This window comes from Paenibacillus polysaccharolyticus (genome assembly GCF_900102085.1).
In the GTDB taxonomy this organism is placed as follows: Bacteria; Bacillota; Bacilli; order Paenibacillales; family Paenibacillaceae; genus Paenibacillus; species Paenibacillus polysaccharolyticus.
The window spans coordinates 115343-173013 of record NZ_FMVM01000002.1; the positions used below are offsets into that span (position 1 = coordinate 115343).

The 57671-nt window shown below is 45.2% G+C and carries 44 protein-coding genes and 1 pseudogene (2 of these 45 running past the window's edge); 37 read left to right on the forward strand and 8 right to left on the reverse strand.

Features of this window, described 5'->3' with window-relative positions; translation table 11 throughout:
- The 6 genes from BLQ13_RS03085 to BLQ13_RS03110 all read left to right on the forward strand — a co-directional run.
- Positions 1–584 carry the 3' portion of an ABC transporter permease subunit gene (locus BLQ13_RS03085; RefSeq protein ID WP_090915883.1) on the forward strand. 388 nt of this gene lie to the left of the window's left edge, so 584 of the gene's 972 nt are visible here — the last part of the coding sequence; the start codon falls outside the window, past its left edge; the stop codon is at positions 582–584.
- Positions 585–599: 15 nt separating this feature from the next.
- On the forward strand, positions 600–1532 hold the full coding sequence (gene rbsB / locus BLQ13_RS03090) for a ribose ABC transporter substrate-binding protein RbsB (RefSeq protein ID WP_090915885.1): 933 nt from the start codon (positions 600–602) through the stop codon (positions 1530–1532).
- A gap of 176 nt (positions 1533–1708) precedes the next feature.
- A complete protein-coding gene (locus tag BLQ13_RS03095; RefSeq protein ID WP_090915887.1) occupies positions 1709–1960 on the forward strand; it encodes a hypothetical protein in 252 nt (83 codons plus the stop codon).
- A gap of 440 nt (positions 1961–2400) precedes the next feature.
- Positions 2401–3144: a YggS family pyridoxal phosphate-dependent enzyme gene (locus BLQ13_RS03100; protein WP_090915889.1), complete on the forward strand. Its 744-nt coding sequence runs from the start codon at positions 2401–2403 to the stop codon at positions 3142–3144.
- Between the two features lie 20 nt (positions 3145–3164).
- Positions 3165–4370 (forward strand): benzoate/H(+) symporter BenE family transporter, encoded by a 1206-nt coding sequence (locus BLQ13_RS03105; protein WP_090915891.1) that lies wholly within the window; start codon positions 3165–3167, stop codon positions 4368–4370.
- 26 nt (positions 4371–4396) lie between these two features.
- On the forward strand, positions 4397–5656 hold the full coding sequence (locus BLQ13_RS03110; protein ID WP_090915892.1) for a serine hydroxymethyltransferase: 1260 nt from the start codon (positions 4397–4399) through the stop codon (positions 5654–5656).
- 71 nt (positions 5657–5727) lie between these two features.
- On the opposite strand, the gene pdxR is transcribed toward BLQ13_RS03110, so the two are convergent.
- Positions 5728–7155 carry a MocR-like pyridoxine biosynthesis transcription factor PdxR gene (gene pdxR, locus BLQ13_RS03115; RefSeq protein ID WP_090915894.1) on the reverse strand — a complete coding sequence of 476 codons (1428 nt, stop codon included), beginning with the start codon at positions 7153–7155 and terminating at the stop codon, positions 5728–5730.
- Between the two features lie 246 nt (positions 7156–7401).
- Between pdxR and BLQ13_RS03120 the strand changes: the two genes are divergently transcribed.
- From BLQ13_RS03120 to BLQ13_RS03145, 6 genes are all read left to right on the forward strand, one after another.
- Positions 7402–9483 carry a serine hydrolase domain-containing protein gene (locus tag BLQ13_RS03120; RefSeq protein ID WP_090915895.1) on the forward strand — a complete coding sequence of 694 codons (2082 nt, stop codon included), beginning with the start codon at positions 7402–7404 and terminating at the stop codon, positions 9481–9483.
- A gap of 303 nt (positions 9484–9786) precedes the next feature.
- Positions 9787–11235: an amino acid ABC transporter substrate-binding protein/permease gene (locus BLQ13_RS03125; protein WP_090915897.1), complete on the forward strand. Its 1449-nt coding sequence runs from the start codon at positions 9787–9789 to the stop codon at positions 11233–11235.
- Positions 11228–11956 (forward strand): amino acid ABC transporter ATP-binding protein, encoded by a 729-nt coding sequence (locus BLQ13_RS03130; RefSeq protein WP_090915899.1) that lies wholly within the window; start codon positions 11228–11230, stop codon positions 11954–11956. The genes BLQ13_RS03125 and BLQ13_RS03130 overlap by 8 nt, the downstream gene beginning before the upstream one ends.
- Before the next feature lie 173 nt (positions 11957–12129).
- The gene (locus BLQ13_RS03135; protein WP_244159202.1) at positions 12130–12492 is read left to right on the forward strand and encodes a hypothetical protein; all 363 of its coding nucleotides are present in this window, start codon (positions 12130–12132) and stop codon (positions 12490–12492) included.
- An 85-nt stretch (positions 12493–12577) separates the two neighbouring features.
- Positions 12578–13168, forward strand: a complete 591-nt coding sequence (locus BLQ13_RS03140; protein ID WP_090915901.1) for a TetR/AcrR family transcriptional regulator — start codon at positions 12578–12580, stop codon at positions 13166–13168.
- Positions 13169–13250: 82 nt separating this feature from the next.
- Complete coding sequence (locus BLQ13_RS03145; RefSeq protein ID WP_090915903.1) at positions 13251–14663, forward strand: MFS transporter; 1413 nt, start codon at positions 13251–13253, stop codon at positions 14661–14663.
- A 124-nt stretch (positions 14664–14787) separates the two neighbouring features.
- Here the strand turns inward: BLQ13_RS03145 and BLQ13_RS03150 are convergent, their stop codons facing one another.
- The 3 genes from BLQ13_RS03150 to BLQ13_RS03160 all read right to left on the reverse strand — a co-directional run bounded on the left by BLQ13_RS03150 (position 14788) and on the right by BLQ13_RS03160 (position 17984).
- Positions 14788–16077 (reverse strand): glycoside hydrolase family 27 protein, encoded by a 1290-nt coding sequence (locus BLQ13_RS03150; protein ID WP_090915905.1) that lies wholly within the window; start codon positions 16075–16077, stop codon positions 14788–14790.
- Positions 16078–16193: 116 nt separating this feature from the next.
- On the reverse strand, positions 16194–17075 hold the full coding sequence (locus BLQ13_RS03155; protein WP_090915907.1) for a helix-turn-helix domain-containing protein: 882 nt from the start codon (positions 17073–17075) through the stop codon (positions 16194–16196).
- Positions 17076–17126: 51 nt separating this feature from the next.
- The gene (locus BLQ13_RS03160; RefSeq protein ID WP_090915909.1) at positions 17127–17984 is read right to left on the reverse strand and encodes an AraC family transcriptional regulator; all 858 of its coding nucleotides are present in this window, start codon (positions 17982–17984) and stop codon (positions 17127–17129) included.
- Positions 17985–18141: 157 nt separating this feature from the next.
- On the opposite strand from BLQ13_RS03160, the gene BLQ13_RS03165 reads away from it, so the two are divergent.
- The 9 genes and pseudogenes from BLQ13_RS03165 (at position 18142) to BLQ13_RS28750 (ending at position 31809) form a co-directional block, all read left to right on the forward strand.
- Positions 18142–20130 (forward strand): hypothetical protein, encoded by a 1989-nt coding sequence (locus tag BLQ13_RS03165; RefSeq protein ID WP_090915911.1) that lies wholly within the window; start codon positions 18142–18144, stop codon positions 20128–20130.
- A 186-nt stretch (positions 20131–20316) separates the two neighbouring features.
- Positions 20317–22638: a glycoside hydrolase family 95 protein gene (locus tag BLQ13_RS03170; protein ID WP_090915913.1), complete on the forward strand. Its 2322-nt coding sequence runs from the start codon at positions 20317–20319 to the stop codon at positions 22636–22638.
- Positions 22639–22927: 289 nt separating this feature from the next.
- On the forward strand, positions 22928–24496 hold the full coding sequence (locus tag BLQ13_RS03175) for a response regulator (RefSeq protein WP_090915919.1): 1569 nt from the start codon (positions 22928–22930) through the stop codon (positions 24494–24496).
- Positions 24493–26232, forward strand: coding sequence for a sensor histidine kinase (locus BLQ13_RS03180; protein WP_090915921.1), 1740 nt, complete (start codon positions 24493–24495; stop codon positions 26230–26232). Before BLQ13_RS03175 ends, BLQ13_RS03180 begins: the two co-directional genes overlap by 4 nt.
- A gap of 119 nt (positions 26233–26351) precedes the next feature.
- Entirely contained in the window at positions 26352–28031 is a 1680-nt protein-coding gene (locus BLQ13_RS03185; protein WP_090915923.1) for an ABC transporter substrate-binding protein, read from the forward strand.
- A 130-nt stretch (positions 28032–28161) separates the two neighbouring features.
- Positions 28162–29133, forward strand: a complete 972-nt coding sequence (locus BLQ13_RS03190; RefSeq protein ID WP_090915925.1) for an ABC transporter permease — start codon at positions 28162–28164, stop codon at positions 29131–29133.
- A gap of 15 nt (positions 29134–29148) precedes the next feature.
- Positions 29149–30069 carry a carbohydrate ABC transporter permease gene (locus BLQ13_RS03195; protein ID WP_090915927.1) on the forward strand — a complete coding sequence of 307 codons (921 nt, stop codon included), beginning with the start codon at positions 29149–29151 and terminating at the stop codon, positions 30067–30069.
- A 99-nt stretch (positions 30070–30168) separates the two neighbouring features.
- Positions 30169–30507, forward strand: a pseudogene (locus BLQ13_RS29140) (hypothetical protein); the annotation flags it as partial.
- Positions 30499–31809 (forward strand): carbohydrate-binding protein, encoded by a 1311-nt coding sequence (locus tag BLQ13_RS28750; RefSeq protein ID WP_420848899.1) that lies wholly within the window; start codon positions 30499–30501, stop codon positions 31807–31809. The pseudogene BLQ13_RS29140 and the gene BLQ13_RS28750, both read left to right, overlap by 9 nt.
- Positions 31810–31943: 134 nt before the next feature.
- On the opposite strand, the gene BLQ13_RS03205 is transcribed toward BLQ13_RS28750, so the two are convergent.
- Genes BLQ13_RS03205 through BLQ13_RS03215 form a run of 3 tightly spaced genes read right to left on the reverse strand, consistent with a single transcriptional unit; the run spans position 31944 to position 33585 of the window.
- Complete coding sequence (locus BLQ13_RS03205) at positions 31944–32219, reverse strand: barstar family protein (protein WP_090915931.1); 276 nt, start codon at positions 32217–32219, stop codon at positions 31944–31946.
- 11 nt (positions 32220–32230) lie between these two features.
- Positions 32231–32671 (reverse strand): ribonuclease domain-containing protein, encoded by a 441-nt coding sequence (locus BLQ13_RS03210; protein WP_090915933.1) that lies wholly within the window; start codon positions 32669–32671, stop codon positions 32231–32233.
- 53 nt (positions 32672–32724) lie between these two features.
- Entirely contained in the window at positions 32725–33585 is an 861-nt protein-coding gene (locus BLQ13_RS03215; protein WP_090915935.1) for an AraC family transcriptional regulator, read from the reverse strand.
- Between the two features lie 206 nt (positions 33586–33791).
- Here BLQ13_RS03215 and BLQ13_RS03220 point away from each other — a divergent pair, with 206 nt between their 5' ends.
- The 5 genes from BLQ13_RS03220 to BLQ13_RS03240 all read left to right on the forward strand — a co-directional run bounded on the left by BLQ13_RS03220 (position 33792) and on the right by BLQ13_RS03240 (position 42201).
- On the forward strand, positions 33792–35321 hold the full coding sequence (locus tag BLQ13_RS03220; RefSeq protein ID WP_090915937.1) for a glycoside hydrolase family 43 protein: 1530 nt from the start codon (positions 33792–33794) through the stop codon (positions 35319–35321).
- A 90-nt stretch (positions 35322–35411) separates the two neighbouring features.
- Positions 35412–36947: a glycoside hydrolase family 43 protein gene (locus BLQ13_RS03225; protein ID WP_090916492.1), complete on the forward strand. Its 1536-nt coding sequence runs from the start codon at positions 35412–35414 to the stop codon at positions 36945–36947.
- 144 nt (positions 36948–37091) lie between these two features.
- Positions 37092–38783 (forward strand): extracellular solute-binding protein, encoded by a 1692-nt coding sequence (locus BLQ13_RS03230; protein ID WP_090915939.1) that lies wholly within the window; start codon positions 37092–37094, stop codon positions 38781–38783.
- 38 nt (positions 38784–38821) lie between these two features.
- The gene (locus BLQ13_RS03235) at positions 38822–40579 is read left to right on the forward strand and encodes a sensor histidine kinase (protein ID WP_208606743.1); all 1758 of its coding nucleotides are present in this window, start codon (positions 38822–38824) and stop codon (positions 40577–40579) included.
- On the forward strand, positions 40564–42201 hold the full coding sequence (locus tag BLQ13_RS03240; RefSeq protein WP_090915941.1) for a response regulator: 1638 nt from the start codon (positions 40564–40566) through the stop codon (positions 42199–42201). The genes BLQ13_RS03235 and BLQ13_RS03240 overlap by 16 nt, the downstream gene beginning before the upstream one ends.
- A gap of 128 nt (positions 42202–42329) precedes the next feature.
- On the opposite strand, the gene BLQ13_RS03245 is transcribed toward BLQ13_RS03240, so the two are convergent.
- Positions 42330–43094 carry a helix-turn-helix transcriptional regulator gene (locus BLQ13_RS03245; protein WP_090915943.1) on the reverse strand — a complete coding sequence of 255 codons (765 nt, stop codon included), beginning with the start codon at positions 43092–43094 and terminating at the stop codon, positions 42330–42332.
- Positions 43095–43368: 274 nt separating this feature from the next.
- On the opposite strand from BLQ13_RS03245, the gene BLQ13_RS03250 reads away from it, so the two are divergent.
- The 11 genes from BLQ13_RS03250 to BLQ13_RS03295 all read left to right on the forward strand — a co-directional run.
- Entirely contained in the window at positions 43369–44724 is a 1356-nt protein-coding gene (locus BLQ13_RS03250; RefSeq protein ID WP_090915946.1) for an extracellular solute-binding protein, read from the forward strand.
- A 106-nt stretch (positions 44725–44830) separates the two neighbouring features.
- The gene (locus BLQ13_RS03255) at positions 44831–47728 is read left to right on the forward strand and encodes an extracellular solute-binding protein (RefSeq protein ID WP_090915948.1); all 2898 of its coding nucleotides are present in this window, start codon (positions 44831–44833) and stop codon (positions 47726–47728) included.
- Positions 47729–47786: 58 nt separating this feature from the next.
- Complete coding sequence (locus BLQ13_RS03260) at positions 47787–48704, forward strand: carbohydrate ABC transporter permease (protein WP_373323182.1); 918 nt, start codon at positions 47787–47789, stop codon at positions 48702–48704.
- Positions 48705–48706: 2 nt separating this feature from the next.
- Positions 48707–49582: a carbohydrate ABC transporter permease gene (locus BLQ13_RS03265; RefSeq protein ID WP_090915952.1), complete on the forward strand. Its 876-nt coding sequence runs from the start codon at positions 48707–48709 to the stop codon at positions 49580–49582.
- Positions 49583–49648: 66 nt separating this feature from the next.
- A complete protein-coding gene (locus BLQ13_RS03270; protein WP_090916496.1) occupies positions 49649–51073 on the forward strand; it encodes an NHL repeat-containing protein in 1425 nt (474 codons plus the stop codon).
- Positions 51057–51692, forward strand: coding sequence for a YIP1 family protein (locus tag BLQ13_RS03275; RefSeq protein ID WP_090915954.1), 636 nt, complete (start codon positions 51057–51059; stop codon positions 51690–51692). Before BLQ13_RS03270 ends, BLQ13_RS03275 begins: the two co-directional genes overlap by 17 nt.
- A 16-nt stretch (positions 51693–51708) precedes the next feature.
- Entirely contained in the window at positions 51709–54279 is a 2571-nt protein-coding gene (locus tag BLQ13_RS03280) for a DUF5696 domain-containing protein (RefSeq protein ID WP_090915956.1), read from the forward strand.
- 53 nt (positions 54280–54332) lie between these two features.
- Positions 54333–55178, forward strand: coding sequence for a carbohydrate ABC transporter permease (locus BLQ13_RS03285; protein ID WP_090915959.1), 846 nt, complete (start codon positions 54333–54335; stop codon positions 55176–55178).
- A 17-nt stretch (positions 55179–55195) separates the two neighbouring features.
- Positions 55196–56143 carry a carbohydrate ABC transporter permease gene (locus BLQ13_RS03290; RefSeq protein ID WP_090915961.1) on the forward strand — a complete coding sequence of 316 codons (948 nt, stop codon included), beginning with the start codon at positions 55196–55198 and terminating at the stop codon, positions 56141–56143.
- Between the two features lie 69 nt (positions 56144–56212).
- Positions 56213–56374, forward strand: a complete 162-nt coding sequence (locus BLQ13_RS28410) for a hypothetical protein (RefSeq protein WP_167375627.1) — start codon at positions 56213–56215, stop codon at positions 56372–56374.
- A 91-nt stretch (positions 56375–56465) separates the two neighbouring features.
- Positions 56466–57671 carry the 5' portion of an RICIN domain-containing protein gene (locus tag BLQ13_RS03295; protein ID WP_090915963.1) on the forward strand. The gene runs 507 nt beyond the window's last position, so 1206 of the gene's 1713 nt are visible here — the first part of the coding sequence; its start codon is at positions 56466–56468; its stop codon lies off the right edge, out of view.

Sequence of the window (57671 nt, forward strand, 5' to 3'; positions counted from 1 at the left end):
TTATCGCAACCCTTGCAACGATGACCATTTTTAGAGGTCTGACACTGGTATATACCAATGGTAATCCGATTACAGGTCTGGGCGATAGCCTGCTGTTCCAATTGTTTGGACGCGGATACTTGCTCGGTATTCCAGTACCAGCAATTACGATGCTGATTACGTTTGTAATTCTGTGGACTATTTTGCATAAAACGGCCTTCGGCCGCAAAACGTACGCCATCGGCGGTAATGAAAAAGCTTCCATCATCTCGGGTATCAAAGTATCCCGCGTCAAAATTATGATCTACTCCCTTGCAGGTATGCTTGCTGCGCTGGCCGGCGCGATTCTGACATCGCGTCTGAACTCCGCTCAACCTACGGCAGGTACATCCTATGAGCTGGATGCCATCGCAGCGGTTGTGCTGGGCGGAACAAGCCTTTCCGGCGGCCGCGGACGCATTGTAGGTACATTGATTGGTGTGCTGATCATTGGTGTGCTGAATAACGGTCTGAACCTGCTCGGTGTGAACTCCTTCTACCAAATGGTTGTGAAGGGTGTCGTTATTGCTATCGCAGTCCTGCTGGACCGCAAGAAAACCGCTTAAGGGAGAGAAAACAACATGAAAAAATGGACACTAACGCTTGTTAGCATGATACTGATCGTTGTTCTAGCCGGATGTTCGCTGGAGCCACCAGGCTGGGCGAAACCAAAGTCAGCCGGAGGTAAGGAACAGAAGAAAATCGGTTTGTCGATCTCGACACTGAACAACCCGTTCTTCGTTTCACTGAAAGATGGTGTCGTAGCCGAAGCACAGAAACAAGGTATTCAGGTTGTTGTCGTAGATGCACAGAACGATTCTGCGAAGCAAACGAATGATGTGGACGATTTGATTCAGCAAGGCGTTGATGCTTTGCTGATTAACCCGGCAGATTCCGCTGCAATCTCTACAGCGGTTCAATCCGCTAATAGTGTGGGCATTCCAGTAATTACGCTTGACCGCTCTGCGGATAAAGGTGAAGTTGCAGCACTTGTTGCTTCCGATAATGCAAAGGGTGGACGCATGGCTGCTGAATATATCGTGAAACAGCTTGGTGAAGGTGCTAAAGTGATTGAACTTGAAGGTGTACCGGGTGCATCAGCTACCCGTGAGCGTGGCAAAGGTTTCCACGAGATTGCAGACCAAAAGCTGGACGTGGTTGCGAAACAATCCGCTGACTTTGACCGCTCCAAAGGGTTGAATGTCATGGAGAACTTATTGCAAGGTAACCCAGGAGTGCAAGCCGTGTTTGCCCATAATGACGAAATGGCTCTTGGTGCCATTGAAGCAATCCAAAGTTCGGGGAAAGATATCCCGGTGATCGGATTTGATGGTAATGATGATGCCATTAAATCGATTCAGGATGGTAAACTAACAGCAACTGTAGCTCAACAACCTGAGTTGATCGGACAGCTCGCATTGCAAGCCGCACTCGATGTGCTGAGCGGTAAACAAGTGGAGAAATCCATCCCGGCTGAGTTGAAGCTGGTAACCAAGGAAAACGTGAATCAATAAAATTAGTGAGTAAGAGAATCCCGTTCTGGACAAAAAAGCCGGAATGGGATTTTTTATAACAATGAGAAGAAAATCACTTTGAAAACTTATACGTTGTTTTATTTTGTAATTATATTTGTAGGTCCACGAACAGTGGTCATTTTCGATTGATATCTTAGGCCTTGGGGTGATAAAAATTGAACATCGTTGAACTAGCAATTGTATTAAGTGACGATCCACGAGCCGAACATGCTGATTTGGTAGCCTTACCTTTTGTTCCAAGAAAAGATGAGTTAATTCTCTGGAATAACAAGCTCTATATTGTAACCAATGTATTGTATGCTTTTGATACTGATCCAGCCAACTACAATAATGACGCTCATCCAGAAAAACAAAGTTTAGTCGCTCTTGATATTTGTTATAAAGTTTTATTAAAGCCTGCAAGATAATGCAGTTCTTTAGGAACTCACCTTGTTTCTATAACTGGAAAAGCGGAGCTGAAAGCTTTCTGAAAGAAAGCTACATCGGAAGCATAGGCTTCGCCTTTATCACCGGATTTTCCCCTTTGGAAAAGGGAATCCAAAAAATCTGGGGATAACCGCTACTCTCCAGGTTATTCTGTCATTGGAGTGGCCAGTGTAAAATCTTTAGTTCAACTTATATAGTTGGTGATTAAAATCAACCCTTTATACACTGGGTTGAACAATCGTTTTTAATACCATGAGTCGCCACTGTGCGGCTCTTTTTTATTGGGAATATAAAATACTCAAAGCAAAGATTGTTGTATTTGGATTTTGGATTGCTCAAAAATCATATCTTTGGATATACGTATTCAATCCATAGATTGTTATACTGTCATTTAAATGGTGAGTAGAAAGGGGCATCTGGCTTGGATTATCCGGTTGAAGAAAATTTAAAAATGGTTAGAAAACAAATGGCACTGGCTTGCAAGGCTTCTGGACGAAATGTTAACGATGTGCAGCTGCTTTTAGCCACGAAAACGGTACCGCTGGAGAAGTTACAGATTGCCGTGCAGGCAGGTGAACATCTGTTTGGAGAAAACAAGGTGCAGGAACTGCGAGATAAATATCCTCTTATGGAGCAGTCCAAAGCGTTGGAATGGCATTTTATCGGCCATCTGCAGACGAATAAAGTTAAGGAGGTAGTTAAGTATGTGACAATGATCCATTCGGTGGATCGTCTGAAGCTCGGGCAGGTCTTGCATGACCAGCTTGTCAAAGAACAGCGGACAATGGACATTCTTGTACAAATTAATACGTCCTATGAAGAAAGTAAATTCGGTGCTTCTCCAGAGGATGCAGTGGAACTCGTTGAACAATTGTCTCAATTTGAAACGCTTCATGTAAAAGGATTAATGACGATAGGGAAGCTGCATGCATCAGCTGATGAGACACGCCAATGTTTTCGCTTGTTGAAACAGCTCAGCATGCAGATCAGAGAGAGAAACATCCCACGCGTCGAGATGGAAATGTTATCGATGGGCATGTCCGGTGATTTCAGTATGGCGATTGAAGAGGGAGCGACCATCGTTCGAGTGGGAACCAATGTGTTTGGCCCACGTTATCTGCCCGATGAATATTACTGGAACGAACATAAAAAGATAGAAGATTAGTTGAGGGGCAGGGGTTTACATTGAAAACAGCATCTAATAAGATTCGCGGGCGCGATCTAATATCACCAGTGACCGCTGCATTAATTTCTGTAATTGTTAATTACGGAGGGACGTTCATTCTTGTGTTTCAAGCGGCCAAAGCAGCTGGATTGAGCCCGGAAATGACCGCATCCTGGATATGGTCCATTTCGATTGGCGTCGGGATCACGGGGATATGGCTTAGTTACCGCTACAAAGAACCTATCATTACTGCGTGGTCTACACCGGCTGCAGCCTTCCTTGTCTCCATGCTGGCTGTAACTCCTTATTCAGAAGCCGTAGGTGCTTATATGATATCAGCCGTTGGTTTTATCATTTTGGGCATGTCGGGTTTGTTCGAACGGTTCGTGCGATTGATCCCGCCAGGGATCGCTTCGGGTTTACTTGCAGGCATTTTACTCCAGTTTGGTATCTCCGCGTTTGAAGGGGCTAAGGTCGAACCTGTACTGGTTATTCTGTTGTTCACCGCCTATATCGTATTAAAACGGTTTACATCTCGCTATGCCATCGTTGGTATATTGGTTCTCGGTCTGATCTACCTGATGATTATGGGAAAAACGGATTTCAGTTCCATTCAGCTCGCAGTCGCTTTACCTGTATTCACTGCGCCTGAATTCTCAATTCAAGCGTTGCTCGGTGTGGCCCTGCCGTTATTTATTATTACACTGACGGGGCAGTACATGCCAGGTATGCTGGTTCTCCGCAATGACGGTTTTCGAACGAGTGCTAACCCTATATTAACGGTAACCGGACTGGGTTCACTAATCGCTGCACCATTCGGCTCACATGCATTTAACGTGGCAGCCATTACCGCAGCCATATGCACAGGGAAAGATGCGCATGAAGATAAGTCCAAGCGTTATATTGCGGGCATTGCCTGCGGAGTCTTCTACATAACTGTCGGAATTTTTGGCGTAACCTTAGCCGCATTATTTTTAATTCTTCCCGCAGCTTTTATCGCCACATTAGCAGGGCTAGCTTTACTTGGAACGATCGGCGGCAGCCTGGCTAACGCTCTGGCGGACCCGAACGGACGGGAGACGGCATTAATTACATTTTTAGCGACAGCGGCTAATGTAACTTTGTTTGGCATCGGCGGTGCATTTTGGGGACTTGTGGCTGGAGTCATGGCGCATCTACTAATCCATTATAAATTTGCCAAAAAACCACTTGGAACAAATGGTTAAGAAACCTGGAAGGGATGATGATCAGAATGTTAAAACATATAGAGAGCCAAGATGAAATTTTGGCAGCAGCAACCCGTCACGAGCTTGCAAGGCAGAGGGATACGATAGAACTGATTGCTTCAGAGAATTTTGTGAGCCAAGCCGTAATGGAGGCCACGGCCAGCGTATTAACCAATAAATATGCAGAGGGTTATTCGGGCAGAAGATATTATGGTGGATGCGAGCATGTTGATACCGTAGAGGATATTGCTAATCAGCGCCTGAAACAATTATTTGGTGCTGAACATGCGAATGTGCAGCCTCATTCCGGTTCACAGGCGAATATGGCTGTATATTTTGCCTCAGTCCAGATGGGAGATACGATTCTTGGAATGAATCTTGCTCATGGCGGTCATCTGACACATGGGAATCTTGTTAATTTTTCAGGAAGATTTTATCACTTTGTTCCCTATGGTGTTGATCCACAAACAGGTCTTATTGACTTCGATGAAGTTCGAAAACTGGCTCACAAACATCGTCCACGAATGATCGTTGCAGGCGGGAGTGCATACCCGAGGCGTATTGATTTTGAGATTTTTGCTCAAATTGCTTCCGAAGTGGGAGCATTACTGTTTGTAGATATGGCACACATTGCGGGCATTGTTGCAGCAGGATTACACCCTAACCCCGTACCGCATGCACATATTGTATCAACCACGACACATAAGACGCTGCGAGGTCCGCGTGGAGGTGCTATTTTGTGTAAAGAATCCTGGGCACAGGCCATCGATAAAGCTGTATTTCCGGGAACGCAGGGTGGGCCATTTATGCATATTATTGCTGGAAAAGCAGTCGCTTTTGGGGAAGCAATGCAATCTGATTTCACTGTTTATATGAGCAACGTTCTGAATAATGCTAAAGTAATGGCGGAAACACTAATCAATGAAGGGCTTACTCTAGTTTCTGGAGGGACAGATAATCATCTCATTCTCGTTGATCTGCGCAGCGTTGGCCTTACGGGTAAAGACGCTCAAATTATGCTGGATGAAGCAGGCATCACGGCAAACAAAAATTCGATTCCTCATGATACAGCGAGTCCGTTAGTTACAAGCGGTATTCGGTTTGGAACGCCTGCCATGACAACGAGAGGACTTGGTGCCGGGGAGATGAAAGAAATTGCCGAGCTTATCGCGCTTGCTTTTAAAAATCCAGCGAACACTAAAGTAAAACAGCACATATCAGGTTGTGTGCGCGAGATCACATCACGGTTTCCCCTGTACGAAGCAGGGACATCGTTCACCTCATAAATAGATAGAGCCCGCCTGCAATCTTCTCTAATTGTCCATTAGCATTGCCGGAGGGCTCTATTCAATCGTTATTATAAGGTACGGGCAAATCGGGAGATGCCTTCTTCAATTCGTTCCTCATCCACTTTTGCAAAACCTAATACCCACCCCTTACGATCACTCTCCAGACAGTATCTGCTCAACGGATAAACACAGACACCCTGCTTGCGGGCGGCAGAGGTTATTGCTGCTTCATCACATGACGCATCTGCTTCAAGAAGGATATGTAATCCCGTTTCTACTCCGCTTAATCTAAAACGCGAACTAAGACCGGAAGAATGGATCGCTTTGGTCATGACCTCGTGTCTGCGGCGATAAATGTTACGAACTCTTCTCATGTGGCGCATAAATTGCCCACGTTCAATAAAATGATTCAGCGTCAGCTGCTCCATTATGGGTAAATGGCGATAAGTCAGTTCATGAATCTGGGTAAGCCGCTCAATCGCTGCCTGAGGTCCTATAATTGCGGATAAACGTATACCGGGCGCAATCATTTTGGAGAAACTCATCATATAAAGCGTATTCTGAGGCAGCTGGCTGAACAGGGTAGGAATCGGGTCTCCACGATATCTGAATTCGCTATCGTAATCGTCCTCGATAATCCACATTCCACGTTTTCCGGCCAACTGCATGAATTGCTGTCTTCGTGGCTCAGACATGATGATTCCGGTCGCGCATTGGTGCGAAGGGGTGACAAATACGAGCCTCGATTCTGGGTGGATGCGATCTACACATAGTCCCTGCTCATCTACCGGTACGGCATCAATCTGCATACCGCGGTATTTCATGGTGGTCCAGGCAGCAGGAAAACCGGGGTCCTCCACGGACACTCTGTCTCCTTCAGTCAGAAGTGCCTGAGCAATCAAATCAATGCTGTGCTGAGCACCTGAAGTTAACAAAATCTGATCAGCTTCAATATGAATTCCTCGTTCTAATGACAAGTATCGCTGGATCTGTTCCCGTAGCGGCAGGAAACCTCTGGCATCGCCATACGACCAGATATCGAGGTTGGGTTCAGCAGATACCTGCAAAAATGATTTTCTCCAGGATTGGGTGAACGTCTCATCGATGTAAGGCTCGTGAGGGTTAAAATCAATATCCACCTGCATGGTATCATGATCTCCAAACCAACTCTGCAGTTTGGTGATGGATTCGTGTACTAAAGGCAATACGGGAGGCACAGGCCCGGACTGCGGCTCCTCATCTAAAGAACGGAGCACTTGGATCGAGCTACTGACTCTTGTTCCACCGCGACGTGAAGTTACTGTATAACCCCGGCTGAATAATTCTTCGTAAACGATCTGAATTGTAGATCGTGAAACACCGATTCGCCCAGCTAACTCACGTGACGGAAGTAGCAGCTCACCTGGAGGCCAGTTCCCGGTTGTAATGTTGTGAATAGCCTGGTCAAGCAGCTGCTGCCAGATGGGACGGTCATCATTTCGGTTCACTTTTAACATCATAACAACTCCGTTGTTGTTGAATTTATGGATTGTATATTAATAGCACATAATGAAAATTTGGGCCTTCCATTGTAGGAAATATTATCATGACAATGGTTCAAGCTGCAATGATGAATAACGATGAATATATTTTTTCCTGTTCATCTCCAGTTCATATTCAGGACGTGGGTAGTTCATTTTCTTTGTTTATACTGCGTTAGGTAACAGCTCATACACGACGACCACAGAGCAGAATAGGAGAAGATGAATTTGATACGAAAAAAAAGAATGTCCATCGTTGCCATGACCTTGGCATTTGCGATGTTAACGCCCACAGCTGCATATGCTACCGAGCTTCCAGGTAGACTAGACTACGGATTGACTCAAAAATCAGTTGTAGCGAAAACGAAAACACTGACCGAAACCTACGGTGTCGCGAGTGTACAGTACGCACTTATCGATGGAGGGGAGATCGTTCTCTCTGGACAGACAGGAATGAATGACCCGGAGAATCGTGTGCCACTCACGTCAAACACCATGTATGGCATAGGATCGACAAGTAAAATGTTTCTCACAACCGCTGTCATGAAGTTGGTGGATGAGGGCAAAGTGAAATTGGACGATCCTGTAGTGGGTTATATTCCTGAATTTAAAATGAAGGACAAGCGTTATGCTCAGATTACAGTACGTATGCTGTTAAATCATTCATCGGGATTACTTGGCACATCCAGTAATAGCGCGATTCTGTTCGAAGATCCAGATACACACGCACATGATACATTACTGGAACAGTTAGCCTCACAACATTTGAAGGCAGATCCTGGAGCTTACTCGGTTTATAGTAATGACGGGTTTTCATTAGCTGAGATTCTGGTAGAACGAGTTAGCAGGTTGAGTTTTACGGAATTCATGCATCGTCATATCACCACACCTCTAGGCATGAATCATACCAAGACGCCACAAGATCCGCTCGATGTGAAACACATGGCAACGACATACTCCCCCAAGAAGGAACGGCAGCCTTTGGAGACAACCAATATGATTGCTTCAGGTGGCATCTATTCCACAGCCGAAGATTTAGTGAAGCTGTCACAAGTATTCACGAACGAGAAGAATGGTGTTCTTTCCGAAGAATCAGCGAAAGCTACCGGACAGGAAGAGTACAAGAGGGGAATGTGGCCAGAGGACGGTGATTCATCCATTGCGTATGGACTTGGGTGGGATAGTGTAAACTTGTTTCCGTTCAATCAGTATGGGATCAAGGCATGGACTAAAGGCGGAAATACAATTGCTTATCATTCCTCTCTGATTGTATTGCCTGAGTATAATATGGCTGCAGCCGTTACATCTTCGGGAGGTTCAAGTTCAACGAATCAATTGATTGCAACAGAGCTGTTGCTAAGTAGCCTGGAAGAAAAGAAGCTGATTCCGGAGCGTAAACCGGAGAAGTCACATGGAGTACCTGTGAAAGCAGAGATGCCGAAGGAAGAGATGAAACATTCAGGAATCTATGGTGGCGGAGCCAACATGTTGATGAAGCTGGATGTTCAGGAGAATGGGCAACTCACGATGTCGATGTTAGCGACACCAAATAGCCCGAAACAGACGTACACCTATATTGCTGACGGTTCTTTTGTGAATGAGGCAGGTACGGAGAAAGTGAAATTTGTTAAGGAAGATAACGGAAATACGTATCTTTGGACACGTTCGTATCAATCGGCTCCTGGGCTCGGTCAGCTTGCTTCTTCGGAGTATAAGGCTGAAAAGCTTCAAGCCAATCTATTGTCAGACGAAGCCAAAGCTGCGTGGCAAGCGCGTGTGGGTAAAGCGTATGTACTCGTGAATGAGAAACATACCTCGACTCTATATAATACAGCAATGCCGCTGATACCTATTCAGTTGTTAAGTGAGTTACCAGGTTATATTTATACGAATGCTATTACGGATGGGGATCAGGCTGTGAATCAATTGCAGATTCCGGGTGTAGCAGGTCGTGATACGATGGAATTTACCTTTTACAAACAAGACGGTGTGGAGTATGTGTCACAAGGAGGCAATATATATGCCAACCAGGATATCGTGAAACCGATCTATGCAGGTCAGCAATCCAAAACGACGATCCAGTCGAATGGTTATGCCAAATGGTTCTCGATTCCAGCTGCGGCTCGCGGGAAAGAAATGAAAGTGAATTTGCCCTCCGATGGTTCATTTGTTGTGTATGATGCGTCTGGTGCCAGTCTGAATCACAGCGTAGTCAGTGGTCAATCGACAATGGTACTGCCCGAGAGAGGCTACCTTGTCTTTGCTGGTGAAGCTGGATCAGTCTTTGAGATTACGTTAAAATAAAGCATGAACCCATCTTAAGAATTATAGTTTATCGATTGAGAATTAATGCATATCTATAAGATAGCCAAAAAGTCGCATTTTGCGGCTTTTTGGCATTTTAATGTTTCAAATTTAAAATTTAAGTTTCGACAACCTGACCACCAGGGTAAGTATAAGAGGACTTTTACAAGTGGATTGAAGAAATGCCATGGAAACAAAAATGAAGGTGGGTAGAAAGAGCATTGATTGGTCAAGAGCTGAGAATAATAACCTTAGCATGATTCGGGACATACGTATGGCATGACGTCAAGACGAGGAGGACATATGAAGAATAACAGGATTACATTAATTATACTTACCATGGTGCTGCTTCTGGTGTCCGGCTTTACAGGTTGGACGGGAAGTGTGCAGGCACAATCGGATTCGGGCCAAACTTATGTGATCGGTACCGACATTACCTTCGCACCGTTTGAATTTGAGGATATAAACGGAGAACTTGTCGGCATTGACATGGATATCCTTGCAGCGATTGCGAAGGACCAGAATTTCAAATATGAGATCAAAGCCTTAGGTTTTAACGCAGCGGTGCAGGCACTGGAATCCAATCAAGTAGATGGTGTTATTGCAGGTATGAGTATTACGGATGAACGTAAAACCCAATTTGATTTTTCCGATATGTATTTTGAATCAGGCGTTGTTATGGGCATTAAAGCGAACAATGATACAATAAAAAGCTATGAGGATCTGCGTGGTAAAAAGGTTGCAGTAAAAACGGGGACGGAAGGGTATCGTTTTGCTGAAGCGAACGCATCTAAGTATGGGTTTACCATTGTACCTTTTGATGATTCGGCGCTAATGTATGAAGATGTGAAAACGGGAAATTCTGCAGCCTGTTTTGATGATTACCCTGTATTGAAATATGGGGAGAATCAAAAAAACGGACTGAAAGTTGTTACAGAACCAGAAAAAGGTGCCCCTTACGGCTTTGCTGTAAGTAAAGGTAAAAACCAGGAGTTGCTGCAGAAGTTTAATGCAGGCCTTGCAAACATCAAGGAAAGCGGTGAATACAAGCGTATTGTAGATAAGTATATAGGTGACAATGCGGAGACTGTTGCAAGCCTGGGACGGATGGAACTTGTAATCAAGTCTCTTCCATCCTTGCTGAAAGGTTTGGGAAACACACTTTTATATACGATCATGTCTCTATTTTTTGCCTTTATCATCGGCTTAATCTTTGCCTTTATGAAGGTAGGACGCAACAAAATTTTACGTGGGATTGCTACCGTATTCGTGGATGTCTTCCGGGGTATTCCGTTGCTTGTTCTCGCATTTTTCATTTACTTCGGTATCCCTCAGGCATTCGGATTTACGATGCCGCTATTCTTGGCAGCGATTCTGACGTTGAGCTTAAATGCCGGAGCATACGTCACTGAAATTATCCGTGGGGGTATTCAATCGATTGATCGCGGACAGATGGAGGCGGCTCGTTCACTCGGACTTCCGTATCGCAAAGCGATGATGAAAATTGTCATTCCTCAGGCGATCCGTGTGATGATTCCTTCATTTATCAACCAGATGGTTATTACATTGAAGGATACATCGATCTTGTCCGTTATCGGGCTGGTTGAGCTTACGCAGTCTGGTAAAATCATTATTGCCAGATCCCTGGCCTCGTTTGACATTTGGTTAACGGTTGCAATAATGTACTTAATCGTTATTATAATACTGACTAAAATTGCCGATTATCTGGAGGTGAGAATCCGTCGTGGGTAAAATTAGAATAGAAGGTCTGAAGAAAAGTTTTGGTTCCAATCAGGTGTTGAAAGGAATAGACGTGACTGTGAACGAAGGAGAGGTTGTATGTGTGATCGGCCCCTCCGGTTCGGGGAAAAGTACATTTCTGCGTTGTGTGAACTGTTTAGAGGATATCACCGCAGGCCGTGTTATTGTCGATGATCGTGACTTAAACAGCAAAGATATCGATATCAATAAAGCCCGTGAGAACATCGGCATGGTATTCCAGCATTTTAATCTGTTTCCACACTTCAGTGTGCTCAAAAATATTATGTTTGCGCCAATGGAACTTGGCAAATTAAATCAAGAACAGGCTAGGGAAACCGCGCTTCGCTTGCTTGACCGTGTCGGTCTGGCAGATAAAGCGGATAGCTTTCCAAGCCAGCTCTCGGGTGGACAGAAGCAGCGTGTAGCTATTGCTCGCGCACTCGCGATGAACCCGGATGTGATGTTGTTCGATGAGCCTACGTCGGCGCTTGACCCCGAAATGGTCGGCGAGGTGCTTGGCGTTATGAAAGACCTCGCTAGAGAAGGTATGACGATGATCATTGTTACGCATGAGATGGGCTTTGCCCGCGAAGTTGCGGATCGGGTTATTTTTATGGATGGCGGATATATTGTTGAGGAAGGTAATCCTGAACAGATCTTCGGGAAACCGCAGCACGAACGCACAATCAGCTTTTTGGAAAAGGTGCTCTAATCCCAGTTTTATCATAGTTCAACAAAAAAAAGTCGCGATATGCGGCTTTTTTGTTTTGTACATTGATTGCGTATGGGACTATAATAGGATTCCTGAAACAGTGAATATATTGTATATAACATCTACATAACACCATTTATAAAACCTATGAAAAGGAAAAGGAGCATTTGCCCATGATTGAATCCGTATCTGAGACTGTACAACGACAATCCATTGAAGCCTTTCAGTCCGTGATCCGAAAATCGGAGAACGCTCTGAAGAAAATGGTGGGGAAAGAAGCAAATACATCGGTTATAGAGAAACGACTTCATGCACTAATTGTCAGTTTGTATATATTGGAACACACCTGGAATGGGAGAGATGATCAACATTATAGTAGCCTGGAGATATCCGAGGCACGTCATGTGATGAATAATCTACTGCCTTCTCTTAAACGAATGATGGATAAATCCACAGTTGGAACACCACAATATACCTTACTGGAGAGAAGAATTCGAGCTTTCCAACTTGCTGTGCAGGCGATGGAACAGAAATGAGTTGAACTACTTGACAAAGAGTGATTCAAAAGGTAGTCTTCTTTTATGACAGTGATCACTGACATTTGAGTAAAAGGAGAGCTTCATGTCCAATTCAAGTAAACTGAACATAAAAGAGAAGTTAATGTTAACGGCGATTGAGCTGATCTCGGTTAAGGGATATAAAAGTGTTACAACGCAGGAGATTGCCTTAACCGCCGGCGTAAGTGAGAAGACGTTATTTCGCCACTTTGGTACGAAACTAAATCTGCTCGAGAGTGCATTTGACGAATATCATTATGTCGCAGAAATGACACGACTTTTTGAGGAAGAAGTCGTGTGGAATCTGCATTCTGACTTATTGTTAGTCAGTAAAACTTATCATGAAATCATGCATAAGAACCGTAAACTATTCATGATCAGTCTGAAGGAAATGAATCATTTGCCTGAGTTAAGAACACGAACGATAAGACATCCCCAGCAGTTACTTGAGCTTTTAACCCGATATCTGCAAACGATGTACCAGCAAGGAAAGGTGGTTCAGATCAACGCTGAATTACAGGCTTTCTCCTTCATGGCATTGAATTATGGCTTGTTTATTAACCATATGGAGGATCATGTACATTTTCCGTGGCTTTCATTAGAAGATGTGATTACCGAAAGTGTGTGGACGTTCACTAGGGCGCTAACGCCCTAGTATTTTAAGTTCTAATATGACAGTAAGTACTGACAGTCAATTTTGCGTGTTTTTTTAGTAACGTAAGGAAAAGAGGGAAACGATGAAGACCACAGAGAGTTTAGAGATCCAGTATACATCTGCAACGGGCAAAGAAACTGCACTACTTCGCGTGCTTGTCTTCACTTTGATCATCTCCGTAATGAACGGAATGATGTTTAATGTTGTCCTACCCGTCATTGGAGATCAATTCGAACGGTCGGCTTCCGAGACAAGCTGGATCGTTACCGGATATTTAATTGTATACGCCGTTGGTACAGTCACTTACGGGAAGCTAACAGATCGATATAGCATTAAACATTTAATCACATTTGGACTCTTATTGTTGGCTGCTGGCTCCGTTATAGGAATTCTTTCTACTTCCTACTTTATGATTATTTTGGCTCGTCTGATTCAGGCCGCAGGGGCTGCCGTCATTCCAGCTCTGGCCATGATTATACCAGTTCGATATTTTCCGCCAAACAAGCGTGGTCAGGCACTCGGTACTTCTGCGATCGGAATCGCCCTGGGATCTGCGTTAGGTCCTATTGTTGCCGGATTCGTATCCAGTGCACTTCATTGGAAGTTTCTATTTGCGATTCCGCTACTTTCGCTGTTGACGCTCCCCTTCTATAGAAAGTATTTGAATGATGAGAGGGGAGGGTATGAAAAGATGGACTATCTCGGAGGCATACTGCTCGCCGTAAGCATTGGAGCCATTTTGCTCGCACTAACTCAATTAAATTTGTGGTATTTGCTACTGGGCATTGTAGTTTTAGCCTTGTTTATCCTTCGTATTCTCCACGCAGCATCACCGTTTGTGCAGCCAGCTGTTTTTCGCAACCGCTCCTATACATGGGGAATGATTATTTCATTTGTGTTAGTTGCATGTGGATTTAGCATTCCATTTATTATTCCCCAACTGTTAACCCATGTGTATGATGCTTATCCGGCTCTGACAGGTCTAATTATGTTACCTTCGGCCCTGATTGCAGCATTACTGGGAAGACGAGGAGGAACGTTAGCTGATGATAAAGGCAATGTCTTTTTGATTTATACAGCCTCGACGATGCTTGTTATCGGCTTCATAAGTCTATCGTTTGCTGCCGGCGTGTCATTGTTTTTCGTTTCATCCTTTCTAATCTTGGCGGTTCTTGGTCAATCATATATGCAAATTGCGCTGTCTAATACGATCGCACAGACCCTTTCCAAAGAACAGGTCGGCATTGGTATGGGACTACTGTCGATGTTTAATTTCATCGCGGCTTCTGTATCTACAACCGTTCTTGGCAAGGTCATCGACGGGGGAGCACAGCAGATGCGTTTCAATCCTTTTATCAGCCGATCATCTGCATTTGTATATAGTAATCTATTTATTGTGCTTGCCATGTTGGTTGTGGTAATGACTTTTGTGTATAGATGGCATTTTGATCGTAAGCCCGAAGGACAAATGAATGGATCATCTACATTGTTCTAATAAAGCCGAAAATGCTCTTCCAAGCCAATAGTTACAATCCGTTTTTTTTTCAAAGAAATAGAGAAGAAGAGGTCTGTCATAAACGACAGGCCCCTTCTTTATGGAACGGTTCAGGCGAAATGGTTCACGCAAAACGGTACAGGCGCACACCGTGCGAAGGCACATCCGTGCGTAAAATATCCTCGTTAACTTCTGTCACATCGCCACTCCATAACTCAGTTCCATGGCTTGTAGCAGAAAGGGATAAACCAACTGTATTGAGATTAAGTTCCACCGGGAGTGCTGACTGCTCGCCAACATTAAACACAGCTACATAAGTGGAACCATCGACATGAGATGCCGTCCATACGATCAGATCGCCTTGATGTAGCGCTTCTCTAGCACTATGGCTCTCACGATGCATACGCAGAACCTCACGGTTTGTCAGCAAGGACAGCGTCCAGTCATCGTTATCCCGCAACTCACCGCCAAAGATGAGAGGAGAACGGAAGATACTCCACAGAGACATCATCGTCAATTGCTCATCCTTAGTGAATCTTGTCCACCGATCGGCTCCACCTCCATCCACAGAGCGAATACCAATGTGCCCCAGAGGCAACATATCACAATCCGGCCAACATCCCTCCTTAGGAAGGCCCTGCCACTTACGGCAGCGGTCGAACATATCCAGAAGAAGTGGCCACTGATCCCAGAAATCATCCGTGACCCGCCACATGTTAGCCTGTTCTGCAAAAAATTCAGCGTATTCCACGGGGGCAGGACCGGGAGACAGACTTAATACCATGGGGCGTCCGGCACGTTTGATCGCCTTCGAGATCATCTCAATCTCAGGCTGATGTGTGTCATATAATCTGGAGGCAGCGATATCATCCACTTTGACCAGATCGACACCCCATGAAGCATACAATTCAAACAATGAATCATAGTAAGCTTGCGCGCCTTCTTTGTGGTGATCCACCCCATACATATCGGTATTCCATGGGCAGATGGAGTTGGTATGAGCGATCTCACGGGCGGTGGAGTTTGTTCCTAATAGAGCTGTGTCGGAATGAACTGCTTGCCTTGGAATTCCGCGCATAATATGAATGCCGAATTTCAGTCCCAGACTGTGAACATAATCAGCAAGTGGTTTGAATCCCTGACCATCCGCAGTTGAAGGAAAGCGGTTTTCTGCAGGCATCAGACGTGAGTATTCATCCATAATCAGTGGAACGAAAGGGCGGTATTGCGATGAGTTAGCCAGAGGTTCATACCATTGAATATCAACGGTGATGTAACTCCAACCATATTCTTTCAAGTGTGTAGCCATATACTCCGCATTACCGCGAATTTCCTTTTCAGTGACGGCAGCCCCGTAGCAGTCCCAGCTGTTCCAGCCAAGAGGGGGTGTTGGTGCAACAAGAGTATGATCCATTTGAAGGCTCCTTTACCTGACGTAATTTAAATTATTGCTCCAGTCACATTTATCATAATAAAGTAAAATACATTAATCTACAGTAATGTTAAGTCTTCAATAGCAATATATTGCGGTTAGTCAAAAAACAATCTGCGGTACACGAGGCTCTCGCCGCCGCTTCGGAATTCTCCTGGGGTAAACCCGGTTAACCCTCGAAAAGCTTTGATAAAATAACTTCCACTGGAGTACCCCACTTGGACCGCAATCTGTTCAATGCTTAATGTCGTGCCGCGAAGCAACTCCATCGCTTTCTCGATTCGAACGCGGGTAAGATAGGCACCTGGAGTGAGACCTGTGCTGGCCGAGAATCTGCGAATAAAGTGATATTTGGATAGAGCAACGCGTTCAGCAAGCTGATCCACGCTGACCATACTGGCGTAGTCGCTTTCGATGTACTTCGTAGCCTGCTGAATATGTTCCGGCCAGTTCTCCCGATTATGACGTGCAGTCGTCTGTAAGCGAACAAGCTCTGTCATGAACTGATACACACTGGATGACGCAATTAAAGGGTCCGTTATCCTTCCTGCCGCCGCATCCGTTACAATCATTCGCAGCAGACGGATGGGAGTCGAATCCATGGGGAGAGAAGCAACTTCACCTGATTCTCGCACAAACTTCTGCCAATGAGCCTGAATGAGATCAGGACGGAAAAGTAGGAAAATGAAATGCCATGGCTCAGCACACTCTGGATGATAATAATATCGATGAGCGCTAGGGATATCAGTAAGAAAAGCCTGTCCGGAGGTCACACGGTATGTACGGTCCTTTGTTTCATAAATACCTTCTCCTGCAAGGGTGTACTGAAATAAAAGAAGAGGACCATCCGTTCGTTCCAGCCCATCCCAGTAATACGACGGTTCAGTAATGATATCGCTCCCCGTTGCATACAGCTTACAGAGCTCAAGTTCACGATCTTCGGCAAATCGAAAACCATAGGTCCCTTTTGATAGTTCCATGTATATCCTCCGTCCTTGGATCATTGGGTTCATACCGTAATTCAACGATAATTAACACTTTTCAGTGCGATGTTTACGTACAAACTTGCCTGGCGATGTTCCGACCATCTTGGTAAAGCTGCGAATAAAGTTGGCATAATCGCCGAATCCGGAATGATAACAGGCCTCGGTAATACTCATGCCTTCCGATAAACAGATTTGGGCGAGCTCGATGCGGCGGTTAAGTATATAGTTTCGAATCGTTAGTCCGGTATGTTTTTTGAATTGCCGGCTGATATAACTGCTGTTGGTGAATAGTTTTTCTGATAAGTGCTGTAGTGTAAGAGATTCGGTCAGATTCGTTTCAATATAGTCCATCGTATTACGAACCAGTTCAGGCATAATGTCGGTGGGCACAAAATTTGTATGTTTAAAAGCCAGATTGGTCATGAGAAGCAGTTGGGCGATCAGCATATTTCTCATAATATCCGCACCGTAGTCTGAGGTTAGCAACATTTGTTCCACTTGGGTTGTAAGATTGAGAAATCGCTCTAACTCCTCTTCATTCAAATGAATGATGTTCCCCTTACCTTTAGGCCGATGATCAAAACAGGCAGAGAGGTTGGTAGATGATGTGGATAATCGGTTAAGAAATGTTTTTTGTAGATTAATTGTGATTCGTTCATATTCATTCTTGTCGAGTGCAAAGGAACGATGCATTTCCTCTGGACTCAAAACAATAAGATCACCTCGCTCCAGATGGTAACATCGATTCTCGATATAGAAATTCACATTGCCGCGAAGAAAAATGTACAACTCATACCCATTGTGCCGATGGTAGAATGTGCCCATATTGTAGGTGGTGACACGATGCAGATACAGCAGATCCATCTGAATGGGGTCATACAGGTACTCCAGCGATTCATTCATATCATGAAAGCCTCCTAATCGTTTGGCGCAATAAATATCACGATTTAAGCAATGAACTTGCGAACCTGAACCTATAAAATGGTACCATCCTAGCATCTTGGTTTAAAATTTGCAAGCGTTTTCTGAAAGGACAGGGAAAACAGAAAGAGAGGATTATATGGAACTGATCTTTACCGCACGCAGTAAAAGGCAGGAAGGGACAGCCTATACTGGAATGAGCACGCATAATCTTCGGGCTGACGTGAATATGAGTGCCGGGACAGGCTGTGCAGATGATCCAAAGCAAGCACAGATTACGATTAAGAATGAAGACAGTCAACGGTGGAGTGGAGTGATTCATGTAGAGCTTGCTTTTGACAAACAGCAGCCCAGATTTTTTCTGCCTGCCTTTATGTATTGTCGTAATCGGGGAGAAGCACCCCAAAATGTACCTAACGAATTTCCAAGACTTCGTGAAGGAACACCTTCCCGTCCTTCATCCCCTTGGTGGATGGTTCGAAGCGATCGTCTATCGCATCCGGCTGCACTTGTATATGATTCGGGCCGAATTGTCGGGCTAAGCGTAAGCCCATATTGGGTGGAAAGCAAGCATAGTGGACAGAAGCAGCCGTGGTATCCGGGTCAAACAGGAACTTTTCTACAATATGGAGGTTTCACATGTTCAATCGAGAAAGGCACCGTTGGTTATACCTTAGGGTATGAGAATGCTCCGTTGCTGTTTATCAAATCAAGACTTGTGCACGAGCGCTCAGCCTTGGCAGAGAGCGTCTTTGTGTTGGAAGCAGGAGAATCGGTGGCGTTCACCCTTGAACTATATGATTATGAATCCTCTTCGCCCTTGGGTATTAACCCTGCATTAGAGCATGTCTACCAAAAGTACCATGAACACCCTAGACAAGGAAGCGACATCCGCACAGCCGTATCCGACATGTCCGCTGCTGTTCGAGACTACGCGTGGCTTCCAGATGACCGTCACTATTCTACTTTTGTGTACGAAGACGCAGAGAGCGGGGGGTATCGATATAACAAAATCATCTCGATCAGTTGGACCAATGGCATGACCATTGCAACCCCCATGCTGCTTGCAGCATTGCGTCAGAACGATGAGCCCATGCGTCAGCAGGCTTTGTCCTGTATCACAAACATTATCGAAAATGCGATGAATTCCGAGTCAGGACTTCCGTATGATGCTTATCAGGATGGAAAATGGAGCATTAAAGGCTGGTGGTTTGACGGTATGCGTACACCAGGGCACTCATCCTATCTCGTTGCTCAAGCCATGTTTTATATCCTCAAATGTTATGACTACGAATACCGCATAAGACAGATTAGGCATGATGACTGGCTCGCTTATGTAAAGCAAGTACTAGAACGCCTGGAACGGAGCAAAAATGCAGATGGCGAATATCCGACGATATTGTCCGAGCGCACCGGTGCAGGCCTGGAGTATGATGCTTTTAGCGGGGCGTGGTGCCTCGCTGCGAAAGCTTATTACAGCTGGTTGACCAATGATTTATCCGATTTGGAGGAAATGAGACGCAGTGAAACACATTATTATAATGCCTATGTGAAACAGATGGAATGTTACGGTGCTCCGCTTGATGCGGACAAAGCAGTGGATTCGGAAGGCATTCTGGCATATATCAAAGCTCTCCGTTTCCTGCATGCACTCTCCGGTGAGGAAACGTTCCTTGATCATATGAGAGACGCCATCAGCTATGAGTTCAGTTTTAAATTTTGTTATAACTCGCCAGTGCAGATTCCGCCGCTGAGTACATTGAACTGGTCAAGTTCTGGAGGAAGCGTCACTTCGGTAGCTAACCCGCACATTCATCCCATGTCGAGCAATCTCGTTGATGAGCTTTTGTATTATCTTCAGCATCGTGAGGATGACTATATCCGTCAGCGTATGAATGATACGATCGCTTGGGGCTGTCAAACCTATAATCGTGTTGATGGTGAATATGGTTATGGCAAAAAAGGATGGATGTCCGAGCGCTTTTGTCACTCGCAAGGACTCGTTACGGAGACTTATGCCGATGGTACGCCGGCAAGCACCTGGTTCTGTCTGATGCCGTGGGCCAGCGGCTCCATCATCGAAGGTCTCGTTGGTGACTACTGGGATCAAGTCACCTCCAGCGATTGAATAGATATGACCATGCCTCCAAACGGGTTAGCATTGTGAAGGTTTAGGTTAGTTTTCTTCATTCAACGAAGCCGGGTGAACAAAGTAAACTGATTATACGGCCTGTAAGACGGGTCATATTGAGTCCTGTTCGTCATGCTGCTAGTGCAGCAGTGAACCTTGGCATCTCTCGTTGGAGGTATAATGATGAATACGAATAAAATTTGGTTTGATCACGCCGCGGAGCAGTGGGAAGAAGCCTTTCCGATTGGAAACGGAACCCTCGGTGGTATGGTATTTGGAAAAACACATCTAGAGAGAGTGCAGTTAAATGAAGATAGCCTTTGGTACGGCGGACCGATGGAGCGGAACAACCCGCATTCACTTCAATCACTGGATAACATAAGGGAACTTCTGTTTCAAGGCCAGATTCGGCAGGCAGAGGAGCTAGCGTTAACCTCATTAGTGGGTGTGCCTGATGGGCAACGACATTACGAGCCGCTTGGTGACTTCTATGTAGCCATGCATCATGCAGACGAGGAGACAGCAGCGTATCAGAGATATCTTGATTTGGAACAAGGAATCGCTCGCGTTCAGTACACATCAGGCAATACACAATACAAGCGAGAATATTTTTCAAGTTATCCTGATCAGGTCATGGCAGTCCGTCTGTCTAGTAGCGTGCCAGGCGAATTATCATTCACAGCCTTGTTTGGCAGAGGTTCCGTGTTACAATGGTCGCCGTTATCGGGGGCGCTAAGACATCCGGTCGGGTTCCAATCTTTGATTGATCGAATCCAACAACGCAGCAATGGCGATATGATTATCCGGGGACGAAGCGGGGGAGAAGGTGGGATTCGTTTTTGCTGTGCGATTCGGGTCATGCACGAAGCAGGGGAGCTTCAGTATTCGAGCGGTCAAATGTCACTTTTAAATGCTGATTACGCCACCGTGCTGATCGCAGCATGCACTGATTTTCGTTATGACAAGGAAGATTTGGAGGCAGAATGTTTACGAAGAATAGATGCGGCCTCCGCCAAAACGTATGATCAGTTACTTCAGGATCATATCACTGACTATCAGGCGCTGTTCAAACGAATGGATCTGCATCTGGAAGGTGGACACACAGATACCAGTTATATGACTCTGCCGATGAATCAACGACTCGAGCGTCTTAGAGCAGGCGGTGATGATCCTGAACTCGTAAGTTTGTACTTCCAGTTCGGGCGATACTTGCTAATCTCCAGCAGCCGGCCCGGTTCGTTACCTGCCAATCTGCAGGGCATATGGAACAAAGACATGCTTCCGGTATGGGATAGTAAATACACCATTAATATCAATACAGAAATGAACTATTGGCCAGCCGAGAGTTGTAATCTGCCGGAGTGTCACATCCCGTTATTTGATTTTATCGAGCGACTACAGGAACGTGGAAGGGAAACGGCCAGCAAGATGTATAGCTGTAGCGGATTTGTAGCACATCATAATTCCGACATATGGGCAGATCCTGCCCCGCAGGATGTATGTCTAACGTCGACCTTCTGGACGATGGGCGGCGCGTGGTTGTCTCTTCACCTGTGGGATCATTATGAATACGGTAGGGACAAGATTTTTTTGAAAAAAGTATATGAAACGATGAAAGAGGCAGCTTTGTTTATTCTGGATTTCCTTGTACAAGACCCGGAGGGGAATCTCACGATATGTCCTTCATCCTCACCGGAAAATATCTATATCCTGGATCATGGTGAGTCGGGTGCGCTTTGTTACGGGGCATCGATGGATAACCAGATTATTCGGGAGTTGTTCACGCGGTGTATTTATAGTACACACATTCTGCAACAAGATCAGGAATTTGCATCACAGTTACAAGAAGCATTAACTCGTATTCCGGATATCGCTGTGGGAAAACACGGACAGATTCAAGAATGGAGCAAGGATTACGATGAACTTGAACCAGGTCATAGACACATATCACATTTGTTTGCGCTGCATCCTGGATCACAGATTACTCCGAAAGCGACGCCTGATCTGGCAAAGGCCGCTCGTGTTACGCTGGATCGCAGACTTCAGCATGGCGGCGGACATACAGGCTGGAGTCGGGCCTGGATTCTAAACATGTGGGCAAGACTGGAGCAGGCTGAACAGGCACATGATAACGTTATGGAGCTGCTTCGTTCCTCGACACTGCCTAATTTATTCTGTGATCATCCTCCGTTTCAGATTGATGGAAACTTTGGAGGTACGGCAGGCATAGCCGAAATGTTGCTCCAGAGTCACGGCGGAGAGATTCGTTTACTTCCTGCGTTGCCAAAAGCATGGCCGAAAGGTTCCGTTCGAGGGCTGCGAGCGCGCGGCGGATTTGAAGTGGACATGGAATGGAGCGAAGGGAAGTTGCTTCATGCCAGTATACGTGCAAGCGAGGCAATTAAAGTCAGCGTTTCTTATCTGGATCAACATATGGAACTGAATTTTCAGAGTGCACAAGATTCAATTATTTTAAAAGGGGAAAAGTGGCAAGTAACCTCTTGATTAGAAGGATAAGGATATAGCATAAAATTCATCTCTATCTCTTAAGCGAAACGTCCGGGTTAAACTCGGTTCTGTTTCGCTTTTTTTATATTATGAAGCTGATGTCTGTACTTTCGCGCAATAAAATCAACGATTCGCGCAATGAATTTGCAAACGGCAAAGGATAGAATGGAAACCATCTTGTATAAATAGCTGCAGAATTGTAAGCGGGTTCTAATTATAATTGGAATATACCGTTTTTTGTTGATTTCATTCAACGATTTTCGCTTGAAGGGAAGGGGCAGATCATATGTTAAAAGTACTTCTGGTCGACGATGAGATGTATATCCGTAAAGGAATGCATGAACTGATTGATTGGCACAGTCTTGGCATGGAGATTGCGGGGGAAGCAGAGAATGGACTGGAGGCGCTGAATAAGGCGGAGTGTCTACATCCTGATGTCATTATTACCGATATCCGAATGCCTATTCTGGATGGACTCGAGCTCATTCGTGCCGTTGACAAGTCACCTACGCTAGAGCCTGTGTTTATTATCATTAGCGGTTACCATGATTTCAAGTATGCACAACAAGCAATAAGGTACGGTGTCCAGGATTACATCCTCAAGCCGATTGATGACGAAGAAATGACCGCAACGCTGCAAAAGGCGGCTAACCTGATCCAGAATAAGCGAAAACATGCATTTTTGGAGGAAGGACAAGCCAGTCGAATTATGTTAAAAGATATGATCAAGGGTCAGATTCGAAAAGAAGATGAGATCCGGTATGCAGAAATGTTAGGTATTGACCATCAGACGTCATTGATCATTGTGCTGTTTGAATTACAAACAGGCTCAGAGCACCGGAAAGTGACTCTTCACCAGGTTAATGAAATCCTTTATTCGTTGGCGGATCATCGGTTCAACCTATACGTTATTGAGGAACAGCTAGGTAGATTTGCCTTGATTGTTCTATTGAAGGAAGCCTCACCAAAACAACGTGTAGTTGATAAAATTCAATGGATTCAAAACATGCTCAGCGACCACCTTGGCGCAGATGTAGGCTTGTACGCAGGTACATTAATAGATGACATGACCGAAGCACCTCGGTCTTACGCGGAAGCTGAGGAAGCATCCAAGCATAAGTTTGCAGAGCCTGGAAGTGTTGTCCATTATACAGAAGTGAAAGATAAAGCGTTATACGTATTTAACATAAATCAGGAAGAGGTTGATCCCCTGATTCTAAGCCTGGAAGAGCGAAATCGTGAGGCTTGTCATGAGATTGTGCACGATATGTTCAACAAGTTTCACTCTCGCCGGTTTTCTACTCAGGCAGTTACAGGTTCTCTGTTGCGTTGCATTACGGGCATACTCGCGGTTGTGCATGAAATGGGAGGTACGGACGCAGGGTTGCAGAAACTCAAGTTATTAGCCGAACAAGGTCAAGATGGATGGAATTTGCGACTATTGAAAATTGCATTTTTGACTGCATTGGAAGAAGCAGAGGAGTATATTGCGCAACTGCGGATGGAGCAGTCCAAAGGAGATATCAACAAGATCAAACGATATATCGATTCCCATTACATGGAGAATATCAGTCTCAAAAGTATAGCGGCCCAGTTCTATATGAATCCGGTCTATCTGGGTCGACTTTTCCGTAAAAGTTATAACCAGTATTTTAATGAGTATCTGCTGAATCTTCGGGTTCAGGAAGCCCAGAAGTTGCTTCGCCAGACGGATCTGCGAATGTATGAAGTGGCGGCTCGTATCGGATTTCAGAATGCGGATTATTTTGTGACTCAGTTTGAGAAAATCGTTAATATGACGCCAACAACCTACCGTAATCTTCTGAAAGAGGATGGACAGCGGGGGGCCCAATGATCAAGTGGAAGTGGAACTACATGAAGCTTCGGGACAAATTGTTGCTGATGTACGTGTTATCGGTGTTCATTCCGATTGTTGTGACGAATGTCGTTTTCTATCAAGTAACCACAGCCAATATCCGTAACCAGAAATCTCGTGATGCCGGAATGGCGTTAAACAATCTGAAGAACGAATTACGTGTGACGATTGACCAGGGGGTAGGTCTGTCGTATTCGCTCTATGCTGATCCTGTATTCAATGACACGTTATCTCGTTCGTTTGAAAGTAACTCGGAGTATATTCGGGCATATAACTCCTATCTCAAAGGAGAGTTTTCCGGTCAACTGAGTCAAGGCATTCGTTGGTACCAAGTGTATACCGATAATCCAACGATTTTGTCCTCAGGCTACATTGAACACTTAAATGAAGCGGTTCGCAGCACGAGCTGGTATAAGCAATTACAGAATAATGTTGTACCTTATCCAACCTTGATTGCAACCGATCAGATGTTAAGCCTCATCCAGCGGTTAAACAATCAGGACACGGGCGGTATCGAACAATTACTCAAAATTGACTTTAATATGGATCTACTCCAAGAGCAATTTCGCAACAGCGGTTTTGATGGCAAAGTGTATTTGGTTGATCCAGGAGGCCATATTCGCTTTTCGAATGATTTGAGCACAGAGAATGTTTCAATTGGACAGCTTTACGGAAAAATGGAATTCCCCAATAAAACCATTCGATTTGATCGTGTCTATTCTGGCATTAACTATTTGGAAGGGTGGTCCCTGCAAGGTGTGATGGATGAGGAAATCGTGTTACAGGAAGTTCGTAAATCACGCTCTTTCGTCGTCTGGCTGGCATGTATTAATTTCGTGTTGCCTTCGATTATCATTGCGGCGATGTCCCGCTCCATTCACGTCAGACTGGTACGTATTCTCAAACATATGAAAAAAGTAAAAACACAAAATTTTCAGACCATTCCTCCTGAAGATGCAAGGGACGAGATTGGACAATTGACAACCGAATTCAACAGGATGACCGAGACGATTCGGAATCTTATTGATGAAGTATATCTAGCGGATATTCAAAAAAAAGACCTGGAGCTTAAACAGCAGCAGGCGCAGCTTCATGCATTACATAGTCAGATTAATCCGCATTTCCTGTTTAACACGCTTGAATCTGTGCGAATGCGGAGCCTGATCAAGGGCGAGAAAGAGACCGCTAAGATTGTGCATCATATGGCAAAAATGTTTCGTAAGTCCATTAGCTGGAATCAGCATGACGTGACCGTGAAGGAGGAACTGGAGCTAATCGACAGCTTTTTGCAAATCCAGAAGTATCGCTTTGGGGAAAAACTCCAGTATTATATTGAAGCTGATCCTGAAGCGTTAAAGTACCGGATACCAAAAATGGTCATCTTGCCATTCGTGGAAAACGCCAGCATACATGGCATTGAATCTACACCGGGTGAAGGCATTATTCGGCTTGTTGTTCAATTGGAGGGTCAGAATCTTCATATCGGGCTTGAGGATAACGGTATTGGCATGTCCGCAGCAAGATTGAAAGAATTGGTAGGATATCTGGAACAGAATATGGATATGGGTGAGCATGTAGGGATGAAAAATGCCTATAGCCGGTTGAAACTTTGTTATAGGGATCGATTCTCTTTTTCTATCCATTCAGAGGAAAGCAAGGGGACGTGTATACAAATCAGGCTCCCGCTTGATGGAGATGAGTCTGAAGTTAAATGATGGTTCGATATACTTTTTAAAGAACAATGTACAGTTTCATGGGTAACTATGAAAGCGTTATCTTGATATATTGAAAATGCTTACATACACCGTTTAACTAAAAAGGGGGAACAAAACACATGTTAAAACCGCTTTTGAAAACGACAGGATTAGCCGTATTATTGGCATCCCTGTTGGCTGGGTGCTCGTCAGGCAGCTCTTCTCCAGGGGCTTCGTCTACAGCAAAAGAAGATGATAATAGCCCGGTTACATTTTCGTATTACATGTTTTCTTCGGGCAAGAAAGATACTTTGGCAAGTGAAACAACGATTGGTAAAGAACTGCAGAAGCAGACAGGTGTAGATTTTAAATTGGAATATCTGGTTGGTGACAGTGCGACTAAAGCTGGCGTTATGATTGCGTCCGGAGACTATCCTGACGTCATCGCCTCCAGCGGAGAAATGTCCAAATTGCTGGATGCTGGAGCTTACATTCCGTTAGATGATCTGATCGAAAAATACGGTCCGAATATTAAGAAAGTGTATGGCCCGTACTTCGATAAAATGAGAAACCCGGAAGACGGTAAAATCTATGCGTTGCCATATACGGCTAACCAAGGTGAGTATTCAGGTAGCCCTAACATTGGCGGGGGGGCATTCTGGATTCAACGTTCTGTATTGAAGGAATTTAATTATCCTAAAATTACGACACTGGATGAATATTTTGATCTGATCGAGGACTATAAGGAGAAACACCCGACAGTGGATGGAGCCGAAACGATCGGGTTTGTATCCCTTGCTGGCGTAGCCAATAACTTCTTCACGTTGCAAAATCCAGCCATGCACCTTGCAGGATATCCAAATGACGGCGGCGTTATGGTAGATATGCAAACCCATGTCGCAAGAACCGTTTCAGGTACAGAAGAACAGAAACGCTGGATCAAAAAGCTGAATGAAATTAACGCCAAAGGTTTGCTTGATCCAGAGTCATTCACCATGAACAAGGATCAGTACTTGGCAAAACTGACTTCAGGACGTGTTCTCGGTTACTTTAACTATGCATGGCAAGTAGGAGATGCAACGAAAAACTTGCTGGCAGCAGGTATCGATGAGAAACGTTATGCACCGCTTCCGATTGTGTTCGATAAGAGCATCAAGGACCAATACATTGATCCTCCTGGCTTCGTAAACAACTATGCTACGGGTATTACCGTAAATGCGAAAGACCCGGAACGTATCATCAAGTATTTTGATAATTTGCTCAAAGAAGAGAATCAGATTCTGATCCAGTGGGGGATCAAAGATCAGACTTACAGCGTAGATGAAAAAGGGCGCTATTATTATGCGAATGATGAACAGCGGAAAATTCACGACGATGTCGAGCTTGGCCGTAAATTTGGATTTACCTATTTCAGTAATGACTGGCCACGTTATGGTGGAGAATCGACACTGTCCGATGGGAATGCATTTAATCCAGGCAATCAGCCGGAAGTTGTCGCAGGAACATATACAGAAGGGGATAAAAAATTCCTGGATGCCTATGGTATCAAGACGTTCAGTGAGCTGTTCAACAAACCGGAGGAACGTCCTTGGTTCCCGGCATGGTCAATTGCGCTCGAACAAGGTTCTCCTGAACAAGTTTTCACAACGAAATCGGATGACATACAGCGCAAGTACTTGCCTGAGATGATTTTGAGTGCACCTTCGAACTTCGATAACCTGTGGAATGCTTACATGGCTGAATTTAGCAAGCTGGACAAAGCAGGCTACGAGAAAAAGATGACTGAAGTCATTCAAAATCGTGTCGCAGGTAAATGGTGATTTAATCAAGACCATATAAAATAAACTGTTACGTGCGCTGGAGAGAAGGGGGGAATCGCTTTCTGGTGTATATCTCCGTATATACTCTCTCCGCGCATGAATAACAGATAGGGAAAGGAGTAACTGCATCGTGGAGGAACCCAATGTAACTCTTCAACCGATTCCACCTACTTCGCATCGAAAAGGGAACCGCGAAACCAGCTTCTACAAACGATTGCTACAGCAGCGTACCCTGGCTTTTATGTGTATTCCCTTTGTGATTTGGGCATTTGTATTCAAATATTTGCCGCTATGGGGCTGGACGATGGCGTTCCAGAACTTTAAACCGGCAAGAGCTTTCGCGGATCAGCAGTGGGTGGGGATGAAACATTTCCAAACACTGTTTGAAGATAATACGTTCTATCGAGTGCTTCGAAATACGCTGGTGATGAGTTCTATTAAATTGGTGCTTGGGTTTGTCACAGCGATTACCTTGGCACTTCTTTTGAATGAATTGAAAAATATTATTTTTAAACGTTTTGTACAAACCGTCAGTTATTTGCCTCACTTCATTTCTTGGGTTGTTGCTTCAAGTATCGTGCTCACCGTGTTGTCACCCGATGGAATCATTAACCTTATTCTTATGAAGCTGCACTTGATCGACAGTCCAGTGCTTTGGATGGGGAAAGGCGAATATTTCTGGGGGATACTGGGGGCCACCGAGGTATGGAAAGATGTTGGCTGGAACACGATCATCTATCTGGCGGCGATTACAGCCATCGACCCTGCTCAGTATGAAGCGGCAGAGATTGACGGAGCCAGTCGTTTTAAACGAATGTTATATATCACATTGCCAGGTTTAAAACCGGTTATCGTCATTTTGCTTATTATGAATATGGGAAGTATTCTGGAATCCGGATTCGAACCTCAATATTTGCTGGGCAACGGCATGAATATGGATTATTCAGAAAATCTGGATATCTTTGTCTTGAAGTATGGTTTGGGAATGGGGAACTTCTCCTTGGGTACAGCAGCAGGTATTTTCAAAACTGTGGTCAGCTTCATCTTCCTCTTCACCGCCAATTATATCGCCAAAAAAATGGGAGAAAGCAGACTATTCTAAGAGGAGGCCTGAGCCATGCCAAAAGCAAAATCATCCCGCTTGCGGAACAGTAGCACCGGGGACCGGGCGTTTGATGCGATTAATATCACGTTTATGATCTGTTTGATGATTGTTACAATCTATCCGTTTATCAATATGATTGCCGTATCTCTCAATGATGCGAATGACGCCATACGCGGAGGGATCTATTTGTGGCCACGGGAGTGGACACTGGATAACTACAAATATATCTTCGGAGAATCCGACATTTACCATGCTACGCTGATCTCGGCACTTCGTACGATTATCGGAACGATTGTCTCCGTTTTCTGTACCGCGATGCTTGCTTATACACTTAGCCGGCAGGAATTCGTACTTCGTAAGTTTGTGACGATGTTTTTTGTCTTCACGATGTACTTCAGCGGAGGACTCATTCCAGGGTACCTGTTGATTCGTGATCTCGGGCTGATTGGATCTTTCTGGGTTTACATCATTCCGGGTGTAATCGGTGTGTTTAATATGATCGTCATTCGTTCTTTCATTGAAGGATTGCCTGAGGGAATTCTGGAGTCGGCCCGTATTGACGGAGCGGGAGAATTTACAACGTTTATTCGAGTGGTACTGCCATTAACCATCCCAGCGATGGCAACTGTTTCTCTTTTCGTAGCCGTGGGTCAATGGAATTCCTGGTTTGACGTCTTTCTCTATAACTCGTCTAACAAGGAGTTAAGCACACTTCAATATGAATTGATGAAGATTTTGCAGACGTCAACAACGGCGGCAACGTCATCGGCAAGTGATGTGTATCAGTCTGCTGAGAACAGCGGAGTTGCCGTGACACCAACTTCTATTCGGGCAACGATGACTATTATTGCAAGTGTTCCAATTCTGATGGTATATCCTTTCCTGCAGAAATACTTCGTTCAAGGTATGACCATCGGAGGCGTAAAGGGATAAAAGTTAGGTTAAGGTTAAGATTAAGATTGTTGTGTTCTAATCTGAAAGGTCGGGAGATGAGAAATCGTGAATTCTATGTTCAAAAAATCACTCTGTACGATGCTTGCAGCGTTAACAGCACTACCCCTGTTTTATGTACCTGCTTCCTCCAAAGTAATGGCGGCGAACGATGCTGTAATTAACGTAACTTCACCCAAACAAGTGATTCGGGGTTTTGGCGGTATGACACATTCCGGTTGGATTGGTGATCTCACTGCCTCTGAGAGGGAAACCGCTTTTGGCAATGGGCCTAACCAGCTGGGCTTCTCTGTTCTAAGAATTCCGATTGATGAGAACAAGAACAACTGGCAACGGGAAGTGGATACAGCCAAAAAGGCGATTGAACATGGTGCGATTGTATTTGCATCTCCTTGGAATCCACCAACAGATATGACGGAACTGGTCACCATCGGCACTACTTCGGGCGGTGGTTCAACGTATGAAGCTGAATCCTCGACAACGTTGACCGGGGCTGTAGCGGGGAGTTCTTTGACAGGATATACAGGATCAGGTTATGTTACTTTCCAAAATGCGAGCGGTTCGGCTGTTCAGTGGAATACGATTCTGATTGGCAGCACCGGCACCAAAAACATTAAAATTCGGTATTCACTTCCTTCAGGAACGAGTAACCTGGATGTATACGTGAACGGCACATTAGCGCTCAGTAACGTGCCATTTGAAGCTACAGGTAGTGGAAACACATGGAAGGACAAATCGATTCAGGTACCGATGGTGAATGGCACAAGCACGTTGAAGCTGGTTACTACAGGAACGGGTGGACCGAACATTGATAACATCAACGTAACTGCATATACGCAGATTACACAGGCCAAACGACTCAAGTACGACAAATATGCGGCTTACGCTCAATATTTGAATGAATTCGATACATTTATGAAAAATAACGGCGTCAACTTGTATGCGATTTCCGTACAAAACGAGCCTGACTATGCCCATGACTGGACATGGTGGTCTCCGGAGGAAATGCTTCGTTTCATGAAAGAAAACGCGGGTTCCATCAACAATCGGGTCATTGCCCCGGAATCCTTCTCTTATGTGAAAAACATGTCGGACCCTATTTTGAATGATCCGCAAGCCCTTGCGAATATGGATATTTTGGGTGCACATACGTATGGTACGCAATATAGCGACTTTCCATATCCGTTATTTGAACAAAAGGGAGCAGGAAAAGAGCTTTGGATGACAGAGGTATACTATCCGAACAGCGAGACCAATTCTGCAGATCGCTGGCCTGAAGCTTTAGGAGTAGCGGAGCATATGTACAATGCGATGGTTGAAGGTAATTTTCAGACGTATGTATGGTGGTATATCCGTAGACATTATGGACCGATCAAAGAGGATGGAACGATAAGTAAACGTGGCTATAGTATGGCTCATTACTCCAAATTCGTGCGCCCTGGTGATGTCAGAGTAGATGCAACCAAAAATCCGGCAAATGGTGTATATGTCTCGGCATACAAGGGAGAGAACAACAAAATCGTTATCGTTGCTATTAACAAAAATACTTCAGGCGTGAATCAGCGATTCACTGTGCAAAATGGAACAGCCTCCGCTGTATCCTCCTGGGTAACGGACAGCACACGTAATCTGGCGGCCGGCTCTGCGTTGCAGATATCCGGCAACGGATTCTCGGCAGACCTGCCAGCCCAAAGTGTAACAACATTTGTTGTGCAACCGTAAGGACAGATGTGAATGAAGAGAAGAACGAGGCAAAGAAGTAAATAGAAGTGAATTGAAGTCAAAAGAAGTTAAAATAAGATAGCAGAAGTTAGTAGAAGTTAAAAGAACAGGCTGCCCTTAGGCAGCCTGTTTTACTATGACCATAACTCTAATGTGAACTCGTCAATCTCTTGCTCTGCTTCGCGCATTAAATCAATCACCTGATCTGCATAATCACCTAGCTTTTCTCTGCTTATATCAAAGTGACTCCAGCGGATCGTCAGCGGCATCTGGACTTCACCTGTCAAGGCATCCCATAAAGCGTCCAGATTGTGTCCGTAGTGTTCATCCAATTGCAATTTATCCTGCAACAACTGATGGAGTGATTCCCTATTATGAAGGTAACGACCGTCGATCTGAATGATATTCATGTGTTCCTCCGTTATTTGATCTGTTGAAAAGTCTTATAATGATCGGTGGTTTGATAGATTAGACCGTCATTCGAATATAGAATTCGGTCGCTTCCGCGTTTTCCACCAGTATAATGGATATCCGCCTCATACCAGATCCGACCTTTTTTATTGGGAAGCAGCCCTTCGCGATTTCTGAATACGTCACCGCCAATGCTCTTTCCTGGAGCGACCTGACCCAGATTGCCTTCACTAGGCTCCCAGCCCAGCTTACGAGCTTCTTTTTTCGTAATATAATTGGGCGGAAGTTCATGATGCTCTTTGATATAATCGGCGACCTCCTGAAATCCCATCTCTTTGGAGGGTTGACCAGCGTGAGAACTGGTATTGGTAATAATCTGTGAGGTACAACCTGCAATCAATAATACGGAAAGCAAGACGAATAGAGGATACAACCATTTTCTTAAAAGCATGTTCTGATCTCCTTTTAATGATGACAATGCTCTTAATGGTAATCGGTTTCCGGCTACAAATCAATTCTAACCTCGGCTTGCCGATACCTCGTATATTTTCCCGGTGAGATTCCAACGATCTTGGTAAAGCTACGAATGAAATTGGCGTAGTCACTAAACCCTGACTGGAAGCAAACATCTGTGATGCTCAGTCCATCTGTAAGAAGTGTTTTGGCAAGTTCAATGCGTCTACCTAGAATGTAGGAGCGAAGCGTAAGCCCGGTATGCTTTTTAAATTGCCGGCTGATGGAGGTGCTGTTCATATAGAATTGTTCGGCCAATTGTCCGAGAGTAATATGTTGCGTGATGTGTGCTTCGATATATTCCATCGTTCTGCGTACCAGTTCAGGCATGATGTCTTGAGGTACAAAGGAATTATGCTGAAACCACTGGTTGATCAGAACAAGTAGTTGTGCCATAGCAGCATTGGTCTGCACGTCTGCGCCGTACCTGTTAGAATCAGCAGATTCTTCAATCTGACGGGTCCAATACAGAAGCTGATTTAACTGGTTCTCATTCAGATGAATGATGTTGCCACTTCCGTCAGGGCGATGATCGAAACAAGATAATAAATTCGTCAAAACTGTGGATAGCTGGCACACATAGGTTTTCTTGAGGTTAATCGTGATTCGCTCATATTCAGTCTCGTCCACAATAAGTGTCCGATGCATCTCCTCAGGAGATATGACAAGCAAGTCGCCACGCTGCATGGGATAGCAACGATGATCGACATAGAAGTGTACATTTCCTTGCAGGAATAAGTAGATTTCATACGCGTTGTGGCGGTGATAACTGGAGTCATACCTGTAGGTTGTTAGGGGATGGCGGTACAAAAGCTCTGGCTGAATCGCATCATAAAAATAATCAGAAGACATATCGTAGAAGTACCTCCTGTCATTTCACGCAATAAAACATGCAAACTACGCAATGAAATTGGACTTAGTTTCACTTAAAATGTAATCATCCTATCATGAAAACGTTTGATTTGCAAACGCTTTCTATTTGTTGTGCCCTAATATATGGATACCTGATTAGATATGAAAATAATGCAAGATCCATTCTATTTGCGGGAGGAAATGAAATGAACAATGAAACGATGGCACAAGCTGGGGAGCAGAAGACTGAAGCTGGCTTAACGGGTCACTTGCAGCATACACCAAAGGAGATTGGAAAGCTTCGTCCCAACGCTAATCCTCTAATGGCACACAAATTCGGAGCTGATCCTTATGCACTCGTGTTTAATAACCGGGTCTACCTCTATATGACCAGTGACAAACTGGAGTATGATGCGAATGAGATTCCTCAGAAAAACAGTTATCAGTCGATCAATAAAATTACAGTCATCTCATCGGATGATTTGATCAACTGGACAGATCATGGGGAAATCAAAGTAGCAGGTCCAGAAGGGGCAGCTACCTGGGCTTCCCAATCTTGGGCTCCAGCAGCTGCACATCGCAATTTGAATGGTGAAGATCGTTTTTATTTATATTTTGCCAATAATGCCAGCGGTATTGGTGTTCTGAGCGCACCAACACCTATAGGGCCTTGGACAGATCCGATCGGAAAAGCGTTGGTGACAAGAGAAACGCCGGGTGTTGAAGACGTAACGTGGTTATTTGATCCTGCTGTGCTTGTGGATGATGACCATCAAGCTTATCTTTATTTTGGTGGAGGCGTGCCTGAGGGGAAACCAGAGCGTCCGGATACGGCGCGAGTGATGAGACTTGGAAAGGATATGGTCAGTGTTGAGGGTAAGGCCAAGATCATTCCTGCACCTTTTATGTTTGAAAATTCGGGGATACATAAATATGATAACATCTATTATTACACTTACTGCTCCAACTTTTTTCAAGTTGAACGTGACGAGGATAGCCCGCCACCGGGAGAAATTGCATACATGACAAGTGCGCAGCCTATGGGTCCATGGACGTATCAGGGAACAATCCTTAAAAACCCGGGCCACTTCTTCGGGATTGGCGGTAACAATCATCATGCTATTTTCCCACTGGGGAATGAGTGGTATATTGCTTATCATGCGCAGACTCTGTGCCAGGCGATGGATATCCCGGAAGGGTATCGTTCCACACATCTGAACAAGGTGCAGTACGAAGAGACAAGTGGAAGAATCAAAGCGATTCAAGCGGACTACGAAGGTGTAGATCAACTGAAATCATTCAATCCATATCAACAGGTCAGCGGGTCAACGATTGGCTGGAATGCGGGAGTGATCACCCGTCAAATAAGTGGCTCGGGTCCGGAGCAAGCGGAACAAGGCGAGTCTCCAAAACCAGATGAAGTTGCCAGTGTGATGCATGAAGGAAGCTGGATTGCGATCTCGCGTGTGGATTTTGGTCAAAAAGGGGCGGCAAGCTTTACTGCAACCGTATGCAGCCAAGGTGGAGCATGTACTCTTGAACTTCGACTAGAACGAGAAGACGGTGATTTAATTGGAAAAGTGCATATTCCTGCATCAGCGGAGGGTCAAGAATGGATGGAGGCATCGACTTCAATAACTGGCGCTAGGCATGAACACGACCTGTATCTTGTACTGAAACCATCAGAAGAAAACCCATGCATCCTTTTAAACCAATGGATGTTTGAAGAAGCCTAACATCAGGAAGGGACTTATCCTGTTGATTGGAGAGCTGGAGCCAGAGTGAACAGCTATGATGCTGAACTCCGAAAAGAGGTGTTTTACACGATGTATTCAAATCCGATTATATGGGCCGATTATCCGGATGTGGACGTCATTCGGGTAGAAGATACGTATTATATGGTAAGTACGACCATGCATATGATGCCTGGATGTGTTATTCTCCGTTCATATGACCTGATTCAATGGGAAACCGCTTCGTATGTATATGACAGACTGGATAATACACCAGCCCAGCGGCTGGAGAACGGGCAGCAGATCTACGGAAAAGGCATGTGGGCGGCTTCACTCCGTTATCATCAAGGCAAGTTCTACGTCATTTTTGTAGCCAATGATACTCGTAAAACGTATCTGTATACTTCTGAAACGATAACCGGACCTTGGAATAAACAGATTGTAGAAGGATTCTACCATGACTGCTCGTTATTTTTTGATGATGACGAACGGGTGTATCTGGTACATGGTAATCGGGAGATTCACTTAACCGAATTAAAAACCGATCTCTCCGGCCCCAAGCCGGAAGGGAGGCATCGCATCCTAGTGAAAGACCTTCAGCCGCACTACTTGGGGTATGAAGGTGCACATTTTTACAAAATTGAAGGTATCTATTATGTCTTCCTGATTCATATGACGAAGGAAGCAGGGCGACGAACGCAAGCTTGTTACAGGGCGGATACGCTGGATGGTACATTTGTTGGCGGAGAAGTGTTCAATGATGATATGGGATACTTTAATTCAGGGGTTGCTCAAGGCGGAATCGTGGATACACCGGATGGTGACTGGTACGCTGTGCTTTTTCAAGACCATGGGGCCGTAGGGCGAATTCCGGTTCTGGTCCCGATGCGTTTCGAGGAAGGCGTACCTGTATTTGCAAAAGAGGCTCCGAAACAAATCGATCTGGCCAGCACAAGGCCGGGCTACCGTTACCAACCGCTGGTTGCAAGCGATCGTTTCGAATATACGCTGGATGGTCAGGGTAATGTGCGACTTCGGGATGTTTGGCAGTGGAATCATACACCGCATGATGATTTGTGGTCTGTTACGGAAGTACCGGGAGTGTACCGAATTCGAACGGGTCAACTTAGCCCTAACCTGACGTTTGCAGTGAATACACTCACTCAGCGGGCCATGGGGCCGGCTTGTGTAGCGTCAGTAACATTGGATGGCAGTGGCCTGAACGATGGTGATTATGCAGGTTTATGTTTTCTGATTGGCACGTATGGTTTGATTGCAATGACAAAAAATGAAGGCAAGTACTATCTCGTTATGCAGGCCAGAGTAAGTCAGGATAACAGCATATTTGGCAGTATGATTGACCAGGAGCCTGCCACGGAGTACGCCCGCATACCTGTAACAGGACCTGTAGTGAAGCTGCAAGCCTCAGCTAATTTTGTAGATAATCAAGATGAATGCCGCTTTGCCTATCTGGATGGGGCAGATTGGAAGAGCCTCGGGATTCCGCACAAAATGGTCTACAAGCTGGATCACTTCATGGGCTGTAGAATTGGATTGTTTCTGTTCTCCACACATGAAATAGGGGGCATGGCCGACTTTTCGAATTTTGAATATCATATCTCTCCGTAAATCAATCCTTGCTCAGAGTTATAAATAAAAGTCGCCAATCGGCGGCTTTTTCGTACTCATGACAGATCAAATGTTGTACAATGATAACAATTATGGGAAAAAGAAATAGATACGTTCATTCAATCAAAATGGGGGCATGTCACCATGCATAAGCGATGGATGTACAAAACAAGATGGACGATTATTATCTTTCTAACCGTATGTATACCTACTGGACATACGCAGGGAGACTCCGGTCATATCAACAACTTATCTAAAGATCAGCAGACCTCATCTTTGGCGGCCTATTCCCCGCCCATTCAAGTTTCTTTTGTCAGAGAAACGGGAGAAGACTTACAGCGCATGATTGAGCAACTGCCCGGTGAGACACTGGTCGATAACCGCTGGACTCGTTTGTACGAACAGGAGCTTGGTATTCAGATTCGGTATGACTGGATTGCAACGGGCGATGTGTATAATCAAAAGTTAGGGGTTTCCCTTGCTGCCGGCCGTTTCCCGGATGTCGTCAGAGTTAACCCATATCAGCTAAGGCAGCTGAGCAATGCCAATCTAATTGAAGATTTGACGGAAGTATATCGTGATTTCGCCACGCCACTAACCAAAAATATTTTGGAGGCCGAAGGGAAAGGGGCGTTTGATGCAGCTACGATTAACGGCAAGCTAATGGCTATTCCCGAATCATCTTCTTCCATTGAAACGGCACAGTATTTGTGGATCAGAACAGATTGGCTGGATAAATTGGGGCTGCAGGCACCTGAAACGATAGAAGACGTGTTGAAAGTTTCGGAAGCGTTTACATCATGTGATCCGGATGGTAATGGAGAACAGGACACCTACGGACTTGCGCTAACGAGTTATCTATGGGACCCGGTTATGGGCGTTTCTGGATTTATGGCGGGGTATGGTGCGTTTCCGAATATCTGGATTAAAGATCCTGAGGGCGATCTGACCTATGGAGGCATACAGCCTGAGGTACGTAAGGCGTTGGAAGTATTACAGACCATGTACCTTGAGGGACAGCTTGATCCGGACTTTGCTTACAAAAATGGAAGCAAGGCATACCGTCTCATTGATCAGGGGAAAATTGGCATGCTCTATGGTGAGCAGTGGACTCCTTTTGTTGTCCAGTCTACCCGTGATGAAGATCCGGAAGCAGAATGGCAGGCATATCCGATCGTAGCCGAGACAGGTCGAAACAGGGTTGTACCGCTTCGTTCCAATACAGGAAACTACTTTGCTGTGAGAAAAGGTTTTGCCCATCCTGAAGTCGTCGTTAAACTGATGAATTTGCATCTGGACAAAAACTGGGGACAGAATGCGGAATATGAAACGTACTATAATGACGACTCACGTGCGGTGTGGATGCTGTCTCCGGTCACTCCTTTTCCGGGAACCAAAAATTTAGATGCATATCGAGATATTCGGGATGCACGTACAACAGGTGACTTTTCTGTGCTGGAGAACGAAGCGCTGGCGATTCACAAGCGAATAGCTGCTTATGAATCAGAAGGTTTGAAGAGCGGGTGGGGATGGAAGCAGACTTACGGGCCAACAGGTGCGTTTAGCATCGCGGATGATTACGATCTGAATGGACAGCTTCTGTATGATCAATTCACAGGCGGAATTACGGAAACGATGGTAGATCGGCAGATTATCCTTCGGGATCTGCAGCTTGAAGTATTTATGAATATTATTTATGGATCACCTATCGAAGAATTCGATCAATTTGTAGTAGATTGGCTTGAACTGGGCGGAAAAGAGATTACATCGGAGGTGAACGCATGGTATAGAACGCAAGCCGCCAGGGATCACCAGGCGTTCGCTTTATCCTATTAAGGCAGGTGTCTTTGATCTGAAATCAGGAGGGGAGTTCGTTGTTCAAGATACCGGCACAGTCGTGGTTTAACAGTATATTTGCGCGGCTGATTATGACCTACCTGGTTTTTGTCATACCTTTGATTCTTCTGGGCGTGTATCTGTACCACTGGAGCTATGATACGGCAAGTCAGGAAATTTCTTTATCGACAGAGAGGCGGTTAAGTCAATACGCGACAGAACTTAACCGGGAGATCGAGTGGATGGAGTTGCAGCAGTTTGACATTGCAGAGGACCGCAAGCTGAATCGGCTGGCGATCCTCTGGAACAATATGGACCAGATTGAAAAACGGGAAATACTAAACTATTTGTCCGAACGGCTGGCCTCTTTCAAAAACAGCAGCGTTTATATCAAGAACGTTTATGTACATATTCCTACAGTCAACAAGAGTATCTCCGCAGTGCAGGGAATTGATGAATTTAATAGTACCTCATACGATTATTTCAGTTCATTCACGCACGAAGAAAGCAATCGATTCACAGTTAAAGACGATACCCTGAATCTGAGTGCTGTCCGTTTAACAGGCAAAATGGGAGACGCACCGCTATTTGTTGTTCAGGTGGAACTGGATAATGTTGCTTTTCAGAATGAATTATCTCAACTTAATCTATACCCTGAAAGTGCTTCCCTCCTTATTGAAGACAAAACAGGTTTTGCTATTTTAGACCGGGAAGAGCGCGAGATCATTCTTGCCAACTACCGTGAATATAGTCAAAAGAACTCCCTTGAGAGCTTTCGCGTAAATGTTGAGGATACAGCGTACCATGTGAACCAACATCATATGGAACCTCTTGGTTTATCCATTGCTACATATTTGCCTGAGAAAATGGTCACCAAACCCTTGAGCAAGTTTTATAAATGGGCATGGATATTTGCCATCACATCGTTTATTGCGATTTCAGCATATCTCTATTCAACGTACAAACTGATTCACATTCCTTTATTATTGCTGGTGAAAAGGTTCAAAAAGATGGAGGGCGGGGTGCTGGATATCCCGATTGTACATCATCGCAAAGACGAGTTTGGATTCTTGTATGGCCGCTTTAATCATATGATTGAAAATCTGCAATTGCTGATTGACCGTGATTTCAAAAAAACGATGATGATGCAGCGAGCTGAATTAAAGCAGCTTCAATCACAGATTAACCCACACTTTTTGTACAACAGTTTCTTCATTCTGAGCTCGCTTGCACGAACAGGAGAAACGGATCGTATTGAACAATTTACGAATATGCTCGGTGAATATTTTCGATTCATTACACGCAATGGGACAGATCATGTGCCACTGAAGGAAGAAGTACATCATTCCCGAATCTATACGGATATCCAGCAACTGCGATTCTCCAGACGAATTAAGGTTGAATTTGGTGAGGTTCCGCTGGAAATGCAACAGATTCAGGTTCCCAGACTTGTAATCCAGCCGATTATTGAAAATGCCTATGAGCATAGCCTTGAAAAAAATACGTCCGAAGGTCTGTTACGTATCCAATTCCATATGGAGTCATCATGGGCGGAAATTACGGTGGAAGATAACGGGCATGATCTCCAGACAGAAGATATAGAGAAGTTGCAACATAACATGCATCGTGAGGCAACGACAGATGACATAACGGGATTAATGAACATTCATAGGCGATTGCTTCTGACCTTTGGCGAAGGAAGCGGGTTGTTTTTGTCACGAAGTGAGCTACAAGGTTTAAAGGTTGTCATCCGAATCCAGTGGAACGAGGGGGAGAACGAATGTATCGACTTCTGATTGTAGATGACGAGGAGATTATTACGGATAGTTTGTATGAAACATTTGCGAGACATATGCCGGATCGGCTGGATGTATGCAAAGCATACTCTGCTACAGAAGCACTCTCCTGGATGCGGCGCTCCAGAATTGATATTGTGTTGACGGACATTCGTATGCCGGGCATGAGCGGACTGGAGCTGACGGAAGAGATTCAAAGCCGCTGGCCGCAGTGCCGTGTTATTTTTCTGACGGGTCACAGTGATTTTGAATATGCATACAAAGCCTTTCAGATGAACAATGTACGGTACCTGCTTAAGACAGAAGGGTACGATAAAGTGATGCACATGGTGGAGCAGGTTATGGAAGAGATCAGGCAAAGTCATGATATGCATAATCTTCTGGAACAACAAAGCGAGATTACATCCCGGCTAACCGCATTTAGGCAGGATGAATACATCCGAAAGCTTCTTCAGGAAGGTTCAACTGCTGCTTCATTAATTGAACTTCAGGCTGAACTACTAGAGAGGCAGATTCATCTAAAAGCTGATTCTCCGGTGTTTTTGGTGCTTGCAAGATTGAATAAGCTACATGAACCGGCAGAAGTTGAACAAGGGTGTACTGAATCATCTATTCGGATCATTGGAACATCATTGATGAGTGAGTATACGGAATGTGTCAGTGCTACGGATCACTATGGTGATACGGTGTGGCTACTTCAGCCTAAAGATGGCCAGCGAGATGTAGACCAGCATTTTGCGAGATACATGGAAGGTACCTTAGAGCTTGTCCAGGAGTCGTGTCTTGCTTCACTGGGCGTGTCGATTGCATGCACACTTAGTGGACGGGGGTGTGAGTGGTTCCAACTCCCGCAGCAATACGAGCGTCTGCGCTTGTTACAGTGGATGAAAGTCGGGGATGGCATGTCGATGGTTCTGACAGACAATTACAAGGAGCCTCAAGCGGGTACGCCGAAGGAATCACCGCGGATATCAAGCCGGGTAGAAGCAATGAATGGTTTTCTGGAGACAGGACGCTTTCAATCCTTCTATGATATCTTCGAAGAGCTTGTGGGAGAGCTCCTTCAACAGGATATGACGATGGAGCGAGCCATGGAGACATACTATCATCTGGCATTGACCTTTTACGCAGCATTTAATCGCTGGGGACTGAAGCAGAAAACTCCGGATCAGCGAAGTTTTCTGCATTTGGACCATTTTCCAAGCATGAAAGATGCCGTTCAATATCTCTATCTGGCAGCCGATGAACTGGTCAACTTCAAACGATCAAACGAAGAGGAACGTGCGAATATAGTCGTACAGAGTTTATGTAATTATATCAAGAGTAATCTGGAAAAAGATCTTACGTTAGTACGACTGGCAGAACTGCATCACTTTAATCCTTCGTATCTATCTAGATTTTTCAAACAGGAGATGGGCATTAATCTATCCGAATTTATTGATGATAGCCGAATTCGCAAGGCCAAGGAGTTGCTCATGAACCATGAGCTAATGGTGCGGGAAGTGGCCCTTCAGGTCGGTTATGAATCTGCTCATTCGTTTACGAGGCTGTTTAAAAAACAGACGGGCATGACTCCTCAGGAGTATCGAGAATCCTTACTGATTCGCTCGGTGGATCGGTAAGTGATAAGAACGTAATAAAGCACGCAGGAGTAGCATCTCCTGCGTGCTTTTTATTAGATAGATTTTCAATATATATGTAGCCTGGGATACGCTCCGAATACAAACGGCTCCGTATATTACTTAATTAATTAAGCGGTGTGAGCCTTTTGTCTGCGATAGGCATTGGGACTTGACCCAGCGTAAGCTTTGAATTTTTTATAAAACCAATCGATATCCCGATATCCGACCTCCAGAGCAATTTCGTAAATCCGCAGGTCGGTGGACAGGAGAAGTTGTTTGGCTTTTTTCATTCGCTCCTTCAACATGTAGTCATTAAAGGAAACGTTCTCTTGCATTTTAAACTTCTGACCAAGATAGGCACAATTGAAATGCAACATGTCAGCGATCTTTTTCAACGTAATTTCTTCATTCAGATGATCTCTTACATAAGCTTTCACGATCCGAATCACATGATTGGAATCCATCGCTTTGCCATTGAGCTGAATCGTAGGCTTGACGGCAGGGCTTTTTTTCACAGGAACAGGCCCAAGTTTGTTCAGAAGTTCATATAAACTGTGTACAAGCGCGGAAGCGCTAAAAGGTGAGGGTAAATAATCATTCACCTGATAAGTTAATGCTTTGCGGACTAGTCTGAATTGATCCCTTCCACCAAGCAGGAGAATAGGGATATCGTTTGTTTTTCGAATGTGGTGACACAACCATAATCCTGCTGTATCATACTGCTCTGTATGCACGACGACAACACTGAAATCCCGATCGGATAGTGCTGCAAGAGCAGCGTTTGAAGAGGAAACCGAATCTGTAATTGTAAATGGGAATTTGTGGTCTTCCAGAAGCTGTTCAAGCTCTTTAGACAAGCGGCGGCTATAATCAACAAGTAAAACACTGTACATGAAGCATGACCTCACCTTCTCCTGATATTCCGATCCACTGTTTAACTGAAATAAGGCTTAGTTTCATTATGGGAAGAAAAGAAAGCGCATACAATGTGCATTATTTTGCAGATAGTGCATTTCTTTACCAATTGCAGGTGAAATACCCTAAATCACTCCTCAAATGAACCTGATCTATAATCTGACCGGGTAAATACCTGTATTTAAGCGGGTTGTTTGCGCTTACATTTGGACGATACACTTTGGTAGCACACGACAATCAGGGGGGAAGACAATGAAGAAAAACGAGTTTATGCTACTGAGTCTTTTGTTTGCGGTCATGTTGATGATCAACGCTTGTAGTTCTGCACCTGCTGCTGAGCCGGCACCCGAAAAACCGGCACCACAAGAGGAGCAAGCACCAGCCGAAACTGAGCCGAAAAATGAAAATTCTACACCTGAGATGGATTTTGACATGGGTGGTAGAACGATTAAGGTTGTGGCGTGGTGGGATATGCAAATTACAGATAACAATCCAGACAATATCAAACGACTCGAGAATCTCGAAGCTTTGAAGAAAAAACATAATTTCAATATCGAATATGTATCCATCGATTTTGGTGAGTATCAAGAGAAAGTTGTAGCCTCCTTGATGGCAGGCGAGCCGCTCGGAGACTTTGTTAGACTCGGTAAAAACTACGCTATTCCGGCACTGACCAAACAGGATCTGTTGTGGCCGGTAGATGATTATATCAAGAACGATCAGGTATTCAATCAAAAAACAACCAAGGAATATATGCAATACGAAGGGAAAGGTTACGGATTTACGGAAGATAAGTCTTCCTTCATCAACGGTATTTTCTACAATCGTACTCTGATGCAAGAGCTTGGCCTGAAGCCACTGCAGGAATATGTTGATGCGGACGAATGGAATTGGGATAACTTCCTGGCTGTAGCCAAACAAGCCAACAAAGACCGGAATAATGACGGCAAGCTGGATACGTGGGGCCTCGCTCAAACGGGTTTGCTTGAACCAATCCTGTATTCCAACGAAGCTTCACTAACCAAAGAGGATAAACAGAACCTCGAAGATCCAAAAACAAAAGAAGCACTCAATTTCTTGAACAAATTGGCTACAGAGAAAGTGGGCAGACCAACAGAAGGCGGCGACTGGACTGAACCAGCTACCTTCTTCCGTCAAGGAAATACACTGATGTACTCTGGCGCGATGTACGAGATTGAAGGCATTAAAACAGACATGCCGGATTATGATATTGGCTTCCTGCCTTATCCTAAAGGCCCAAGCGCTTCGGCCTACCATTCTGGTGAATCACGTTATCAAGCGATCACGATCCCTAAAGCGGTAGAAAATCCAGAGCAACTGATGTACATCTGGGAAAAAATCAATGAGATTGATTCCATCTATGACTATCCGGAACAATCCACGCTCGAAAGACATCTGACTGATGAAGCAGATATTAACAACGCCAGAGAAGTGGCAGCTGGGATGCTTGTTCTGGACCACAACACGTTCCCCTCCCTTCCTTATTGGGATTTTGATGGAGAACTGAAAGAAGGCGTATCCGTATCTACGTTGATCGAGAAATACAAGGCTCCTTTCCAAGCCGCTATTGATGAGGTATACAAATAAGCACTGCTAAATACGGGCAGAACGCGCGAGTACCAAGTGCGGTCTGCCCGGGTTAGTCAATCATTCTTTTGCTGATACGCTTACAGGAAAGGGGATACATGCAAACATGCGGTCACGTAAGAAAAAGGTACTGATTCTGGCACTTGTTCTGGCTTTGGTGTTCTCGATCATCGTGATCTATCCATCCAAGAATCAGAGCCCCGGGACAGTGCATGCACTTGAGGATTTTGAAGCTGTAGCGGGCACCAGGGATTCACGAAGTTATGAACATTATCAGGAAACGTATGCGAGCACTGCCAAACCGGACACTACCGTAAGGATTCAAGGTGAAGCTTACACGGAGGCGGATAACGAAGAGTTCGAGGTGGTGCAAGGATATGAAGGGCTGGATGGCAGTGCAGTCATTACACCCGAATCCGGAACCATTCGCTGGGATGTTCCCGTTCAAGTGAGTGGTTTATATCAGGTTCGCATTCACTATTATCCTGTTGAAGGCAAAAGTTCCGGAATCGAGCGCAAGCTGGAGTTAAACGGGGAAGTTCCTTTCCGGGAAGCGGATGTACTTCTGTTCGACAGGGTATGGGGCAATCGCGAAGATCACGTCCGTCAGGATGATCGAGGCAACGATCTCAGACCAAGGCAGGTGGAGAAGCCGGAATGGCAACTCGCTTCGTTTCGAGATAGTGCCGGATATTTTGAGGAACCGTTTCAGTTTTATTTTGAAAAAGGCAACCAGCAATTATCTTTGACTTCTCTCAGAGAGAGTATGGCGATTGATTACATCGAACTGTATCAGGAGGAGGCCGTTCCTACGTATGCCGAAATCCAGAAGACGTATGATTCGTTAGGTCTAAAGCCAGCTAGCCCCATCATGCTGAAAGTGCAAGGCGAAGAAGCGATCACCAAATCTTCACCTACACTTGCGCCCATCTCGGATCGATCCAGTCCATCACTTGAACCCTACGACGTATCCAAAATTCGGATCAATGCCATCGGAGGCCTGAACTGGAAACTTCCGGGGGAATGGGTTGAATGGGAGATTGATGTGCCTGAAGATGGACTGTACCAGATTGCGTTAAAAGTAAAACAGGATCAGCTTCGGGGTATCTATGCCACACGCAGTCTTACCATTAACGGCAAAGTTCCGTTTGAAGAGGTGAAACGAATTCGCTTCAACTATAGTCCGTCCTGGCAGACACAAGTGCTTGGAAACAGTGAAGAAGAACCCTATCAGTTCCATCTGGAGAAGGGGAAACACCGCTTACGGATGACAGTCACACTTGGCGATATTGCCCCGTTACTTCGAACGGTGGAATCAAGCGTACTTGAACTGAATGAAATGTACCGCAAAATTCTAATGATTACCTCCAACAAACCTGATCCACTTCGGGATTATCAGTTGGAGAAGCGTATTCCAGAGATGATAGAGGTTTTTGAAAAACAAGCTGTGGTACTCACATCTGTCGCGGAGTATCTCGAAAAAGCAACCGGAGAACAGAGTGACAAAGTAGCCATTCTGAATGCCATGGTTGTACAGCTCAAGGATATGGCGGCAAGGCCGGAAACCGTTCCGAAACGATTGGATACATTCAAAATTAATGTCGGTGGCCTGGGCACATGGATTCTGACTGTACGTGAGCAACCGATTACGATGGATTACCTGGTTGTAGCTCCTTCAGGACAAGAAGTGCCAAAGGCTGAAGCGTCTGCGTTCCAACAGGTGAAGCATGAACTGGGTGCTTATGTCGCTTCCTACACGGAAGACTATGACAGTATCGGTAACGTGGAGAAAAAGAAGGACTCAATCACCGTATGGATCACCACCGGACGGGATCAGGCTCAAGTGCTTAAGGGCATGATTGACGATACGTTTACACCGGATACCGATGTGTCTGTGCAGCTGAGACTTGTGCCACCAAATATTTTGTTGCCCGCAACGCTGGCCGGAGAAGGTCCCGATGTGGCGATGCAAATGGGTGAAGATATTCCTGTGAACTATGCGATGAGAAATGCCGCAGCAGATCTGAGCAAGTTTCCGGATTTCAAAGAGGTGGCTAGCAGATTCCGGGCAAGTGGAATAACACCTTATGAGTATGACGGTGGAGTGTACGCACTACCGGAGCAGCAACATTTCCCAATGCTATTTTACCGCAAGGATATATTGAATGAATTAGGTTTGGAGCCACCAAAAACTTGGCAGGACGTGTATAATGCGATCGCTGTATTGCAGAAACACAATATGGAGTTCTATCTGCCGATTGAAGATACGCTGAACAATGCCAACATGGTTCCTAACGCCACATTTGCAATGCTTTTATATCAGAATGATGGAAAGTTCTACAACGAAGATGGGAAAAAGAGTGCGCTTGATTCAGAAATTTCGATGGAAGCTTTCAAACGCTGGACGCAATTTTATACGAATTACAAGTTCCCGTTGAAAGCCGATTTTCCAAACCGTTTCCGTACAGGAGAAATGCCGATCGGCATAGCTGACTACACGACCTATAACATGTTGACGGTTTTAGCACCGGAAATCCGCAATCTGTGGGACTTCACGATTGTGCCTGGCACACAGCTTCCGGATGGTTCTATACGGCATGAGGTAGCTAGCGCGAGCAGTGCAGTCATGATGCTCGAAAATGCCAATAACAAAGAAGCGGCATGGAAATTCATGAAATGGTGGACGGATGAGTCAACCCAGATCGAGTACGGACGAGAAATGGAAGGTCTGATGGGCGCGGCTGCCCGTTATCCTACAGCGAACATTGAAGCTTTAGAACAATTACCTTGGCCAGTGAAGGATTACCAGAACCTGGAGAAGCAGTGGGAGTGGGTGCAAGGTATCCCGCAGATGCCAGGGGGTTATTTTACAGGTCGACATTTGGATAATGCTTTCCGAAAAGTCGTTAACGCGAATGAAAATCCACGTGAGGCTTTATCAGACTATGTACTGTATATTGACGATGAGATTGAACTGAAACGCAAGGAATTTAATCTGAAATAAAGGAAAGGGAGGGTAACGGTTGCAAGCTAAAACATCCAAGACAGCCGCCGCTCCTGTTATGCATACACGCCAGGTCGGCTGGTGGTCCTTATTGAAAAGGAATCTGTATCTCAGCAGGCATTATTACGTCTTAATGGCACCATTTATGCTGATCTTTTTCATGTTTACAGTCATCCCGGTCGGCATATCGCTCGGTCTCAGCTTTTTTCACTTTAATATGCTGGAGTTGCCACGTTTTGTCGGTTGGCAAAACTATTCCCGGTTGTTTCTGAACGACGACGTATTCCTAATTGCACTCAAAAACACGTTGCTGTTTGCAGTGATCACGGGTCCAGTCAGTTATATTGCCTGTTTTTTATTTGCTTGGATTATCAATGAGCTGTCTCCTAAAGTCAGAGCAGTTATGACATTGGTTTTCTATGCGCCGTCAATCTCAGGTAATGTATTTTTCATCTGGCTGATCATTTTCTCTGGTGACAGCTACGGATATATGAACGGTTTCCTCATGCGCCTTGGCGTGATTCTGGAGCCGATTCAGTGGCTTTCTAACGAGAAGTATGTACTGGGCATCGTTATTTTGGTGCAGCTCTGGCTTAGTCTCGGAACCAGCTTTTTGGCTTTTATTGCCGGTTTGCAGACGATTGACCGCTCGCTGGTGGAAGCCGGAACGGTGGACGGTATCAAAAACCGCTGGCAGGAGCTTTGGTATATTACGCTGCCATCCATGAGACCTCAGTTGATGTTTGGTGCAGTCATGCAGATTACAGCATCGTTCGCAGTAGCCGAAATTTCGATTGCCTTGGCTGGATTCCCAAGTGTTAACTATGCAGCGCATACGGTAGTCACGCATTTGATGGACTTTGGTACGATTCGCTTTGAGATGGGATATGCTTCAGCGATCGCAACCGTGCTGTTTGCATTGATGCTTGGAACGAACATTTTCACGCAAAAAATGCTGAGAAAGATAGGTGAATGACGATGACCAGCAAAGTACGTGCAGTCTTCGGCATGCCGAAGAGACTTAACCGGTCATTTACCGTCAGTTTCATGTTGTTTGCGCTACTGGCTGTGTTCGGATCATTTATGGTGCTTCCGTTGATTTATGCGGTCAACAATGCCTTTAAGCCGCTGGATGAGCTGTTTATCTTCCCGCCGCGCTTCTGGGTGAACAATCCGACGACAGAAAATTTCGCAGATTTGATTAATCTGATGGGCAATTCCTGGGTCCCCTTGTCTCGATATATTGCCAATACACTACTCATTACACTAGTGGGCACAGCTGGGCACATCTTGCTTGCTTCAGCAGCAGCTTACCCCTTGGCGAAATATCGTTTTCCGGGGTCGAAAATATTATTTACCATTGTTATTCTGTCATTGATGTTCTCGCCGCACGTTACGGCAATTCCGAACTACATGGTGATGTCCTGGCTTGGTTGGATCAACACACACGCTTCCATCATTGTTCCTTCGCTGGCGTTCTCACTAGGACTATTTCTAATGAAACAGTTCATGGAACAGATTCCTGATGCGTTGCTGGAAGCAGCGAAAATTGATGGCGCGAATGAATATCGGATTTTTTGGAGCATTGTGATGCCTAATGTGAAGCCAGCATGGCTCACACTTATGATTTTGCAATTCCCTGCCCTATGGGGAACAGACGGCGGTAGCTTTATTTACAGTGAAAATCTCAAAACGTTGCATTATGCACTCAGTCAGATCGTGCAAGGCGGGATTGCCAGAGCAGGGGTTGGTGCTGCCGTAGCGCTACTGCTCATGATTGTACCGATCACGCTGTTTGTTATCTCTCAGAGCAGTGTGATGCAGACGATGGCTACTTCAGGCATGAAAGAATAGAAAGGAGGCAGCAAAGTGCAGCATAGCACGCGAAAAAGCACATGGAAAGAACGTAAATGGGTCATCATGGGCATGGTCTGCCTCCTGCTGTTCAGTTCAGCAGCACTGCCTGCAAGCGCAGACGGTGATCCAGATGCCTATCACTATTCCTATTACGGAGATACCGTTCCAGCTCCGGCTGCTTATGAAGCCACAACGATTATTACAGGCAAGAAGCTAAATATAACGCCTTTCAAGGAACCGAGTGATATGCATGTTACCGCAGATGAGCGTGTCTATGTGCTTGACTCGGGTAATGGACGAATTGTCGAGATGGATCGCAACTTCAAGCTAGTACGGACAATTGAGTCGTTCCAAAATGACGGCAAAACAGATCAATTTAAAAACCCGCAAGGATTGTTTGTAACGGAAAAAGGGGATTTACTGGTGGCTGATTCGGATAATCAGCGGGTTGTGCACTTGGATAACAAGGGAAAGCTCGTGAAAATTGTAGCTGAACCGAAGTCGGACTTGTTAAACGAGGACTTTCAATTCAAACCTATGCGGATTGTGATGGATCAGGGTGAGCGAATTTACGTAATGGCCGCAGGTGTATTTGACGGCTTCATGGAATTCAGCGCCGATGGCGAGTTCTCCTCCTTCATTGGTGCGAACCGGGTTCAGGTTGATCCTGTCGAATATCTCTGGAAACGATTTGCTACTCGGGAGCAGAGAAGTCAGATGGTCATGTTTACCCCGACCGAGTTCACCAATCTGGATATGGACAAAGAAGGATTTATCTACGCCACCAGCGGTGATCGCGGCAAAGATCCCATTAAGAAATTGAACGCCCAAGGAACAGACATTTTGCGGAGAGAAGGATATTCAGCACCTCAAGGTGATCTAAGGTATACCACGGAAGCTGGACCATCACGTCTGATTGATGTCGATGTAGGGGACAGCGATATGTACTCTGTACTCGATTCAAACAGGGGCCGCATCTTTACCTATAATGGCGACGGTTATCTGCTCCATATTTTTGGCGGCATCGGGAACCGGATGGGTATGTTTAATACACCTGTCGCGCTGGAGCGAGCGGGAGACCGGATGCTTGTTCTGGACAAAGCGCTTGGCGAAATTACCGTATTCCAGACGACAGAATATGGACGCACATTACATGATGCCGTGCGCAGTTATTACAATGGCGAAGAAGATCAGTCTTCGGAACTGTTTGCGAAGGCAGCCGAGATGAATGCCAATCTGGAATATGCCTATGCAGGTATTGGTAAAGCGTTGCTTCGCCAGAAAGAATATGCCGAGTCGGCGCAATACTTCAAGCAAAGCATGGAGCGTCAAGGGTACTCCAAAGCTTTTCTTCTCTATCGGAAGGAACTGATGCGTGAACACTTTTCATGGGTGATGTCCGGTATATTCCTGGCTGTAGCTGCGTTCGTCACTATCGCCATCGTTCGCAGGCAGAAAAGGAGGACAACGAATGCAGGCATCAAGTAAACAATTGTACCAGTATCCGCTGCATCTTATTTTTCATCCCTTTGACGGGTATTGGGAATTGAAATATGAGCGGAATCAAAAAACGACACTGGTGATCTCTTTAATGATTATGGTGTTGCTCGTCTTCACTAAAATTTTGCAAGCCCAGTACAGTGGCTTTCTGATTAACTTTAACAATCCAAAGTACCTGAACAGCTTGCTTGAGATGGTGTACGTTGTCATTCCCGTGTTGTTCTGGTGTGTGGCCAACTGGTCTCTAACCACATTGATGGATGGCGAGGGCAAGTTCTCTGAAATTTTCATGTCAACGTGTTTTGCCCTGGTTCCGATGTTTCTGGTGCATTTCCCGTGGATCTGGCTGAGTCTCGCTATTTCTGCGCAGGAAACGGCATTTTATTACTTCTCTAATGCGATTGCGGTTTGCTGGACCGTGTACCTGTTATTTGTAGGCAACATGACTGTGCATCAGTACACACCAGCCAAAACGATTCTAACGATGCTGCTCACGCTTGTAGCTATGGCATTTATGGCTTTCTTATGCTTGTTGTTCTTTAGCCTTGTGCAGCAGATTGTCTCTTTTGTCTACACGATCTATCAGGAATTAGTGCTTCGGGGCTAGGAAGGAGGAAATCAGAATGAAATATGCCGCAGCCAAAAAAATAACCGGAATACTGCTGGTGAGTAGCTTGCTTCTAAGCGGTTGTCAGTTCTCGCCATCTACGGCGGCTCGCGAGACGGCAGCAGATGTTAGTCAAGTGGAGACTCCTTCCCTGCCTCCCGGAGAAAAACTGAAATCTGCTTTTAGTGATACACGCATTCCCGGCATGATCGGCATCGCCCGAAACAACGCTTTGCAGTTGTTGATCAACGAGGAGACTGCTGAAATTGCCGTTATCCATAGTAAAAGCGGACAAATCTGGCGCAGTAACCCGGAAGAACGCGAGAAGGATGGCATTGCAGCCGGAATTAACAAGGACCTTCTGTCCTCCCAATCCAGACTGAGCTTTTTCAACAGTTCAGGCCAGAGCAGTATGGTGAATTCGTTCACGGACAGTGTTCGGCATAAACAAGTGAGTTACGAAACATTACCGAACGGGGTACGCGTTCACTATCAATTTGGCAACACGGAGCGATCTATTGAAGATCTGCCAGTGAAGATCAGCAAAGAGCGTTTCGAACAATATGTGCTGGCTAAGCTCGATAAATCCGGCGAACGGGCCTTGAAAGTCGGATATGCAGAAGATAAAGATGAAGGCGTATACAATCGGATTGACAAAGCTATGCAAGGTCTGCAACTTACCCGTGCACTGAAAGCTTTCGAAGACGCCGGATACACAGAAGAAGATCTTGTCAAAGATCACACCGAACATGGCATTGAGCAGGAACGAAGCGGGCCACGTCTATTCATGCTCACGATGGAATATGAACTGGACGGAGAGCAGCTTAAAGTGCGAGTGCCAGCTTCAGGTATCCATTTTCCAGAAGAGTATCCCATCAACACTCTGTCTGTGCTGGAGTACTTCGGAGCTGGAGGCTCCAAAGAAGAAGGATCGATTCTCGTACCAGATGGTTCGGGAGCGCTCATCCACTTCAACAATGGTAAGTTACAGTACCCATCCTACCAGCAGGATATTTACGGTCCAGACTTAACGATGAAGCTGCGTGAAGCCAGTTCCAGTGAAAGCAAAGCAAGATTGCCTGTCTTTGGCGTGATTCGTCCGGAAGGTGCTTTCCTGGGCATTATCGAAGAAGGGGATGCGGTGGCTGTAGTGAATGCAGATATAAGTGGGAAGCTGAACAGCTACAATAACGTATATCCCAGTTTTTATGTCGTGAACAAAAGTGATATTACACTTCAGTCCAGTGACATGGTTCGCACATTACCGAAGTTCCAGAATAAACCGACGTCGTCTGATTTTGTGGTTCGTTACGCTTTTGTAGGCGAGGAGCAGGCTTCGTATTCTGGTCTGGCCTCACTGTACCGGGAGTACCTGGTGCAAACCGGGGGACTTCCTGAAATGAAATCGTCTGAGGAGCAGTCTGCGATCCCGTTTTATCTCAAGCTTTTCGGAGGCATGACAACAAGACAGCATATGCTCGGCATACCTTATAATTCCACGGAGGCTCTGACGACGTTTGATGAGGGAAAAGAGATTCTTTCGAAGCTGATGGAAAAAAATGTGTCGAACATTCAAGTGCGTTATGCCGGATGGTTCAATGGCGGACTGCACCACAGATTGCCGGATTCCATTAAGGTGGACGGAGTAATTGGCGGAAAAAAAGGAATGAAAGATTTCAGCGCTTTTACGAGTGAAGAGGGAATCGGATTTTATCCGGATGTAGCTGTACTTAACGTGCAATCGAAAAAAGGATTCAGTCCATCGAATGAGGCTTCCCGGTCTTTAACACAGGAACCAGCGGTCCTCTATCCAATGGATCTGGCTTTGGAGCGACGGACGAAGGATGTATCGGCTTCCTATGTCCTCTCACCGAATGAGATTGACGATGTGACAACAGATATGCTGAAGGACATGGAACCACTCCAGGCGGGAGGCATCTCTCTGAAAGATATGGCAGAACAGTTAAACAGCGATATGAATCCGAAGAAATTGCTTGATCGTACGCAAGCACTGGATACGGTTCGAAAATCTTTGGATCAAATTAAACAACAAGCAGGCTCCATTGTGGCTGAAGGCGGTAACGCTTACGCGCTTCCTTACATTACAGGCCTTACGGATGCTCCGATGAGCAGTAGTCGGTTCAAACTGGAGGATGAAGAAGTTCCGTTTTTTCAGCTGGTCGTTCACGGCCGTATTCCTTATACCGGTTCTCCGTATAATCTGTCCACGTATACCGATGCAAGACAGTATGTGCTGAAGCTGATTGAATATGGAGCGAGCCCTTATTTTGCTTGGTTTAATGCCCCGGGCCATGTGGTGAAAGAAACGGATTACAACCATCTCTATGCCGCGAATTACGAGCAATGGATGGATATGGCAGCTGAGATTTATACCGAAGTTAGCCAAGTAAACAAGTCGTTCACCGGGCGTCCAATGATTACTCATGAATCTTTGAGTGAAGGTGTATTTCGAACAACCTATGAAGGCGGAGGATATGTAATTGTCAATTACAATGACTCTTCTGTTGAAGTAGAGAATCATACCGTTGAAGCCCTAAGTTATGTGACTGGTGGTGAGCAGCTCTGAAGACACTCCTGAAATCGAAATGGGGAAGTCGTACGTATGCTCAGCAAAAAGCAATGTGGGGTGTCATCTACGTACTTCCGTGGCTGATCGGATTTGTATTGTTTTTCTTCGTTCCGCTACTGGCGTCTCTGCGATACAGCATGAGCACCATTCAAGCCAACGCAGAAGGAATTGCGATTCAATTTACGGGGTTCGCCAATTATATTCAGGCACTTACCGTAAATACAAGCTTTAACCGGGCACTGATTGAGTCCATTACAGATGTACTTGTGAATGTACCGCTTATTGTCATTTTCAGTTTGTTTCTTGCAGTCATTCTGAATCAGAAATTCAGAGGCCGAGCTGTGGCAAGATCGATCTTTTTCTTGCCTGTTATTCTGGCATCCGGCGTCATTATGTCGCTCGAAAGCACAAGTTTGATTGAAGCTGTGAACCAGAACGGCACAGGCGGAAGTGCTTTTGGCACATTGGAACTGGAAGGTCTGATGCTTAATGCAGGTGTAAGCGAATGGATTGTTACGTATTTAAGTGGTGCAGTTGATCGAATCTACCAGATTGTCAGTCAATCGGGTGTACAAATTTTGATCTTCCTGGCCGGTATTCAAACGATATCCCCGCAGCTCTATGAAGCGTCCAAGATGGAAGGGGCGACTGGATACGAGGCATTCTGGAAAATCACGTTTCCGATGGTCAGCCCGCTTATTTTTGTGAACGCGATCTATACGATTATTGACTCCTTTGCGAATAATGCGATGACCAAATTGATTCGGGACACGGGATTTGTGAAATTTGACTTTGGTCTTAGCTCCGCGATGGCATGGGTGTATTTCGTAGCCATTGCCATTATTCTAGTGATCGTATCGATTATTTTCTCAAAACGAGTCTTCTATCAAGATTAGAAAGGAGGGCATTCCGCGTGACGACATCACGATTATTATCGCTTGAGCAATGGAAGAGTTGGCTGTGGTCTATCATCCGATTTGTTCTGATCACCGGACTTTCCTTTGTTATTTTATTTCCGATATTCCAAAAAATATCCACATCGATCAAGGCCAAAGGCGATCTCTATTCGGCAGTAGTTGTATGGATTCCGCAGAACTTCTCGATCGACAATTTTAAGCAGGCCATTCGTGTCATGGATTACTGGGTAACGCTGTTTAATACGTTTGCGTTGTCCGCCACAACAACACTGTTGACTACAGCCTCATGTGCGCTTGCAGGTTATGGATTCGCCAGACTGAAGTTCAAAGGAAGCAACTGGTTGTTTGCAGGGGTCATACTGACGATTCTGGTGCCGCCAACAACCATTCTCATTCCGGTGTATCTGAACCTGAAAAGCTTTGATTTGATGGGGCTGATGACGCTGTTTTCCGGGAAGCCGGTGAACTTGCTCAATACGTACTGGCCGTTTATTCTGACAGCTGTTACCGCAAATTCACTAAAGGCAGGTTTGTATATCTTCATATTCCGCCAATTTTTCAGAGGCATCCCGAAAGAAGTAGAGGAGGCTGCATATGTTGACGGCGCAGGCATCAGTCGCACATTCACTCGCATCATGTTGCCGAATGCCATTCCATCCATGGTCACCGTCATGCTGTTTTCCTTCGTATGGCAATGGAACGACAGCTTCTACACAACAACGTATCTGACTTCAAGTAAAGTCATGTCAACACAGCTATCGTCATTGCCGTACAATCTCGCTCAACAGGTGACAGACGGTGCAGCCTCTCAGGCCGATCCGTTCTATCTGAGCATGATTCAGGATACAGGTATTCTGCTTGCGATCCTGCCGTTAATTATCATTTATTTGTTTGTACAACGATATTTCGTGGAAAGTGTGGAGCGTACAGGTATCGTAGGATAGCCGTTTAGAGCGAAGAAGTGTACAGCTATTAGATGTTCAAACATTCCTAAACGAAAGGAGGCATATCTCATGAGTGATTCCAAGAATTATATTAAGGACTATTCCAAGGAAGCTTACCTCAATGAGGTGAGTTTCACCGAATGGCGTACAGCTAATCTTATGTGTTACAGCCCGCATTATCATTGGATATGGAATGGCTTAAGGGAGCGCGCGCCAACCGAGTCTGGATGAGATTAAATCTTGATCTTGCTAAATATCAGGTTTGACGGTAGCTTCCTATCGCAGTAATGTAAGCCAATTTAATCAAACAGGAGGAATAGCAGTGAAAAAGTTCATGATGTCTTGCAAGCTTTTACTCGTTCTGGCATTACTGATTACGATTGCTCCATGGGGCGGTAGCCAAGCTGATGCCTGGGTGGGAATGCCTATGGGGAAACTAAAAGTGAGTGGCAAAAACTTGGTCAACAGCAACAATCAACCTGTACTCCTTAATGGCTGGCATCAACCCTCCGGCGCATACTGGACGTATCAGGACAGCAATTATTACCTCAACCTTCATGGTAACAATCGTCATGCCGCAACATTGGCCTATCTGAAAGACATCACAGACACATTTGCAGATACCAGTCCGAAATATGGCAGCAATCATGGCTGGAAAATGAATCAGGTGCGTCTGTTCATTGACCGTCAGGACATGGGAGATGTGGCGGCAGGTACATATAACTTTGCCGGTGTGCAGACTGTGACGCAGAACGTCATCATTCCTTATATCCAGTATGCAAAAACCAAAGGGGTATATGTCGTTCTGGGCTTGGACTTCACCTTGAAGGATGATCAGGCTACGACAGCTGCCAACTTGCAGAAGTTCAATCAAATCTGGGGTTATCTTGCCTCCCGTCCAGAGATTAAAAGTGCAGACAATGTTCACTTCGAACTGATTAATGAGCCGGTGAAATCGTATGCCAACGGACACTGGGGTGGATACAACGGAGAAAATGATTTCGTGGATCATTGGAATGACCTGCGTAATTTCCAAAATTCCATGATCTCCACCATTCGTAATCAGGGTGCAGACAACGTCATCTGGGCTGCGGGTCTGGGTTACAATCAGTTCTACAGCCTGACAGCAAGTCATCCGCTCACTGACCCTCTGAATAACTACGGTTATGCGGTTCACTGGTATCCAGGGTACGGAGCCTATGACAACTTCAACATTCTGCAAGATCAATGGAACACCAATGTGAAGGCTGCTGCGGATAAATATCCAATTAACATCACGGAAGTGACATGGTTCAAAAATAAACCAGGTGATTCAGCTTACTGGAATCTGTTCAACGGTAGTAATGAAGGTTTTGGGACGAATACCAAAACCATCTTCAATGCAGCAGGCAATGTCAGTATCGCGGCTCATATGAATGGTTTTATCCTCGAACCGGGAGCACGCAGTTCATTCGCTGATCCAACCGCAGGACTGAAGTGGGATGGAGATGCATCTCGAAGTGCGATGGGACGTTTCTTGTTCAACTGG

Coding starts and splice junctions, on each gene's coding strand:
- BLQ13_RS03270 (WP_090916496.1), top strand. CDS start 49,649: ATGGGCATGGTCTGCCTCCTGCTGTTCAGTTCAGCAGCACTGCCTGCA.
- BLQ13_RS03180 (WP_090915921.1), top strand. CDS start 24,493: ATGATCAAGTGGAAGTGGAACTACATGAAGCTTCGGGACAAATTGTTG.
- BLQ13_RS03140 (WP_090915901.1), top strand. CDS start 12,578: ATGTCCAATTCAAGTAAACTGAACATAAAAGAGAAGTTAATGTTAACG.
- BLQ13_RS03135 (WP_244159202.1), top strand. CDS start 12,130: ATGATTGAATCCGTATCTGAGACTGTACAACGACAATCCATTGAAGCC.
- BLQ13_RS03125 (WP_090915897.1), top strand. CDS start 9,787: ATGAAGAATAACAGGATTACATTAATTATACTTACCATGGTGCTGCTT.
- BLQ13_RS03275 (WP_090915954.1), top strand. CDS start 51,057: ATGCAGGCATCAAGTAAACAATTGTACCAGTATCCGCTGCATCTTATT.
- BLQ13_RS03205 (WP_090915931.1), bottom strand. CDS start 32,219: ATGAATATCATTCAGATCGACGGTCGTTACCTTCATAATAGGGAATCA.
- BLQ13_RS03170 (WP_090915913.1), top strand. CDS start 20,317: ATGAATACGAATAAAATTTGGTTTGATCACGCCGCGGAGCAGTGGGAA.
- BLQ13_RS03265 (WP_090915952.1), top strand. CDS start 48,707: ATGACCAGCAAAGTACGTGCAGTCTTCGGCATGCCGAAGAGACTTAAC.
- BLQ13_RS03285 (WP_090915959.1), top strand. CDS start 54,333: ATGTGGGGTGTCATCTACGTACTTCCGTGGCTGATCGGATTTGTATTG.
- BLQ13_RS28750 (WP_420848899.1), top strand. CDS start 30,499: ATGACGGAACTGGTCACCATCGGCACTACTTCGGGCGGTGGTTCAACG.
- BLQ13_RS03165 (WP_090915911.1), top strand. CDS start 18,142: ATGGAACTGATCTTTACCGCACGCAGTAAAAGGCAGGAAGGGACAGCC.
- pdxR (WP_090915894.1), bottom strand. CDS start 7,155: ATGTTAAAAGTGAACCGAAATGATGACCGTCCCATCTGGCAGCAGCTG.
- BLQ13_RS03150 (WP_090915905.1), bottom strand. CDS start 16,077: ATGGATCATACTCTTGTTGCACCAACACCCCCTCTTGGCTGGAACAGC.
- BLQ13_RS03230 (WP_090915939.1), top strand. CDS start 37,092: ATGCATAAGCGATGGATGTACAAAACAAGATGGACGATTATTATCTTT.
- BLQ13_RS03210 (WP_090915933.1), bottom strand. CDS start 32,671: ATGCTTTTAAGAAAATGGTTGTATCCTCTATTCGTCTTGCTTTCCGTA.
- rbsB (WP_090915885.1), top strand. CDS start 600: ATGAAAAAATGGACACTAACGCTTGTTAGCATGATACTGATCGTTGTT.
- BLQ13_RS03175 (WP_090915919.1), top strand. CDS start 22,928: ATGTTAAAAGTACTTCTGGTCGACGATGAGATGTATATCCGTAAAGGA.
- BLQ13_RS03160 (WP_090915909.1), bottom strand. CDS start 17,984: ATGAATGAATCGCTGGAGTACCTGTATGACCCCATTCAGATGGATCTG.
- BLQ13_RS03240 (WP_090915941.1), top strand. CDS start 40,564: ATGTATCGACTTCTGATTGTAGATGACGAGGAGATTATTACGGATAGT.
- BLQ13_RS03145 (WP_090915903.1), top strand. CDS start 13,251: ATGAAGACCACAGAGAGTTTAGAGATCCAGTATACATCTGCAACGGGC.
- BLQ13_RS03260 (WP_373323182.1), top strand. CDS start 47,787: ATGCATACACGCCAGGTCGGCTGGTGGTCCTTATTGAAAAGGAATCTG.
- BLQ13_RS03185 (WP_090915923.1), top strand. CDS start 26,352: ATGTTAAAACCGCTTTTGAAAACGACAGGATTAGCCGTATTATTGGCA.
- BLQ13_RS03225 (WP_090916492.1), top strand. CDS start 35,412: ATGTATTCAAATCCGATTATATGGGCCGATTATCCGGATGTGGACGTC.
- BLQ13_RS03250 (WP_090915946.1), top strand. CDS start 43,369: ATGAAGAAAAACGAGTTTATGCTACTGAGTCTTTTGTTTGCGGTCATG.
- BLQ13_RS03215 (WP_090915935.1), bottom strand. CDS start 33,585: ATGTCTTCTGATTATTTTTATGATGCGATTCAGCCAGAGCTTTTGTAC.
- BLQ13_RS03280 (WP_090915956.1), top strand. CDS start 51,709: ATGAAATATGCCGCAGCCAAAAAAATAACCGGAATACTGCTGGTGAGT.
- BLQ13_RS03255 (WP_090915948.1), top strand. CDS start 44,831: ATGCGGTCACGTAAGAAAAAGGTACTGATTCTGGCACTTGTTCTGGCT.
- BLQ13_RS03245 (WP_090915943.1), bottom strand. CDS start 43,094: ATGTACAGTGTTTTACTTGTTGATTATAGCCGCCGCTTGTCTAAAGAG.
- BLQ13_RS03155 (WP_090915907.1), bottom strand. CDS start 17,075: ATGGAACTATCAAAAGGGACCTATGGTTTTCGATTTGCCGAAGATCGT.
- BLQ13_RS03120 (WP_090915895.1), top strand. CDS start 7,402: ATGAATTTGATACGAAAAAAAAGAATGTCCATCGTTGCCATGACCTTG.
- BLQ13_RS03220 (WP_090915937.1), top strand. CDS start 33,792: ATGAACAATGAAACGATGGCACAAGCTGGGGAGCAGAAGACTGAAGCT.
- BLQ13_RS03195 (WP_090915927.1), top strand. CDS start 29,149: ATGCCAAAAGCAAAATCATCCCGCTTGCGGAACAGTAGCACCGGGGAC.
- BLQ13_RS28410 (WP_167375627.1), top strand. CDS start 56,213: ATGAGTGATTCCAAGAATTATATTAAGGACTATTCCAAGGAAGCTTAC.
- BLQ13_RS03110 (WP_090915892.1), top strand. CDS start 4,397: ATGTTAAAACATATAGAGAGCCAAGATGAAATTTTGGCAGCAGCAACC.